Origin of the sequence: Nocardia sputorum, from assembly GCF_027924405.1 — a bacterium.
Taxonomy (GTDB): domain Bacteria; phylum Actinomycetota; class Actinomycetes; order Mycobacteriales; family Mycobacteriaceae; genus Nocardia; species Nocardia sputorum.
On record NZ_AP026978.1, the window covers coordinates 1541647 to 1598066 of the forward strand.

A 56420-nucleotide genomic window follows, 5' to 3' on the forward strand; every position below is an offset into this window, starting at 1 on the left:
ATCTCCGCCGGTCACCACATCCATCCCTGCGTCGCCATGACATGTTCGGCGAGATCCTCGATCGTCATCATCTCGGGATGGCTGTAGTACATCAGCTCGAACTTGCGTTTGCGCCAGTGCGTCGGATCCATGCGGCCCTCATGGCTGGTGTCGCACAGCGATTCCAGCCGCCCGAGATCGAAGGGTTCCTTGCCGCGCGCATGGGCATCCGCTTTCACGGCCGCCAGGCGCTCGGATGCCGTCATATCTTCCCGCCGCCATATCGCTGCGGCGTAGCGGCGTGCGTCCTCGATGTCCACTTCTGCGCTCCTGCATGTCCGGGTCGTGACGGCGATACCCAGAAGAGATTGCGTCGACAACGTGATTACCCGGCACGGACGCGACTATTACAAGGCGTTTCCGCACGGCTCTACCCGGAGCCCTTCTCGCTCGTAGCCGACCGGAATTGCGGCGCGTGCGTACTACGAACCGACGCCGCCGGTGTCGGGGCGGCCCTGGCCGAGCACGCCGCGCTGGATTGTGCCGCCACCGGTCGGAACGACTCGGTCGTGGACTGCCGTTCCGCTCGGGCGCAGAAAGGTCCCGGCGGCCAGGAGCACCGCGGCGCCGACCGCCGGGTACACCAGGGTGTCGGCGTGCCGGTACCAGAAGGTGGCGTAGCGGCTGTCGGTGGTGTCGCACAGGTCATCGATCACCCGGGTGTTCGTTGTCTGGTCGACACAGATCCCGACGTGGATCGGCTGCGCGGTGTCGGTGGTCGGCGTGGTCGAGGTGACCCGAGAAGTGGTCGTCGTCGGTGGGGTGGTGGTCACCGGCGGAGTCGTGCGGGCCGGGGGCTTCGAGGTGGTGGTTAAGGTCGTGGTGATCGGCCGGGGAGCAGCGGTGCCACCAGCCCCGCAGCCACTCGACACAAGCGCCATAGCCACCAGTGCGGGCAAAGTGTACGAGACACGGCGCGACGCCATGACCCGCTCCTGCCGACGATCGCAGTCCGATCCGCTCACGTATTCCCCCTTCGTAGAAACCCCTGTCACGAACCGCCCGATGCTAGCAACGCGTCAGCGCACGGTCGATCCACCCTTGGTGAAAAGGCAATTGCCAGAACATTTTTCCTGATCAGCCCTGAGGGATAGTCTCTACGCCGAAGTACGCGCCGATCTGGTCCACGCGAACCTACTGAAGAGCACGCATCAGAACATCGAACAGCGGGGCATCGGGCCAACCCGGTCGAAGAGTACCGACGCGGTACCACCCCCATCGGCGATATTTGTCGTACGCCCGACGATTGTCCGGGCGCACCAGCAACGTTGCCCGCTGCTCCGGCCGATCCGCAAGCAATTCGTCGTGCAGGGCACGGGCGACTCCTCTGCCGGTGAACCGCTTGCGCACCATGATCTCGCTGAAAGCGAATGTGCGAGAACCGTCCTCAGCGGTGAACGCCGCGTGGTCACCTTCGTCCAGTCGCAGCCCGTCCCACCACGCGGTCTTGGCGGTGAGCGGCCAACCCCACGCCTGCCCGCAGAGCTCGCCGCCGAGACGGGCGATCACCAGCTCGAACGCACCGGCGCGGCCGGGATCGGTATAGGCGTCGAACCGGTGCATGAACGCTTCCGGCGATTCGAACTCCTCGCCGGACTCGATCGCATCGACGTAGGAGTCCCGGAAGATGCGTTCGACGTCCTTCCGGAGTTCACGCGCCTGTGCTGCTGTGTACCGCTGAAAATCGATGTCAACCATCGACGCGGAGTGCTCGAAGGTCATGCCGCGATCACCATGCTCAGCTAGCTTCCTCGAATTCGGCAAAGCGTTCCTCGAGTCGCTCTGCCGATGGCCAGTCCTTCCGCCGTTGCGGTAGTGCTAGATGTTGACCGTCCATTCCTTGTAACCCATACCGCAGCATCGGACCCTTATCCGAGTCCTGCATGAGCTGCGCGCCGACGTGGATTTCGTACCCGGGAGAGATGCCTATCAGGTTACTGTCATAGGCGGCGTGGTGGATCTTGCAAAGGCTCAGTCCGTTGACGACGTCGGCCGCACCGTGCTCCTTGCCGTCTCCGATGATGTGGGCGGCGTCCAGCAGTTGCGCGTGGCGCACCTTGCACATCGCGCAGCGGTGGCCATAGGCCAGCAGAACTCGGCCCCTGAACTCCGGCTGGTGTAGTCGCTGCCTCGTCACGCGTTGTACGTAGGCGCGTTCGATCGGTTCGAGGTGCAGCGGATCGCTGACCTCTCGCAGGCTCTCGTCCAGCGCCAGGATGAACCGTTGACGCGGCTGATCGTCTGCAACGACGTACACGGGAAATACCGGGACGTACCGGATCGCTGAACCGATCTTGATCCAACGGAGCAGGATTAAGGGTAGTTCCAACTCGTACGCGCGTCTCAGCTTGGTGTTGTCGCCTCGAATGTTGCCTTCTCGATACGCGTAGGCATAGAGAGAATCACCGACTTCCTCATCGTCGTAAGGGCTGTCGGGCTTCGAGAGGATCGACAAGGTGGCCGCGAATTGCGAGGGATTCCAGATCCCCTTGTTGCGGTCGATCAGCCGATACGTCTCGGCGCCGACCTTGAACTCCGTCAGCTCCTCGCGAGTCAGCGAGCCCTTCTCTTCAACTCGTCGCCCCAGGTGATCGAAGATCATCTGGCGCAGCTCGCGCTCCACCTCGCTCTCCATGTATGGAGTGTGCCATGGTCACCCGAGTGCGACTGCCTTTCTGTCTACGGCGTCGGACGTGCCTCGCGGGCATCCTCTCGGGCAGGACCGGGAAGGTGCATCGCGATAGTGGATTCACCGATGTGATCACGAGGCGACCGCGACCCAATCTCCGAGAGCGTCGGCTCAAACGGCTCCGCGTCACTCAGCAACGCTGCGGGTTCACGGAGACAGGACCGCTACGTAGCCGCTGTCAACTCGAAGCGGAGAAGCGTGCCCTTCGCGCCCGCGAATGCTTGAAGAGGGCCCGAACGAATTGCCGCACCAGATAGATGAGGCGCACGCACGATCCTGGATCGATAGTCGTCTTGTCATCGTTCAACGGCTGGCTGGCATCAGCGCTTGCAACGCCTGCGAACCGAGCTGAAGCATCTCTGCCAGCGTTGAGCGGTCGATCGTGAACTCGAATTCGTTACCGGATGTCCCGAATGTCAGCGCTCTTCGAAAATCCGGCCACCGGCGCTCTTTGAAAATCGGCCACCCATCCACGATCGGAAGGGTGATCTCAGTGCAGGAATGGGCGCAGATCAGGTATCTCCATGCGAGTGAGGGCCTGTCGATGCGGGCGATCGCGTCCCGGTTGGGCATCTCGCGGGACACGGTGTCGAGGGCGATTGCCTCGGAGTCGCCGCCGCGATACCAGCGGGTGTCGGGTCCCTCGGCGTTCGACGAGTTCGAGCCGCTGGTGCGGGAGCTGCTGGCGCAGTTCCCGGCGATGCCGGCGTCGGTGATCGCCGAGCGGGTGGGCTGGGCGGGGTCACCGTCGTGGTTCCGTAAGAAAGTCGCGGCCCTGCGGCCGCAGTACGCACCGAAGGATCCGGCGGACCGGCTGGAGTATCGGCCCGGGGATCAGGCGCAGTGCGATCTGTGGTTCCCACCGACACCGATCCCGTTGGGCGCCGGGCAGGTCGGGACACCCCCGGTGCTGGTGATGGTGGCTTCGTTCTCGAGGTTCATCACTGCGATGATGATTCCGACCCGGACCACCGCGGATCTGCTGGCCGGGATGTGGTCGCTGCTGTCGGGGCAGTTGGGGAAAGTCCCGCGCAGGCTGTTGTGGGACAACGAATCAGGGATCGGCAAGGGCGGACACCTGGCCGTTGGGGTGGTGGCGTTCACCGGGATGCTGGCCACCCGCATCGTCCAGTGCAAGCCGTTCGACCCGGAGTCCAAGGGCATCGTCGAACGCGTGAACGGCTATCTCGAGACCTCGTTCCTGCCCGGCCGGTCGTTCAGTTCACCAGGAGATTTCAACACCCAGCTCGCCGAGTGGCTGCCGATCGCCAACGCTCGACACGTCCGGCGCATCGCGGGTTCCCCAGCGGAGCTGGTCGGCATCGACCGGGCCGCGATGACGACACTGCCGCCGATCGCCCCGGCGGTCGGGTTCACCAGCCGCGCGAGGCTGCCGCGTGACTACTACCTGCGTGTCTTGGGCAACGACTACTCGATCGACCCGACGGTGATCGGACGGTTTATCGACATTCGTGCCGATCTGGATACCGTCACCGCCCGCTGCGACGGGCTGCTGGTGGCCACCCACCGCAGAGCCTGGTCGAAAGCGGTCACCATCACCGACCCCACCCATGTCCACACCGCTGCGCAATTGCGGGAAGCATTCGGACACAAACAATCTCGGACCGTCAGCGTCGATGACGGCGGGTTGGTGCGTAACCTCGCGGACTACGACACCTGTTTCGGCGTCGACTTCGGCGGCGAGGGTGTCGCGTGATGGCCGCACCCGCCGATACCGCCAAGCAGATCGAGTACTACGCCAACGCGTTGAAGGCCCCCCGCATCCGCGACAGCGCCGCCCGCCTGGCCGACCAAGCCCGCGACGCCGGCTGGACGCATGAGGAATACCTCGCCGCGGTCCTGTCCCGCGAAGTGGCATCCCGAGAGTCCTCCGGCGCCGAAATCCGGATCCGCGCAGCAGGATTCCCCGCCCGCAAAGCGATCGAGGAATTCAACTTCGACCACCAGCCCGCCCTCAAGCGCGACACCATCGCACATCTGGGCACCGGCCAGTTCATCACCAAAGCCCAGAACGTGGTGCTACTCGGGCCACCGGGAACCGGCAAAACCCACCTGTCGATCGGGCTGGGTATCGCCGCCGCCCACCACGGCCACCGCGTCCTGTTCGCCACCGCCGTCGAATGGGTCACCCGCCTACAAACCGCCCACCAGCACGGCCGCCTCGCCGCCGAACTGGCCAAACTCCGCCGCTACGGACTACTGATCGTCGACGAGGTCGGATACATCCCCTTCGAACAAGACGCAGCGAACCTGTTCTTCCAACTGGTCTCCAGCCGCTACGAACACGCCTCGCTGATCCTGACCTCGAACCTGCCGTTCTCCCGCTGGGGCGACGTGTTCTCCGACCACGTCGTTGCCGCGGCGATGATCGACCGAATCGTCCACCACGCCGACGTCCTGACCTTGAAAGGAAACAGCTACCGACTCCGCAACACCGAAATCGACACACTCCCGTCCATGCGGACAGACAACACGGCAGACTAAACAACCACCAAGTGGCCGATCTTCAACGAGCGCCACCGGCCTACATTTCGAAGAGCGTCGACACCGAACACGAATGTCACGGATTCGCTGTCCTCGCCTATGACGGTCCTGACAGGGCAACCTTCGGCCGTACTGACCCAGCTGCCGATCGTCAGTCGGTCCCATACCATCCTTGGTCCTCTTCCGTTGTCGGTGTTGTCGAGACCCCATTGAGCCACTGCACTTCGCCGCGATCCACGACGTACCCTCCACCTGGAGGGTCGGCATACGCGGCCAGCATGGTTCGTCTTGCCGATGGCGAAGCGGCCGAGAGGTTTCGGTCTCTGCAGTGCTTCCAATCTGCCCAGCACCACCCTGCGCCTGCATCGATCGTTAATACGGTGGCGGAGGTTTGCACGCCGCCGATGAATATATGGACATCGACCGGTCCGTCTGGATCCCGGACGACTACCACTTCGACCTGTTGATCAGCGTCCGACTTGCGCCTCGGATTCCTCGTGCGAGTCGAGTCGAGAAGTAGGTTGTCGTCACATTCGACGTTGCGCATGTTTCCGGCTGCTCCTATCGGACTCGACGCGCCCGGGATCTGGCGCATGCACGGATGGATTCGATGACGGCCATCGCGGATGGCCGGTGGCTGTCACGGGGCGGTTGCACCCAGACCCGAAATCCGTGTCGGTCGGCGGGCGATGGCAGGGCGATCTGCGCGCCGAGGCGTGACGCGGAAGCGTTGAGGCGGAACAGTTCACCGAACAGGGCGATGTCGTCGGCGGGCATGTCCGGCACGACGAGGAATGTCCATCGCTTCGATCGGGGATGCGAAACGACCGGGCCCGGCCGGGTGCCGTGCACTCGCATGTGTCCTTTGACGGCCGCGCCGATTTCGGCAGGGACAGTGATTCCGCCGACGCTGCCCGAAGGAATGAAGATCCGGAAGAGCTGCGGGTCAATTCGTGCGGGCAGGCCGCAGATCTCACGATAGAAGCGGCACCTCGACATCACGGTGTCGTGAACGAGTGGTGCTTCGTGCGCCGTGCCACTTGCCATATACCTGGGAACCGATCGCATCCTGTGCCTTCCGCTCTAGTTGCTGTCGGACGGGCATCCGACGCCGGAGAGCCGATCAGGATCGGTGTCGGTCCGGCGTCGAGTGCCGTGGCTAGATTCCGTCTCGACCGGGTTGTGCGGGAACGCCCGTTCGGGGGAGGACAAGGGGAGAAGTGCGGGATACCGGCGGTTCGGACTCGAACGTGCAGGGTGGAGTGCAAAGATCTGGCTGCGGGTTGCCGAACGAGGGGGACGGGACTTGTCTGAACCGAATCGCAAGCTGAGCGCGGCCAGAACGCGCATGAGATCCGAACTGACCGGGCACCCGTTGTCGCGATCAGAACTCGCCGCCGCGGTGAACGCGTGGGTGTACGACCGGACCGGTCGAGTTGTGCAGTTGTCCGGCAACTACATCGGCAAGTTGGAGCGTGGCGTCTTTCGCTGGCCGAATGCGGAATACCGCGCCGGGTTGCGGGCTGTGCTCGGTGTGGCGACTGACGCCGAACTCGGTTTTCGTCCGGCCGAGCGCGGAACCGGCGGGGATAGCATGGAGTCGGATGATTCACCGATGTTCCTGCCGAAAGCGGGGAAAGAGGTCGATGACGTGCGACGCCGAAGTTTTCTGCTCAGCGCGCCGGCCGCTGGTGTCGGTATGGCCTTTGGCTTGGAGTCGGCGCGGCATGGGCTGAATCGAGCTGTCTCCGAGACTGTCTCGATTGACCTCGACGACTGGAACGAGATCATCCGCGAATACGGGGCCGCCTACGTCACCCACACGGCGGCGGAACTGCGCGAGATGCTGTTGGTCGACGTTCTGAGTCTCGAGATGGCGCTTGGCATGTCGGCAGACTCCCGCCAGCGACGCGAGTTGTACAAGATCGGCGCTCTACTGAGCCAGTACATGGCTCAGGCCATCGGGGACCTCGGCCAGCGACGCGAAGGCATGCGGTGGTGGCGCACCGCGCGTTACGCGGCTGACTGCTCTGGTGACCTTCACACGATGATGTTCGTGCGGGGGCGCAGGGCTATTCGGGCGATCTATGACGGACAGTCACCTGAAACCATCATCGAAGAGCTCGGGGAATCGGATCAGTTGATCGCCGATGGTCCGGCAGTCGGAAGACCGAGCTTGCTTGCCGCGCGGGCGCAATCATTCGCCTTACTGGGTCGCGCGGAGGAAGCCGAGGCGTCGTTGATCGAGCTGCGGGAGACTTTCGCCGCCCTGCCGTCTCGCATGACGAAGGATCACAGCTGGCACTGTTGGGCCTACCCCGAAGAGCGAGTCAGATTCGCCGAGAGCTTCGTGTACTCCCATCTTGGGGCTATTCGCCGGGCAGAAAAGGCGCAGTCGGCGGCGCTCGACTTGTACCCGCCCGACAGTCGACGCGGGCCGATCCAGATCGAGTTGCAACGAGCGCTTTGCCTGGTCTCGGCCGGTGATTCCATCGAGGGTGCCGGCTACGCGACGACCACGCTGGAAGAGTTGCCGATCGAACATCGAACGCGATTCGTCATGGGCCTGGGTGAGCAAGTCCTCGCAGCCGTACCGAAAGACCAGCGGCGCACGGGCAGCGCACGGGAACTGCACGAGCTACTTCGGGGCGACGCCGTGCGTCGAACAGAGACCCTCGAATCGTGACCACCTCGCGCTCTCTCGAACTCGCCCGCTATGACGCGGCCGGGACACTCGAGCTCGCGGACGAACTGAAGATCTTATATCTCGACTCCCACCGCGAGCAGCAAGACAACCCGTGGTACAGCCCAGCCCGATTCTGGGAACGCCTGGAAGAGATGTACGCCCCGATACCTGGGTTCGAACTCGTCGCGGCCCGGATCGACGGCCGGATGATCGGCTATGCGTTCGGCACGCCCTACCGTCGATCGCAAGCGGTGTGGAAGAAAGCAGTTCGGGTCTACCCGCGTATAGCTACGGGATCGAAAAGCGTGGCCGTTTATATCTTCGGGAGTTCGCTGTGCACCCCGACTACCAAGGCCAGGGCTACGCACGGCTCTTTCACGACACCTTGCTCTCGCAGCGCCCCGAACGTTTGGCTTACCTGCTGGTGCGAGTGGGCAACCCTGCGCGCGCGGCCTCGAGGCGTGGGCTGGCAGGTGATCGGTCAAGATCAGCCCTTTGCCGACGCGCCGATTATGGACGAGATGGCCCGGCCGTTGCACTGAGCGAAAGGACCTGAGATACGGAAAGCGCGCCCTAGCTGCAGCGGCTTGGCCTACCGTGCGGCCCGCAATGCCGCCGCGATCTGAACGAGGTCCAGGTCGACGACGACCTCATCACCATCCCAGACCCCGCGCGTGGTGATTGCGAGGCCGATCAAAGCCAGCTCGGCGGCAGCGTCACGGAGTTCGTACTCTGCACGGCTCTCGTTCTCGAGTTCGCACGATTCGTCGCGGTTCCAGGCGGCAACTGCGGACTCAGCCGCGGACCGAGGCAACCGCACGCTGATCCGAGTGGTCTGGGAATCGAGATAGGTTCCGATCGTCGCCAGCACGTCCCGGTCCTGCTCATACCGCACATACTGGTGATGATCTGCCACGAACCGAGCGTACTTCGAATCAGTCAGCGTCGGACTTCGGCAACCTCGACGGCTCGGCTCTCCCGCCGCGACAGCTCGCACGCCTCTGCGACATAGAACGCCTCCAGCGCGTCGACAGGCGGGCAAGGATTGTCGAGCTGTCCGGTCGCGACCTCGATGAAGGCCGCCAGTTCATCGGCATACGCCGGACGGAAGCGTTCCATGAACCCCGCATAGGGAGGATAGGGGGAGGGGCTGTGGTCGGGTTCGACGGAAGTGAGGGGTGTGCGGTCGTCGAGCCCGACGATCGCATTCCCCTTGGAGCCCAACGCTTCCAGCCGCACGTCGTACCCTGCCCCGTTGTATCGGGTCAGTGACACCGTGGCGACGGTTCCGTCGTCCAGGCGAAGCAGCACCGCCGCTGTGTCGACGTCGTCCGCTTCGGCGAAGAACGACGCGCCCCGGTTGGCTCCGAGGGCGTAGACGGAGGTGATCTCGCGGCCGGTCACCCACCGGATGATGTCGAAATCGTGCACCCCGCAGTCGCGGAAGATGCCCCCGGAGCGGGCGATGTATTCGGCGGGCGGTGGCGCCGGGTCGAGGGTCGTCGCGCGCAACGTGTGCAGCCAGCCGAGCCGTCCGGAGCGGATCGCTTCGCGCGCCGCGCGGTAGCCGGCGTCGAAGCGGCGTTGGAAGCCGATCTGGACGGGGACGGGGGAGGTGCGAAGGTGGACGATGACGGCGAGGGTGCCGGTGATGTCGGCGGCGACGGGCTTTTCGCAGAAGACGGGGATGCCCGCGTCGACGGCGCGGATGATGAGTTCGGGGTGGGCGTCGGTGGCGGTGGCGATGATCAGGCCGTCGAGGTCGGCGGCGAAGAGGGCGTCGAGATCGGAGGCGAACTCGACGCCGAGGTCGGTGGCGGTGGTGCGGGCGCGGGCCGCGTCGGCGTCGGCGACCAGGACGGTGGCCACGTTCGGGAGTTTCCTCAGGGTCTCGGCGTGCGCGCTCCCGATGCGGCCGGTTCCGGCGAGGCCCAGCGTGACGGCTCGGTGCGAGGACATCGGCTCTCCTTATATATGTGGAATCGCGACGTGCGGTGGCGGGCCTACGGGCCTGGTGGTTCAGCGTGGAGCGGTCGTGGTGGAGCGGACTACGAGCGAAGGTTCCACCCGGCGGCGGGCCGGGGTGGTGCGGCCGTCGTGGAGGCGTTCGGCGAGCGCCTCGATCGCGAGGCGGCCCATCTGGATGCGCGGCTGGTCGATGGTGGTCAGCGCGACGTGGCGCAGGGCGGCCAGGGAGGTGTTGTCGTAGCCGACCACGGAGACGTCCTCGGGCACCCGCAGGCCCGCCTCCTCGAGCGCGGACATGGCCCCGACGGCGTTGAAATCGTTGCCGCATACGAGCGCGGTGGGGAAATTCTCGCTGGAGAACAGGTTCAGCAGTTTGCGTACCGCGGCCAGGCCCGCGGCGTCGGTGTGCTCGCTCGGCACGACCATCGGCTCCAGGCCGTGGCGCCGCATGGCGGCGCGGTAGCCCTTGCGGCGCGGCGCGGAGGTGAAGGCGCCGCCGCCGTCGAGGTGCACGATGCGCCGATGTCCGAGGGAGACGAGGTGATCGACGGCCAGGCCGACACCGATCTCGCCGTCGTCGTTGACCGTGTCGACCTCGGCGACGGTGGAAGTGCGGGATACCAGCACCAGCGGAGCTTGCTGCGCCGCTTCGCGAATGGCGGCGGCGGGCAGGACCGGCGACAGCAGGATGACGCCCCCCGGCCGGAAGGAGAGCAAGCTCTCCAGGGCGGCACGCTCGCGGGCGGCGGTGCGCCGGCCGGTGTTGAGGATGAGTTCCAGGCCGCGGGTCTGGGCGGCGGCGTCCATGCCCTCGACGACATCGGCGAAGAAGGCGTTGCGCAGGTCGGAGACCATCACGCCGACGATGCTGGAGGTCCGGCTGGCGAGGGAGCGAGCCAGGATGTGCGGTTGGTAGCCGAGGTCTTTCGCCGCGTCCAGCACGGCGCGGCGGCGGTGTTCGCTGACCTTCGGGGAGTTGCGCATGACCAGCGAGACGAGGGCGCGCGAGACGCCCGCGCGGGCAGCGACGTCTTCCATGGTCGGTCGTGCCATGACGCCTCCGTTCCGCCTCCGTAGGCCTTTTCGGCTCGGACGATACAAGCTCCTGGTAGGCGAGGCAATAGAGCGCTCTAATCGGAAATCCGCGATGGCGGACCGACTTCGGGAGCGGCGCGAAGAGCGGAAATTGCCTGGTAATCGTGCTTCGGTCGACGCGCTGACGACTCTTGACACGCTATGACCCGCGTTACATAGTTGGAGCGCTCCAATAGAGCGGTGAACCTCGACGGGAGAGTACCGATGACCGAATCCCTCTACCCGCTGCGCGTCGCGGCCGCGCCGATCTCCTGGGGGGTCTGTGAGGTCCCCGGCTGGGGTCACGTGCTCGACGCGCGGACCGTCCTGGGGGAGATGGCCGCGCTGGGGCTGACCGCGACAGAACTCGGTCCTCCCGGCTATCTGCCGCAGGATCCGGTGGAGCTGCGCCGGCTACTGGAGACCTTCGGGCTCACCGCCGTCGGCGGATTCCTCGCCGTCGTGCTGCACCGGGACCGGCGGGACGCGGTCGCCCGTGCGGAGAACGCCGCCGCCCTGCTGGCCGCCGCCGGCGCGGAAGTCCTCGTGCTCGCCGCCGCGACCGGATTCGGCGGGTACGACGCGCGCACGCAGCTCGACGGCTCGGAGTGGAGCGCCTTGGTCGACACGGCCGCCGCGATCCGCGACGCCGCCGCCGGGCACGGGCTGCGCACGGTGCTGCACCCGCACGTCGGCACCCATGTGGAGAGCGAGGCCGAAGTCGAGCGGTTCCTCGCCGATTCCGATCTCGACATCTGTCTGGACACCGGCCATCTGCTCATCGGCGGCACGGACCCGGTGCGGCTCGCGGCGCGACACGCCGAGCGGATCGGGCACATCCATCTCAAGGATGTCCGCGGCGCCCTGGCCGATCAGGTCCGCGGGGGAAAGCTCGAGTACGGCGAGGCCGTGCGCCGTGGGCTGTATGTCCCGCTGGGAGATGGCGACGTCGACATCGCGGCACTCGTGCACACCATGCGGGCCGCGGGCTATCAGGGTTGGTACGTGCTGGAGCAGGATGCGATGCTGCGGCCGGGCGACTCGGCTCGACAGGCCCGCGATGACACCGGTCGCAGTTTGCGCCACCTGGCCGACATCGCGCTCGCCGCGGCGGGAATCTAGAGGAAGCGACGACAACGATGTCTTCGAGACGACAGCGCGGCGTGACCGCCGGATGGCGCCTGCTGCCGTGGATCGCCACGGCCGCAATGCTGGCCGCGTGCAGTGGCCCCGGCGCTGACGCGCCCGCACCCTCGCAGACGCCGATCGCCGCCGGGACGGTGGAATCCGTCGCGGTGGTGACCCACGGCAGTCCCGGCGACGCGTTCTGGAACGTCGTCAAGAACGGCGCGGAGGCCGCGGGCAAGGATCTCGGAATCCGGGTGGCGTACAACGCCTCCGGTGATCCGGGCCAGCAGGCGAAGCTGATCGACAACGCGGTGGCGCAGGGCGTCGACGGGCTCGTCGTCTCGATGGCCAATCCCGAGGCGCTGCGGCCGTCCGTGGAAAAGGCTGTCGCCGCGGGCATTCCGGTGGTGACCATCAATTCGGGGGAGTCCGAGAGCGCGAAGTTCGGCGCGTTCGTTCATGTGGGCCAGAGCGAATCGCTGGCCGGACAGGCCGCGGGCAAGCGGCTCGCCGAGGCCCGGCGCACGAAGATGCTGTGCGTCGTCCACGAGGCGGGCAATATCGCCGCGAACGAGCGCTGCGGTGGCGCGACCAAGGCGTTCGGCGACGCGACCACGCTGCAGGTGGACATCAACAATCCCACCGACGCGCAATCGAGGATCAAAGGCGCGCTGGAAGCCGACCGATCCATCGACGCGGTGCTGACGTTGAACTCGCAGGTCGCCGCGCGGGCCGTGGACGCGGTCCGGGAGGCGGCGTCCGGTGCGACCGTCGCGACCTTCGATCTGAATTCCGATGTGGTGGAAGCGATCCGCGCCGGAAAGCTGCTGTTCGCGGTCGATCAGCAACAGTACGAGCAGGGCTATCTGCCGATCGTGCTGCTGCAGCTGTACCGGACGAACCTGAACACCGTCGGAGGCGGCGCGCCGGTGCAGACCGGCCCCGGCTTCGTCGACAAGAGCAATGTGGAAGCCGTCGCCGCGCTCGTCGCGCAGGGCACGCGCTGAGGGGGATGACATGACCGTTGCCACGAAGACATCCGACCCGGCGCAGGACCGGCCGGGCCTCTCGCCGCTGCAACGCCTGGCCGTGCGGCCGGAGATCGGCGCGGCGCTGGGGGCACTGCTGGTGTTCGTGTTCTTCTCGCTCGTCACCGACCGGTTCCTGAGCCCCCTCGGCGTCGCGACCTGGCTGGACGATGCCTCCACGCTGGGCATCATGGCGGTGGCCGTGGCGCTGCTGATGATCGGCGGTGAGTTCGATCTGTCGGCGGGCGTGATGACGGCCTCCACGGCGCTGGTCACCGCCTTGCTCGCGGTGCACGCCGGGTGGAACGTGTGGTTCGCGCTGCTCGCCTCGCTCGTGTTCGCGCTGGCCGTCGGCGCGTTCAACGGCTGGGTGGTGATGCGCACCGGCCTGCCGAGCTTCATCGTCACGCTGGGCACCTTCCTCGCGCTGCAAGGACTGAACCTCGGCGTGACGCGGCTGGTCACCGACACGGTGCAGGTGTCGGGCGTGCGGAGCGCGAACGGCTACCAATCGGCGGGCTGGGTTTTCGCGTCGACCCTGGACCTCGGCGAGGCGCACCTGCAAGCCTCGGTGGTCTGGTGGATCGTGCTGACCGCGATCGCCGCGACGATTCTGGTGCGCACCCGGTTCGGCAACTGGATCTTCGCCGTCGGCGGTGCGCTGCCGAGCGCCCGCGCGGTCGGCGTGCCCGCCGACCGCACCAAGATCCTGCTGTTCATGGGTACCGCGTTCGCGGCCTGGGTGGTGGGTTCCTGCGACATCCTGCGGTTCGCCAGCGTGCAGGCCAACCAGGGCGTCGGGCTCGAACTGCACTACATCATCGCCGCCGTGGTGGGCGGCTGCCTGCTCACCGGCGGCTTCGGCTCGGCGGTCGGCGCCGCGATCGGGGCGCTCATCTTCGGCATGGCGCGCCAGGGCATCGTGTTCGCCCGCTGGGACAGCGACTGGTTCATGCTGTTCCTCGGCGTGCTGCTGCTGGCGGCGGTCCTGGTCAACAACAGATTCCAGAAACGAGCCGAAAGGGTGCGCCGATGACTTCCCTCATCCAGGCCGTCGACCTCGGCAAGAGCTACGGCGGCGTCGTCGCCCTCCGGGACGTGTCCACGGTGGTGAACGCGGGCGAGGTCACCTGCGTGCTCGGCGACAACGGCGCGGGCAAATCGACCTTGATCAAGATCCTCGCCGGGGTGCACCAGCACGACCGCGGCGACCTGCGCGTGGACGGCGAATCGGTCCGGTTCGCCTCACCCCGTGCGGCTTTGGATCGCGGCATCGCCACGGTCTATCAGGATCTCGCGGTGGTTCCGCTGATGAGCGTGTGGCGCAATTTCGTACTCGGCTCCGAGCCCACCTTCGGCTACGGCCCCTTCCGTCTGCTGGACCGCGAGAAGGGCCGCGAGATCGCACGAACCGCACTGGCGGACATGGGTATCGAGATCCGCGACATGGAACAGCCGGTCGGCACCCTGTCCGGCGGCCAGCGGCAATGCGTCGCGATCGCACGAGCCGTGCACTACGGGGCGAAGGTGCTGATCCTCGACGAGCCCACCGCGGCGCTCGGCGTCAAACAGGCCGGGGTGGTGCTGAAATACGTCGTGCAGGCGCGCGACCGCGGGCTCGGTGTCGTACTGATCACGCACAACCCGCACCACGCCTATCCGGTCGGCGACCGGTTCCTGTTGCTGAAGCGGGGCGCGGTGCTGGGCTCCTACGAGAAGTCCGAGATCGACCTGCCCGAACTGATCCGCCAGATGGCGGGCGGGGCGGAACTCGAGGCGCTGCAGCACGAATTGCAGCGCGTGGTGACGCCGTGAACGCGGGCGAGCTGGACGCGCTGACCATCGGCCGCGTGGGAGTGGACCTCTATCCCGAACAGAGCGGCGTAGCCCTGGCACAGGTGCGCAGTTTCGCGAAGTTCCTGGGCGGCACCGCCACCAATGTCGCCGTGGCCGCCGCCCGGCTCGGCCGTCGTTCGGCCGTGCTGACCAAAGTGGGCCCCGACGGCTTCGGCGACTTCGTGCGCATGGCGCTGGAGGACTTCGGCGTCTCCTCCCGGTATGTGACGACCGCGCCGGACCTGCAGACGCCCGTAGTCTTCTGCGAGCTGACGCCGCCGTCGGATCCGCCGCTGTTGTTCTACCGCGCGCCGATCGCGCCGGATCTGACCATCACCCCGGACGAAGTGCCCTGGGCAGTGGTGGACGCCGTGCCGCTGCTGTGGGTCACGGGCACCGGAGTGAGCGCCGAGCCGGGCCGCGGCACCCAGCGGGAGATCTTGCTGCGGCGCGCACGACGTGGGCACACGGTGCTCGATCTGGACTATCGGCCGATGTTCTGGCCCGACGTGGACACCGCGCGGGCGGAGATCGGGTGGATGGTCGACCACGTGAACGTGGTGGTCGGCAACCGCACGGAGGTCGAGGTGGCGGTGGGCACCGCCGACCCGGACGCGGCGGCCGACCGGCTGCTCGCCAGAGGGGTGCGCCTCGCGGTGATCAAACAAGGCGGCGACGGGGTGCTGGCGGCCACCGCCGAGGAACGCTGGACGGTGCCGCCGTGCCGCGTGGACGTGGTGTGCGGGCTCGGCGCGGGCGACGGTTTCGGCGGCGCGTTGATCCACGGCCTGCTCTCGGACTGGGATCCTCGGCGCATCGCCACCTACGCCAACGCGGCGGGCGCGCTGGTCGCCGCGCGTCTGGCCTGCGCGGACGCGATGCCCACCAACGCGGAGATCGAGGAACTGCTGTGCGGGTGAACCGGCGCACGGGCGAAGAGCCGCGAGGCGACCGAGTCGGCGCGGAGCTGGAGCAGGTGCTATGCATCTGACCGACGAACGGTGGCGCGAACTGCTGCGCGTACGTGCGACGGACCCGGCCGCGGTCGAAGGGGCCTACGCGAAGCGGGTGCGCCGCGCCGACCTGCTGGCGGGTAAGCAGACCTTGTTCCTGGTCGCAGCCGATCACCCGGCACGCGGTGCGCTCGGCGTCGGCGAGGATCGCACGGCCATGGCGGATCGGCGCACGCTGCTGGAACGGTTGCTCATCGCGCTGGCCGACCCGGATGTCGACGGCGTACTGGGCTCGCCGGACGTGGTCGAGGAACTCTTGCTGCTGGACGCGCTGGACGACAAGGTCGTGATCGGATCGATGAACCGCGGCGGTCTGGCGGGCGCGGAGTGGGAGATCGACGACCGATTCACCGGATACGACGCGGATTCCCTCGCGCGATTCCGGCTCGACGGCGGCAAGATGCTGCTGCGTCTGGTCGATTCCGACGCGGGCACCGTCCCGACGCTGCAAGCCTGCGCGCGGGCCGTCTCCGCGCTGGCCGCGCACCAGCTGATGGCGATGGTCGAACCGCTGCCCTACCACCGGGACGATTCCGGGGCGCTGGTGATGAGCAAGGACGCGCTGTCGCTGTCGCGGGCGATCACGGTGGCTTCCGGTCTCGGCGTCACCTCGGCCTATACCTGGCTGAAAATCCCGGCGCCGCAAGATATCTCGGTGCTCGACGCGACCACCCTGCCGGTGCTCGTGCTCGGCGGTGCGCCGTCCGGGGACCCGGCGGTGGATCGCGCGCTGTGGGGCGGGGCGTTAGGCCACGACGTGGTTCGGGGTCTCGTCGTGGGACGCACCCTGCTGTACCCGCCGGACGGTGACGTCGCCAAGGCGGTCGCGACCGCCGCCCGCCTGTTGAAGGAAGGCCGATGAGGCTGCGAATCGCCGCGCCGACCGCTTTCCCGTCGGCTCCACCGGTCGCCTTCTCCGGACGACGCGGTCGAGTCCGGCCGTCCTGCGGAGCGAGCGGGTCGCCGGTACTCCGGAGCGCGCCCAGAGAACGGAACGCGTACAGAGGAGGTGTGATGACACTGCATCGTCCCGAAGGAACGCTGTGCCACGACGGTGATCCGATCCTGTTGCCCCCGGACGCCGCCGGATGGACCTACGCCGGATTGCGGGTCCTGCGCATCGGTGCGGACCGGTCGCGGGTCCTGCGGACGGGCGAGTTCGAGGCGTTCGTCCTGCCCTTGGCCGGAGCGTGCACGGTGCGCGTGGACGGCGAGACATTCGCGCTGACCGGCCGGGAATCGGTGTTCACTCGCGTGACGGATTTCGCCTACGTGCCGCGCGACGCCGAGGTGGAATTGACCGCCGAGGGCGGTGACCTGGAGGTGGCGTTGCCGCTGGCCCGCTGCGGGAAACGGCTGGAACCCAGATACGGCCCCGCGGAGGAGGTGCCGGTCGAAATCCGGGGCGCGGGAAACGCGACCCGTCAGGTCACCAATTTCGGGATACCCGGCGTGTGGGAGCACGCGGACAAACTCAACGCCTGCGAGCTGATCACCCCGGACGGCAACTGGTCGTCCTACCCGCCGCACAAGCACGACCGAGCGAGCGACTGCGAAGTCGTCAACGAGGAGATCTACTACTTCCGTATCGCCGGGCGCGACGGCGTCACGCCGTCGCGCGAGGGATTCGGCCTGCACCGCACCTACACGGCCGACGGGACGGTGAACGAGAACGTCGCGGTGCGCGACGGCGACGTCTTCCTGATTCCGCACGGCTATCACGGCCCTTGCGTCGCGGCGCCCGGTTACCCCATGTACTACCTCAACGTACTGGCCGGCCCGGCGCCCGAGCGATCGATGGCATTCTGCGACGACCCGGCCCACAGCTGGGTGCGGGCGCGCTGGGACGCCGAGCCGCTCGACCCGCGCTGCCCGGTCACCTCCCACGAAGGACGGATCGGATGCGACTGACCACGGCGCAGGCGCTGGTGGCCTGGTTGATCGCCCAGCGTTCCGAAACGCTCGACGGCCGCGACGTGCCGCTGTTCCCCGCCGTCTTCGCGATCTTCGGCCACGGCAACGTGCTCGGCCTCGGCACCGCGTTGCACGAGCGGCGTGCCGAGCTCCCGGTCTGGCGCGGGCACACCGAAGAGGGTATGGCGCTCGCGGCCGTCGGCTATGCGAAGGCCACCCACCGGCGTCAGGTCGGTGTCGCGACCTCTTCGATCGGTCCCGGCGCGCTCAACATGGTGACGGCGGCGGGTGTCGCGCACGCTAATCGCCTTCCGCTTCTCCTGCTTCCGGGCGACACGTTCACCGGACGGGCGCCGGATCCGGTTTTGCAGCAGGTCGAGCACTTCGGCGACCCGACCGTCACGGTGAACGACGCGTTCCGCGCGGTGAGCCGGTATTTCGACCGCGTCACCCGCCCGGAACAGCTGCTCGCCACCCTGCCCCAAGCGGTCGGCGTGCTGACCGATCCGGCCGCGGCCGGTCCGGTCGTCCTGGCGCTTCCGCAGGACGTCCAAGCCGAGTCCTATGACTTCCCCGCCGCGCTTTTCGAACCGGTGACGCACCGTCTCATGCGGCCTCGGCCCGATCAGCGAGCTCTTGCCGGCGCCGTCGCCGTATTACGCGCCGCGCGCCGCCCGCTGCTGGTGCTCGGGGGCGGCGTCCGTTACTCGGGAGCGGGGCCGACCGTGCTGCGATTCGCCGAAAGTCATGGTCTTCCGGTCGTGGAGACCACCGCGGGTCGCTCCCTGGTGCCGCACGACCATCCGCTGTTCGCGGGACCGCTCGGCATCACCGGCTCGGCGTCGGCGAACGCGATGGCGGCCGAAGCCGATCTGGTTCTCGCGATCGGGACCCGGTTGCAGGACTTCACCACCGCCTCCTGGACGATCTTCGCACCGGATGTTCGTCTGGTCGCGATCAACGTCGCACGGTTCGACGCCGTCAAACACGGCGCTCGCGCGGTGATCGGCGACGCCGAGGCCACCGTGCGGGAGCTGGCCGGGCAGGTGGGGGACTGGTCGGTTGATCCGGAGTGGACCGCGCGGGCTGCCGCACTCCGCGGGAGGTGGGACGCGTATATCGATGAACTGCGCGCACCGACTCCGGGCCCGCCGACCTACGCCCAGGTGGTGGGCGTCGTGAACGACCTGAGCGGTCCGAGCGACTACGTGATGACGGCCTCCGGCGGCCTGCCCGGTGAACTGATCGGCGGCTGGCGGGCGACCGGCGGTGCGCCCGCCATGGACGTGGAGTACGGCTTCTCCTGCATGGGCTACGAGCTCGCCGGCGCGTGGGGCGCGGCCATGGCCCGCACCGACGGAGTGGTGACCACCCTGCTCGGGGACGGGTCGTATCTGATGCTGAACTCGGAACTGTTCGCGGCGGCGTTCGCGGGGCATCCGTTCGTCGCGGTGGTCTGCGACAACGACGGCTACGCCGTGATCGCGCGGCTGCAGGAGGGGCAGGGTGGCGCGTCGTTCAACAACTTCTACGCCGATTGCCGCAGCACGCGCGAGCATCCGCCCCGGGTCGATTTCGCCGCTCATGCCGCCGCCTTGGGCTGCGCCGTCTTCTCCGCCGCCGATCTGAACGAATTCCGTGACACATACGAGCGGGCGCGCGCCGCGGCACTGGCCGAGCGTCGTCCTGCGGTGCTCGTCGTCCGGACGCAGCCGTCGGCGTGGACCGACGCGGGCGCGTGGTGGGAGGTCGGTGTGCCGGAACATCTGGCGGGCCGAGCCGCCTACGACGAGACCAAACCGCGTCAGGTGCGCTATCTCGGCTGGTGAACAGAACTTAACGAACGGTGCGCCCGGGGATCCACCGGCCTAGGCTGGAGTGGGAGACTGTGCGTGGTACGCTGAAAGGCGTTGCGGCACAACCTAATTGGTAGCGAATGCGTATCGCTGCCGAGTCGTGCCGAGGCGGAAGTCCCCTGCCGTCCGGCGTGGTAGCCCGGGTCCGGCCGGGGTGTGCTCGCCGGGGGAGGCGGCGAGTGTTATCCGGCGAAAAGTGCGGGTATCCGACGAGTGGGCCCGACGATGTGGCGCGATCGGGACCCGTCCGAGCGTGGGAGGTGAAAGACCAGGCCGCCCCTGAGCGAGCGTCGCGAGTGCACTCGCTCACGACGGCGCCGAGCACCGTCGTGAGCGTTAGCTCACAGTTGGTGGTGCGGAACGTGAGTAATTCGTCGGATCATGGCATCGTTGATCTACGAGACCAGGGCATCTCATAACACCTACCTGGCTCGTCTACAGAAAGTATGAAATGGCTCAAGGCATTGTGAAGTGGTTCAACAGCGAGAAGGGCTTCGGCTTCATCGCACAGGACGGCGGGGGGCCCGACGTCTTCGTGCATTACTCGGCTGTGAGCGGCTCGGGTTTCCGGTCCCTCGATGAGGGGCAGCGCGTGGAGTTCGAGATCGGCCAGGGACAGAAGGGTCCGCAGGCCCAGGACGTCCGCGTTCTCTGATCGCGACTTAGCTTCCGAAAGGCCCCGCACCGGGATGGTGCGGGGCCTTTCCCCTGTTCAGCCCGCCAGCGCCTCGTCGCGGAAGAACTCCGCGGTGATCGCGCGGGCGCGCGTGAGATCACGGTGACCGGACCGGCGGAACACCTCCGCCGCGCGGGTGAATTCGGCGGCGATGAACGCGGTGATCGGCGCGGGCACCGAACCGCTGCCCATCTCGCGGGTCCGTGACTTCAGCTCGGTCAACTCGGTGACCGCCGCCGTCAGCTCCGCGGGCAGCTCGCACTGCCGCAACAGCGTAGGCAGATGCATCGGCGCCACCGCCGCCGCGGGATGCTCGCGCAGCCACCGCAGCGCCATCGCCGGACGCAGGGCGTAGAACACCTTCTTCAGTGCCCCGCTGCGCTCGAACAGCGCCCACTGCTTGGCGCCCAGATGCAGATAGTGCCGGGCGATCTTGTCGCGGTCGGCGACCTCGTCGGCCACCGCGCGCAACCGATCGCGGAACCGCGTGTCGCCGCGATACACGATCGGCGACATCAGCCACTCGATGAGCACGGCGTTACCCTGCACCAGCAGCCGCAGCGCCTTGGCCAGATCCCAGCCGTTCACGTCGAGCAGGTCCGTGAGCGGTGTCTCCACCACGTCGCGGGTGCGCCACGGGGACAGGTAGGTCTCCAGCGCCGCGACGTAGACGAACCGGCAGTCGTAGTCCGAATCGGGAGACGGAAATCCCCAAGCACGGCTGCCGCTTTCGATCGCCAGCCGGATCGACACCCGGTGCTCCCGCTCCACTCGATCCAGCTCACCGTCGATGGCCCCGACCACCGCCGGGTCCATCGAAGCCGGTATCGCGCGCAGAGACATGGACGCGATGGTAGGTGCCGGAGTAACGCTGTCGCAGCTGCTTTTTCGTCGTTCAGGAGCGCCGCGCACCCTTCCCCAGCGCGGCCACGAGCACCGCTACGACCGCGAGCGTCCCGCCCAGCCACATGGCGGCGGCGACGCCGATCCCGTCCGCGGCCACGCCGCCGGTCAGCGATCCCAGCGCGATGGCGGCATTGAAGACCCCGGCGAACAGCGCGGATGCGCTTTCCCTCGCCTGCGGCGAGGCGGCGAAGACCCAGCTCTGCGCGCTCACCGAGACGCCACCGTAGGACACGCCCCACACGATCATCAGCACCACGGCCTGGGCGAGCGAGACGCCCAGCGCGGGCAAGGCGATCGCGGCCGCGGCCAGGATCGAGCCGATCGCGATCAGAGTGCCGCGCGGTGTCCGCGCCGCCACCGCTCCCGCCGCGAAATTGCCCGCCACACCGGCGATTCCGTAGACCAGCAGCAGTGTGCCGATCGTCGCCGCGTCGACGCCGGTCACCTCCTCGAGCACCGGCCGCACGTAGGTGTAGGCGGCGAAGTGGCCGGTGACCAGGAACGCCACCACGAGCAGAGCGACGCGCAAGCCCGGCTGCCGGGTCAGTCGCAACACGCCACGCAATGGCAGTGCTTCCGTCGCGGGCAGTCGCGGCAGCAAGGCCGCCATGGCCACGAGCACCGCCAGCGCGAGGCAGGCCGCGGCCACGAATGCCATGCGCCATCCGGCGAGCGCGCCGAGGAAAGTCCCCGCGGGGATGCCGAGCACCGAGGCGACCGCGACACCGGAGAAGATCAGCGACGTCGCGGCAGGCACCGAGCGCGCCGGCACCAGCCGCGCCGCGAGGCTCGCCGCGATCGCCCACACCCCGCCCATGCCGATGCCGACCAGCACCCGCGCTCCGATCAGCACCCCGAAGCCGGGCGCGCAGGCCGTCCCGAGGTTGCCCAGCGCCAACACCGCCATCAGCCCGCACAGCACCAGCCTGCGCTCGACTCGACGCAGCGCCGCAGTGAGCAAGGGCGCCGACAACGCGGCGACCGACCCCGTCACCGTCAACGCGAGACCGGCGCGGCCTTCGGTCACCCGCAGCGCCGCGCCGATCGGAGTGAGCAGGCCCACCGGCAGCATCTCCGAGGTCACCACCGTGAACGTGCCCGCTGTCACCGCGGCGACGCCGAGCGCGCCGCGAAGCGCCGGAAACTGCCGTCTCGCAACGACTTCCTCAACCTGTGTCATGTCCACCAGGCAAACGCGCCCAGCGAAGGGAAACAACGGCGAAGGTCTCATAGTTCTATGAGCTGGACTCATCGACCGTGGAAGGGAAGCTGATGGGTGGGCTGGAGGTCCGTGAGCTGGAGGCGTTCCTCGCGGTCGCCGAGGAACTGCATTTCGGGCGGGCGGGCGAGCGGTTGTACGTATCGCAGAGCCGGGTGAGCCAGCTGCTGCGCGCGCTGGAGCGGCGCATCGGCGGGCGGCTGGTGGAACGGACCAGCCGCAGCGTCCGGCTTACCCCGCTGGGCGCTGACTTCCTCGCCGAACTGCGGCCCGCCTACGCCGCGCTGCGCGCGACGGTCGACGGCGCCCGCACGGCCGCCAGAGGTATGGACGGCATCTTGCGCATCGGGTTCCAGGGCGCGGGCAACGATCACCTGATGGCCGCGGTCGAGTTGTTCCAGCGGTGGCATCCGGACTGCTCGGCCGAGCTGGTCGAGATCCCGCTCGCCGATCCGTTCGGCCCGGTGCGGCGTGACGAGGTCGACGCCGCGGTCGTGCTGCTGCCGATGGGCGAGCGTGATCTGGTGCTCGGAGCGGTGTTCGCGGGGCAGCAGCAGACGCTGGCGGTGGCGAGCTCCCATCCGGTGGCGGACCGCGCCGCGCTGTCGGTGGAGGAAGTCGCCGAGTTTCCCTTGATCGGAGTGCGCGCTCCGGCGCCGGAGTACTGGCGGCGGGCGCAGAAGCTGGACGTGACGCCGGAGGGCCGGACGGTGTGTACCGGCCCGGAAGTCGGCACGCTCGAGGAGGCCCTCGCGGCGGTGGCGGCCGGTCGCGGCGCGATGCTGCTGTGTCATCCCACCGCGGAATCGCACCGCAGGCGACCGGTGGCTTTCGTCCCGGTGACCGGAATCGCCGAGTCCCGGCTCGGGCTGGTGTGGCGTCGTCACCGCGAGACGCCGCGGGTGCGCGCGTTCTCTCGCGCGGTGGCCGCCACGAAGGGGATCGACGACGTGCGGAGCGTCACGGTGGAGGCATCCTGACCTACCCGGCCTTCCGGATCGCTCCGCCAGCCCGGATATCGGGGCCGACATGGCGTTGCTTATTTTCCCGAGCCACCGGATGGATAGCAGAGAATTATTTGCATTCTCTATCGTGTAGCCTGTGATCTCGTCGCCGAGGGCGTGTGCGGCCCTATTTTCAGGGGCTTATCGAATTTTTCCGAGCTACTCGAGATATCTGTCGTCGGAAGAAATTGCCGACCCGAATTTGCGCTTCTGACCTGGACGTTTGACTAGATTGCCAGCTCAATCAAGCCATGCGCCGTGAGGTGGATCACTATTGACGCTGGATGTGGTCTGCATCTCCATATTATCGAATTTCGTAACCGGAGCCGATGGAGTGCCGATGTCCCCCGTGTCAGCCAGTTCGACTGGATAAGTTCGAGGAAGAGGTATTTCCATGATCCCCGTTATCATCGACACCGGCAGCGCTGCACTGAACGGTCTTTTCGATACGCTCGGCGCTGCTCTGCACGGCCTTGTCGACACCCTGTGGACGGGTTCCTTCGGCGGCCGCTGACCGACGTGACGGTCGAGACGCTCGACCGGGTCCCACGCCGACCCGAGGCGTGACCGAGCGGGCCCCCGCACCGGATGGTGCGGGGGCCCGCCGCTGTGTGGGCCGTTCCGCCGAGGCGCGCCACGTTTCGAACTGACTTCATCCAGAAGGTCTGGGCGGCCTCCCGTACGGGTGCGGTCAGTTGCGCGCCTCGACGGCGGAGACTCGCGTGAGTTCGGCCGCGAGTCGCGCGGGATGGGTCAACTGCGGGTAGTGGCCCGCCCCCTCGATCGAGACCGCGTCGCGGGAAGTGGCGACGGTGAGTGGATCGGCGGAACCGGTGACGATCCGTACGGGCACCTCGATCCGAGCGAGCAGGGCTCGCAACTCCTCGCGCCGCGCGGGGGCGCTCGCGCGGCGCAGCGCGGCGACGGTGCGGGCGGCGACGCCCGGCCTGCGCAGGTTGGCCGCGGCGCTCGCGATCGCGGCGCTCTCCGGCACGCCGAGCCGACGGGCCAGATCGCCGGCCGACATCCGGCGCAGCGCCGCCGCGGCCAATGGTGAGCGCAGCAGCGAGCCGGACCGTGGCTGGAGAAACGCCGGAGCTACCAGCACCACCCCGGAGATCCGCTCGGGATGCTGCGCGGCGTACCGGAGCACCGGACCGCAACCGAGTGAGTGGCCGACCAGCACGGGGCGGGTGCGGACGGAAGCGAGCAGGTCCGGCAGCACCGCATCGGCATCGCCGGGCGCCGAGCGTCCCAGGCCGGGCAGGTCCACGACCAGGCTCGGCCCGTCCAGCTCCGCGCGCGCCGCGTTCCACGACTCGCCGTCGAGCGGAAGCCCGTGCAGCAGTACGTAGTCAGGGCGCCGCCGCTCGCCGCTCACCCAGACGCCGTCGGCGAAACCGGCGGTCGGATCGTCGGGCACCGCGCCGAACCGGCTGGCGACGAGATGGTCGGCCCATGTGCGGAGCGTCGCCTCGGTCGGCGGCATGGTGAGCCCGGCGCGGCGGGCCACGTCCTGCGCCGCCGACGTGTCGTAGCGGTCGTCGGCGATGAACGTCAGCGTCTCCGGATCGGCGCCGGTCAGCGCGCGAGGAAGCTTCGAGATGACGCCGACCGGAATGGAGAACCGCGGCGCGGGGACCCCGAGGTGCCCGGCCAGCAGCCGGATCAGCTTCGGCAAAACCGGAGTGCGATCGTCGAGGACCGTGTAGGAGCGGCCCGCGGTGTCGGGCAGCGCGGGCAGGCTGATCAGGAAGTCGGTGAAGTAGTCCAGATCGACGATCGGCACGAAGGTCTCCGGCCCGCCGGGGATCGCCGGGAGCCGCCCGTTCCACAGGTCCTCGACGACGGTGGCCAGCCCGATGTATTGGCCGGGACCGAGCACGCTGCTCGGGTTCGCGATGGTCAGCGCGACGCCGAGTTCCGCCGCCCGCCTGCGCAGCAGCGGATCCGATTCGAACTTCGACGCGCCGTACGCGCCGTTCTCGTAGTGCTGTTCCTCCGATTCCTCCACGGTGATCCGATAACCCGTGATGTGTACGACCCGGCGCAGTTCGGGGAGGGCGGCGGACCAGTCGAGCACGCGCAGCGCACCGGTGACGTTGACCGCGTACGCGTCCTCGGCCGCGAGCCCGAACGAGAAGCGGGCCGCGCAGTTGTACACGTCGCGGATGCCCGACGCGTCGAACCCGGCGGGCAAGCCCAGATCCGGGGCGGTGACGTCACACGTGACGATTTCCAACCCGCTGGAGTCCACCCCTCGGCGTCGCAGCCAGCTGGTGAGCCGCTCCTCGCTGCCCGGCCGCAGGGCGGCGGCGACGGAATGCCCCTGCTCGAGTAAGCGGGCGACGGCGTTGCGGCCGAGGAACCCCGCGGCTCCGAAGACGATGCTGTCCGACATGACTACTCCTTTTTAGACCGGTCTACATATTTTGGTGACACGCATGAACGCCGACGCAACATCCGCGTTCAGAGCAGGGAGTGCAGTGCCCGTTCGACGCGTTCCAGGGGTTCGCGACTGCGTTGCGCCCGTGCCAGCAACAGCGCGCCCTCGACCATCGCCAGCATCGCGGCGGCCAAGTCGTCCGCGTCCTTACGACCGTCGGCGCGCAGTCGCAATCGCAACGCCTGCTCCCAAGCGGCGTACGCGGCGGCGCATTCGGCCTGGATCGGATCGTTCGCGGCAGCGACATCCAAGGCCACCGTGGCGACGGGGCAGCCCTGCTGCCAGCCCGACGCTTCGAGCCGATCGCCGAACGCGCGCAGCAGCCTGCTCGCGGCCCCGGCGGCGTCGCCGGGCTCGATCGCGTCGATCAGCGCCGCGATCTCCTTGCCCGCTTGTGCGATCGCCGCGGCGACCAATTCGTCCTTGCCGCCGGGGAAGTGGAAGTACAAAGACCCGCGCGGCGCCCCACTGGCCGCCAGGATCTGGTTGAGTCCGGCCCCGTAGTAGCCGTGCCGCTCGACCAGGGTGCGCGCGGCGTCGACGAGTTTGCCGCGAGTCTCGGTGCCTTTGACGCCCATGCCCTGACTGTAGACCGGTCTTCATATTTTTGCCAGGGCCCGCGACTGACGACGGCCGCCTACCAGGTGGTAGGCGGGCCGGAAATCGCGCGCACTAAGCTGGTCGGCGGTAATTGCCGACCCCATTCCCCAGGAGTACTCCACGTGAGCCAAGCAGGCCGTCCTGTAGTTCTGATCGCCGACAAGCTCGCCCAGTCGACCGTCGACGCGCTCGGTGACGGTGTCGAGGTCCGGTGGGTCGACGGACCGGACCGCCCGGCCCTGCTGGCCGCGGTGCCCGAGGCCGACGCGCTGCTGGTGCGGTCGGCGACCACGGTCGACGCCGAGGTCCTGGAAGCCGGGAAGAACCTGAAGATCGTCGCCCGCGCCGGCGTCGGCCTGGACAACGTCGACGTGCCCGCCGCCACCGAGCGCGGCGTCATGGTCGTGAACGCGCCCACCTCGAACATCCACACCGCCGCCGAGCACGCGGTCACCCTGCTGCTGTCGGCCGCCCGCCAGATCCCCGCCGCGGACGCCACCCTGCGTGAGCACACCTGGCAGCGCAGCAAGTTCAACGGTGTCGAGATCTTCGACAAGACCGTCGGCGTCATCGGCCTCGGCCGCATCGGCCAGCTGTTCGCCGCGCGCCTGGCCGCCTTCGAAACCAAGATCGTCGCCTACGACCCCTACGTGTCGCCCGCGCGCGCCGCGCAGCTGGGCATCGAGCTGCTGACCCTCGACGAACTGCTCGAGCGCGCCGACCTGATCTCGATCCACCTGCCGAAGACCCCGGAGACCAAGGGCCTCATCGGCAAGGAGGCCATCGCCAAGACCAAGCCGGGCGTGATCATCGTCAACGCCGCCCGCGGTGGCCTGGTCGACGAGGCCGCCCTGGCCGAGGCGATCAAGTCCGGCCACGTGCGCGCCGCGGGCCTGGACGTGTTCGAGACCGAGCCGTGCACCGACAGCCCGCTGTTCGACCTGCCGCAGGTCGTCGTCACCCCGCACCTGGGCGCGTCCACCTCCGAGGCCCAGGACCGGGCCGGCACCGACGTCGCCAAGTCGGTGCTGCTGGCCCTGGCCGGTGAATTCGTGCCCGGCGCGGTGAACGTCACCGGTGGCGCCGTCGGTGAAGAGGTCGCGCCCTGGCTGGACATCGTCCGCAAGCAGGGCGCCCTGCTCGGCGCGCTGTCCAACGAGCTGCCGGTCAGCGTCGAGGTCCAGGTGCGCGGCGAGCTGGCCGCGCAGGAGGTCGCCGTGCTGGAGCTGTCCGCGCTGCGCGGCATCTTCTCCGCGCTGGTCGAGGACCAGGTCACCTTCGTCAACGCGCCCGCGCTGGCCAAGGACCGCGGCATCACCGCCCAGGTCACCACGGCCTCGGAGAGCCCGAGCCACCGCAGCGTCGTCGACCTGCGCGCCGTGTTCGGCGACGGCAGCACCCTGAACGTCGCGGGCACGCTGACCGAGCCGCAGCTGGTGGAGAAGATCGTCAACATCAACGGCCGCAACTACGACATGCGCGCCGAGGGCCTGAACCTGGCCATCCTGAACTACGAGGACCGGCCGGGCGCGCTGGGCAAGATCGGCACCAAGCTCGGCGAGGCCGAGGTCGACATCCTGGCCGCGCAGCTGACCCAGGACGTCGACAAGGAAGGTGCCACGGTCGTGCTGCGCGTGGCCCGCGAGGTGCCCGCCGGGGTGCAGACCGCGATCGCCGAGGCCGTCGGCGCGGCCAAGGTCGTCCAGGTCGACCTGTCCTGATCCGCTCGGGGCGCACCGCCCCGGCGAACGCTGAATCGGCGCCGCGCACGAAGCATCGTGCGCGGCGCCGGTCTCTCCGTCCGTGCGCGTCCGGCGTGCGGACCGGCGCGAGCGCGCGGTGCGGCGCGCCCGCGCGCCCGGTGCTCGGCGATCCGGCCGCGCCGAGTACCGTGACGGTGCTGCGGTCACCCGGCCGGAATGTCGTGCGCACCCGGCGGTCGCGTGTGTGCCGCACGTCGTGGCGGCCGCGACCGGCAAAATCGAACGGAGCATTTCTCATGAAGCTTGCTGTCATCCCGGGCGACGGGATCGGGCCCGAGGTCATCGCCGAGGCGCTCAAGGTGCTCGACGTAGTCGTGCCCGGCGTCGAGAAGACCGAGTACGACCTCGGCGCGCGTCGCTACCACGCGACCGGCGAGATCCTGCCGGACTCGGTGCTGCCCGAGTTGAAGCAGCACGACGCGATCCTGCTCGGCGCGATCGGCGACCCGTCGGTGCCCAGCGGCGTGCTCGAACGCGGGCTGTTGCTGCGCACCCGGTTCGCGCTGGACCACCACGTGAACCTGCGGCCGTCCAAGCTGTTCCCCGGCGTGACCAGCCCACTGGCGGGCAACCCCGACATCGACTTCGTCGTCGTGCGCGAGGGCACCGAGGGCCCGTACACCGGCACCGGCGGTGCGATCCGCGTCGGCACTCCGCACGAGGTGGCCACCGAGGTCAGCACCAACACACGCTTCGGCATCGAGCGCGTGGTGCGCTATGCCTTCGCCAAGGCGCAGGCCCGCCGCAAGCACCTGACGCTGGTGCACAAGAACAACGTGCTCACCTTCGCCGGCTCGCTCTGGCAGCGCACGGTGGACGAAGTCGCGGCCGAGTTCCCCGATGTCACAACGGCTTACCAGCACATCGACGCCGCCACCATCCACATGGTCAACGACCCCGGCCGGTTCGACGTGATCGTCACCGACAACCTCTTCGGCGACATCATCACCGACCTCGCCGCCGCCGTGAGCGGTGGCATCGGCCTGGCCGCCAGCGGCAACATCGACGCGTCCGGGACGAACCCCAGCATGTTCGAGCCGGTGCACGGCAGCGCCCCCGACATCGCCGGTCAGTCCAAGGCCGACCCCACCGCCGCGATCCTCTCGGTCTCCCTGCTGCTCAATCACCTGGGCGACACCGAGGCGGCCGCGCGCATCGAGTCGGCGGTCGCCAAGGACCTCGAGTCGCGCTCCGGCGCCGCGTCGACCGTGGAAATCGGCGACCGCATCGCCGCCACTGTCTGACCGTTCCCAGGAAGGTCCCGTTCCCTGAAGGAACGGGGCCTTCTTGCATTCAGGCTCCGCACGGATGCCGCGCCTGACCGCTGTCTCGCACATCGGCGTCGTCTGGGTAGAACCATCGCGCGCAGCAGGCCCCGGCGGGACAGGACTCCGCGCGCGAGTCCGCCTGCTACCTCACTCCGGCGCGGCTCGGCCTTGTCCGCGGCCCGACTTCGGCCGCGCGACGGAGGCCCCGGTGGATCGTCGGCGCCGAGGTCGAGACTCGAACACGACCGGACCTCTGGGAACTCGGGACGGCTGCCTTTGCGGTCCGCCTACGGCTGTGCCGTCGAGTCCCGGCGGAGCGGTTGTACCGAGGCCGAGACTTGGATGTGACCGTCACTGGAGGACTTCGGAGCGGCTCGGTCGTCTGTGTTCGTGCCCTCGAGTTCCGGTGGATCGGTGGTACCGAGGTCGAGGCTCGGCAATGGCTTTCTACCGGCGACTCCGGCGCGGTTGGCCGAGTTTGTGGCTCTGCTACGGCTGCGCCGTTGAGTTCCGGAGGGACCTGATCTCCAAGGGCACCACCGTCTTGGGCCCTCCGGGCGGACTTCGGCCGGGGCAGGCGGGACTTCGGGGGGCGGGTCTAGTCGGCGTCGCGGGGGACGAGGGGAACTGCCGCGACAGCCGTGACGGCGGCCAGGAAGAAGGCGGCGGGGAAGCCGCTCGCGGTGATCAGCGCGCCGAACACCGGAGGGACGGCGGCCATGGCCAGATTCTGACCGGTGTTCTGCACGCCGAGGCCACGGCCGCTCCAGTATGGGCCGGCGATTTCGGCGACGGCGGTGAAGGCCAAACCGTTGTCGGAGACTGTGATCACGGATGCGGCGATCAGCAGCGGGATGGCGGCCCACCACCAGTGCGTCCACGCGGTCAGCGCCAGCCCCGCCATCGAGAGCACGGCGGCGACGGCGACCGTGCGCAGCGGTCCCATCCGGCTGCCGACGCGATCCGACCACGCGCCCGCGCCGATGCGGCCCAGCGCGCCGAGGATCTGCGTGACGGTCACCAGCGCGCCCGCGGCGGCCAGCGACCAGCCGATGTCGCGATGCAGCCACAGCAGCGCGAAGGTCCACACCGTGCCCTGCGGGACGACCAGCAGCACCGAGACCAGATGGATGCGCCACAGCGTGGCGTCGTCGCGATAGGGATTGGCCCGCAAGGCCGGATCGGCCTCCGACCGGGCGGGGCGCGGCGGGTCGACGATGCCGGCCAGGCAGCCCACGGCCGCCACGCCCGCCATGAGCGCGGGAACGAGAATCGCCGCGGGCACGCCATGGGCGGCGGCGACGGCCGGGATCGCCAGCGCGCCGACGCCCACGCCCAGCGGCTGCGCGGTCTGCCGGATGCCCATCGCCAGCCCGCGCTGATGGGGCGGGAACCAGCCGACGATCACGCGGCCGCTCGCGCCGTTGGTGCTGGCCGCCCCGACCCCGCCGAGGAACAGCAGCGCGCCAAGGGCCAGGTCGTTCGTCGTGGCCGCCGCGGCGCAGCCGGCCGCCAGCATCAGCAGCGGGCCGCCGACCAGCACCTTGCGTTCGCCGATCCGGTCGACCAGATAACCCCACGCGATCAGGGTGCACACCAGGCCGACGGTGGGCATGGCCACCAGCAGTCCGGCCGTCGCCAGCGCCATGCCGCGATCGGTCAGCGCGGGCAGCAGGAACGGGACACCGTGGATGAAAACCGCGCTGGACGCCTGGGCGAACACACCGAGACCGAGCATGGACCAGCGTCGAACCTCGTCGATCTGCGTCACGGTCGCCATCGGCTACTCCTCGGAATCTCATATTTTGGGAATGAATTCCCACTTTGTGAACTATTCTGCTCACGGTACACCTCCGCGGCCCCGCCGTTCGACGGCTTCGGCTGTCGAACTTCTCACAGCGCGGCGGGGGCAACGACGCGCCGGTTCGGACCACTCGGTCGGGCGCGTTCGGGCAGGTGACGGCGGGTCGATAGACTCCGGGGCATGCGTCTAGGTCGAGTTGCCAGTCCCGATGGGGTCGCCTTCGTCAGCATCGAAGGCGACGGAAGCGACAGCGTGGCCAAGGAGATCGCGGAACATCCGTTCGGCACACCGACGTTCACCGGACGGAGCTGGCCGCTGGCCGACGTGCGGCTGCTCGCGCCGATCCTGGCCAGCAAGGTGGTCTGCGTGGGCAAGAACTACGCCGCGCACGCCGCCGAGATGGGCGGTCCTGCCCCTGCCGACCCGGTGATCTTCCTCAAGCCGAACACCGCGATCGTGGGCCCGAACGCCCCGATCATCCTGCCGCCCAGTTCATCCCAGGTCGACTACGAAGGGGAGCTGGCGATCGTCATCGGCCGCCCCTGCAAGGATGTGCCCGCCGCTCGCGCGCTGGACGTGGTGCTGGGTTACACCGCCGCCAACGACGTGACCGCCCGTGACCAGCAGCGCCACGACGGTCAGTGGACCAGGGGCAAGGGCTACGACACGTTCTGCCCGCTGGGTCCGTGGATCGAAACGTCCTTGGACCCTTCGGATCTGGAGGTCGTCACCGAACTCGACGGCGAAGTCCGCCAGCGCAGCCGCACTTCGCTTCTCCTGCACGATATCCCGAAGCTCATCGAGTGGATCACCACCGTGATGACGCTGCTGCCCGGTGACGTCATCCTCACCGGCACCCCCGAGGGCGTCGGCCCGATGCGCGAGGGCCAGCAGGTCTCGGTGACCGTCGAGGGCATCGGCACCCTCACCAATCCCGTTGCCGCCAAACGCTGATCGAAAGAGAGCCATGACTGAAGTACGGGTCCGATTCTGCCCGTCACCGACCGGGACGCCGCATGTCGGCCTGATCCGGACGGCACTGTTCAACTGGGCCTACGCCCGCCACCACGGCGGCGCATTCGTCTTTCGTATCGAAGACACCGATGCCGCACGGGATTCCGAGGAATCCTACCGGGCGATTATCGATGCGCTGCGCTGGCTCGGGCTCACCTGGGACGAGGGGCCGGAGGTCGGCGGCCCTTACGAACCATATCGTCAGTCGCAGCGAAAAGATCTGCACCTGGACGTGGTTCGGCGTTTGCTGGAGGCCGGTGAGGCGTATGAATCGTTCTCCACACCGGAGGAAGTCGAGGCCCGCCATCGCGCCGCGGGACGCGATCCGAAGCTCGGTTACGACAACTACGATCGTGATCTGACGCCCGAGCAGATCGCGGCGTACCGGGCCGAGGGCCGTCCCGCCGTGATCCGGCTGCGGATGCCCGGCGAAGACCTGTCCTGGCACGATCTGGTGCGCGGCGAGACCACCTTCAAGGCGGGCAGCGTCCCGGACTTCGCGCTCACCCGTGGCACCGGCGATCCGCTGTACACGCTGGTCAACCCGGTCGACGACGCACTGATGCGGATCACCCACGTGCTGCGCGGCGAGGACCTGCTCTCCTCGACGCCGCGGCAACTCGCGCTGTACGCCGCGCTGCGCCGGATCGGGGTCACCGATTTCACGCCGGAGTTCGGTCACCTGCCGTTCGTCATGGGCCAGGGCAACAAGAAGTTGTCCAAGCGTGATCCGGAGTCCAATCTGTTCGCCCACCGCGACCGGGGCTTCATTCCTGAGGGTTTGCTGAATTATCTCGCACTCCTCGGCTGGGGGCTGTCCGAGGACCGCGACGTGTTCTCCATGGCGGAGATGGTCGAGGCCTTCGACATTTCGAAAGTAAATTCGAATCCGGCCCGTTTCGACCAGAAGAAGGCGGACGCGCTCAACGCCGAGCACATTCGATTGCTGGCGCCGGGTGATTTCGCTCACCGGCTGCGGGAGTATCTCACCGAACACGGCCTTGTCGGCGCCGAAATCGATGAGAAGGTGTTCGCCGCGGCGGCGGAACTCGTGCAGACCAGGATTGTCGTGCTGGCCGATGCCTGGGAGCTGTTGCGTTTCTTGTTCGCGCCGGCCGAGGAGTTCGCGATCGACCCCGCGGCGGGAGCCAAGAATCTCGGCTCCGACGCGACCGGGGTATTGCAAGCCGCTATTACCGCGGTGGAGCCGTTGGCCGAGTGGACCACAGAGGCGATCGAGGAAGCGCTGAAAAAGGCGCTGATCGATGATCTCGGGCTGAAACCGCGCAAAGCCTTCGCGCCGGTGCGGGTCGCGGTCACCGGATCGCATATCAGCCCGCCGCTGTACGAATCGCTGGAACTGCTCGGCCGCGACGTCACCCTGGACCGGTTGCGCTCCGCGCTGGACTGGAAGGAGACCGGCCAGGCCGCGCCGCAAGGCTGAAAATAGGGCTTTGACCAGGCGATTTGTAGTTAACCCGTAGCCGTTTGGTACTCTTCTTCTCGGCCCGGAACACGGTCTCGAGTCACCCAGACGCGAGGCTGAACGACCTGGTCATTGGGGTATGGTGTAATTGGCAACACAGCTGATTCTGGTTCAGCCATTCTAGGTTCGAGTCCTGGTACCCCAGCGGAGTGTGTTGAAAGACTTCGGTTCGCGGCCGAAATCCCTCAGCACCTGGCGATTTGGTCGCCGGGCCTCGGCCGGATAAGCTAGCCGAGCCTCCTGATCGAAAGATCACCACGGCGCTCCTCGCGACAGCGAGAAGCAGTCCTGGCCCCGTCGTCTAGCGGCCTAGGACGCCGCCCTCTCAAGGCGGTAGCGCGGGTTCGAATCCCGTCGGGGCTACACGAGTGGAAGGCCCATGCTCATGGAGCATGGGCCTTTCTCGTTTCGCAATGTCTTGTGGGGATGCAACCCCACACCCCGCCCGGAGGGCTTCGCCCCCGGACCCCCGGCGAGGGCTTCGCCCCGCCTGGATCGTGGTGGTTCCGTGCCGGGTGAGCTGCGGTTTTGGTCTCGGCTGTGGCCAGAAGGGCCGCAGTAGTTGCGCCGGTTCGGCTGGCTGCCGGTGCTGCTGACGGTCTGCCGGCCGTGTCGGATCCGTCCGGTGAGCAATCCGATGCTCGGATAGACCCGTGAACACGGTGGCAAACGGTCGCGCTACCGGCCGCCGATGCGACTCGCATGCGGCAGTGACCAGTGAGATTGTGCTCGGTGCTGTGCAAAGCGCCCTGCGGTGCCGTGCTGCGACGGGTATGGATGTCGCTGACGACGCAGCTGCGAACCGGCCGTCGCCGGATGTGCGCTGCCGCCATCTGTGCCATCCCACGGACATGGTCGGCGGCGGCATCGCACCTCGGCCGACCCCGACTCGCTCCACGGGTTGCGGCGTCCGGTGCCGGGATGCCACGCCCAGGTGTGGACGTCCTTGGTGACGCGTGCGGCCGAAGTCGTTCCGGGTCTCGCGCCCGTGGCGCGGTCCGATTCACTCGGTGGTGTGCGGTGGGATACATCGTGAGACAGCGGCGGGCGCGCCATGACGGGCCCGGGATCGACGCTGCGGCACGGAATCGTTCGATACGACATCACACCCGGCGGGTGGTCCTCGCGTACGTCGCGGTGCTCCTGGCGACAGCGTGGATGAGGCGGTGTGCTCGACGGCAGCGCTGACCCGCCGAACCCGGCGAGTCCGGGTGCCCCCTCGGCGCGTCCGGCGCAAACCGGCGCAAAAGGAAGGCCCTCCAGCGATCTTGCTGGAGGGCCTTCGCCGTCTGTGCGGACTAGCCGCTCTTGCGCCGGAATTCCCGCTTGTGGCCGACCGCGGCGTGCGCCCCGGACGCCTTCGACCGGCCGTCGAGGTGATCGGCCGCGCGGGCGTTCTGCTGGTTCTTGCGCTCCAGTGCTTCCCGGAACTTGCGCTTCACCTCGTCGGCGCCAGTGGGCTTACCCGAATCCGCCATCGCTGCTCCTCGTCGTCGCGGCCGCGCAGCGCGTCCTCGCGGGCGGCGGTGCCCAGCCGATTCCTGTCGAACACCCCGACGCTAGCCCGTGCGAGGTGGTTGTGTCAGTTGGATTTCGGGCGCGTCGCGCGGCCCGATCGCGCTCGGGTCAGTCCAGCGCCTGCGCGGTACTGCCGCCGAGGGGCATCGCGGGGAGACCGAGCTTGCGGTGATCCCAGCTGCGGATGCGCTCGGGCACCACGCGGACGGCGACCCGCTTGTTCAGCATGGCCTCCACCATCGGCCGCACCTCCTCGCTGTAGGGACCGGTGTAGCGTTCCCACACGCTCACGCCGACTGCGAAGAGTTTCCCGGCGTCTTCGACGATCACGGCGCGGCCCTCGATCGAGACGCCCCGGAGCTGGTCGTAGGTGTCGCCCGCCTCGACCATGCAGGTGACCCGGGGATCGCGGCGCAGGTTCACCGCCTTCTGCGATTTGGCCTTGGTCTCGAACCAGATCTCCCCGTCGATGAGCGCGTACCACATCGCGGTCAGGTGCGGCGTGCCCTTCGGGCCGATGGTCGCCAGCGTCGCGATCCGGCTGCGCTGCAGGAACTCGGTGATCTCGGTGTCGGACATCACGATCTGTGCCCGTTGGTTGACTCCCATGGGCCAACTGTAGAGAGTCCGGACTGAAACGTGTTACAGGCGCTTGTGCAGGGCCTCGGCCGCCGCGACCAGATCCGCCGCCCACCGGGCGCCCGGCCTGCGGCCCATCCGATCGATCGGCCCGGACACCGAGACGGCCGCGACCACGCTGCCCCCGGCGTCGCGCACCGGCGCGGACACGCTGGCCACGCCGGCCGCGCGCTCGGCCGCGCTCTGCGCCCACCCGCGCTTGCGCACCTCGGCGAGCGCGCGCTCGCCGAACACCGCGTCGGCCAGGATGGTGCGCTGCAGCTCCGGGTCGGCCCACGCCAGCAGCACTTTCGCAGCCGATCCCGCGGTGAGCGGAAGCCGCGCGCCGATCGGCACGGTGTCGCGCAGTCCGACGGGGGGTTCCAGCGCCGCGACGCAGACGCGGGCGTTGCCGTCGCGGCAGTAGAGCTGGACGCTCTCCCCGGTGATCTCGCGCAGCCGGGGCAGAATGGCCGACGCGGCCTCGAGCAGCGGATCGCTGGCGCTGGTCGCGAGCTCGGCGAGGGCCGGGCCCGGCCGCCAGGTGCCGTTGCTGTCGCGAGCGAGCAGGCGGTGCACTTCCAAGCCGACGGCGAGCCGGTGCGCGGTGGCGCGCGGCAGCCCGGTGCGCGCGCACAGCTCGTTGAGACCCGACGGATGCTCGGCTACGGCGTACAGGACCGCCACTGCTTTGTCGAGAACGCCGATGCCGCTATGCTGTCTCATAGAACGATACTAGCGTCTCGGATGTTGAGAAATCCACCTTCACGGATTCCGCCCCTCAGCGTCCGTACCAGGCGCAGCTATCCCAACTTGTGCAACCGTCGCCGCGTCGGAGTCCAGATCGCGGAACGGCTGCTTCGTCCGAAAGGTGATCAACCATGGCCGAACCGCGCACGCTGGCCGAGAAGGTGTGGGACCAGCACGTCGTCGCTCGCGGGGAGGGCGAGGGTGCCTCGCGCGAACCGGACCTGATCTACATCGACCTGCATCTCGTCCACGAGGTGACCAGCCCGCAGGCCTTCGACGGCCTGCGCGCCGCGGGCCGGCCGGTGCGACGGCCGGATCTCACGATCGCGACCGAGGACCACAACGTCCCGACCGTCGATATCGACAAGCCGATCGCCGACCCGGTTTCGCGCACCCAGGTGGAGACGCTGCGGCGCAACTGCGCGGAATTCGGTGTGCGGCTGCACCCGATGGGCGACCTCGACCAGGGCATCGTGCACGTGGTCGGGCCGCAGCTCGGCTTGACCCAGCCGGGCATGACCGTGGTCTGCGGCGACAGCCACACCTCGACGCACGGCGCGTTCGGCGCGCTGGCGATGGGCATCGGCACCTCCGAGGTCGAGCATGTGCTTGCCACCCAGACCCTCTCGCTGCGGCCGTTCAAGACGATGGCGATCACCGTGGACGGCGCCATGCCCGCGGGCGTGACGAGCAAGGACCTGATCCTGGCCGTCATCGCGAAGATCGGCACCGGCGGGGGCCAGGGCTACGTCCTGGAGTACCGCGGGGAGGCCATCCGGGCCATGTCGATGGAGGCCCGAATGACGATCTGCAACATGTCCATCGAGGCGGGCGCGCGGGCCGGGATGATCGCGCCGGACGAGACGACCTACGAATTCCTCAAAGGACGGCCGCACGCGCCGCAGGGAGCCGACTGGGACGCCGCGGTGGCGGCCTGGGAGGCGCTGAAGACCGACGAGGGCGCCGTTTTCGACGCCGAGGTGCACATCGACGCGTCCCAGCTGACTCCGTTCGTCACCTGGGGCACCAACCCGGGTCAGGGCGCCCCGCTGGGTGAGGCGGTGCCCGACCCCGCCGCCTTCGCCGACGAGGTGGCCCGCGAGTCCGCGGAGAAAGCTCTGCGTTACATGGACTTGGAGCCGGGTACTCCGCTTCGACAAGTACCGATCGACACCGTATTCGTCGGTTCGTGCACCAACGGACGCATTGAGGATTTGCGTGCGGTGGCCGGGATTTTGAAGGGACGTCATGTCGCCGACGGCGTGCGAATGTTGGTTGTACCGGGGTCGATGCGGGTTCGCGCCCAGGCGGAAAAAGAAGGACTCGGCGAGATTTTCACCGCGGCGGGCGCCGAATGGCGGCAGGCGGGCTGCTCAATGTGCCTGGGAATGAATCCGGACCAGCTCGAGCCCGGCCAGCGTTGCGCGTCCACCTCGAACCGCAACTTCGAGGGCAGGCAGGGCAAAGGCGGCCGTACGCACCTCGTTTCTCCCCTCGTAGCGGCCGCGACGGCGGTCCGCGGAACACTGTCGTCGCCTGCGGATCTGGACTGACCGGCCCCGATTCCCTCAAACAAACCCAGGAGATTCGTAATGGAAGCCTTCACCGTGCACAAGGGCATCGGGGTGCCGCTGCGCCGCTCCAATGTCGATACCGATCAGATCATCCCGGCGGTCTACCTCAAGCGGGTCACCCGGACCGGATTCGAGGACGGGTTGTTCGCCGCATGGCGGACCGATCCCGACTTCATTCTGAACATCGCGCCTTACAACAGGGGTAGTGTGCTGGTGGCGGGCCCGGATTTCGGTACCGGATCGTCGCGTGAGCACGCTGTTTGGGCGCTGTCTGACTACGGCTTTCGGGTGGTCATCTCATCCCGGTTCGCCGACATCTTCCGCGGCAATGCGGGCAAGGGTGGTCTGCTCGCCGCTCAGATGTCACAGAACGATGTCGAAATGCTCTGGAAGTTGCTCGAGGAACAGCCCGGCTTGGAATTGGTTGTGGACCTCGAGGCGCGCACGGTGACGGCCGGAACCGTCGTGTTGCCGTTCGATATTGATGACTACACCAGGTGGCGTCTGCTGGAGGGATTGGATGACATCGGGCTGACGCTGCGCCGGGAGGACACGATCGCCCGGTTCGAAAAGGCAAGGCCAACATGGAAACCGACGACCCTGCCGGTACATATTTCGCAGACGTAATCACCCTCGCCGGTTAGCTGGACGGCCGGAGTTGTGGTAGCTGGACGTGTGCTAAACCACATGAATTTTGGCGTGGCACATAGACTCTTGCCCAAAGTGGGTTTACCGTGGTACCTAGTCGGTCCGACGACGGGCCATTAGTCTGCGGAGGATTCAATGAACAAGGCGGAACTGATCGACGTTCTGACCGAAAAGTTGGGTACGGACAGGCGCACGGCCACCGCGGCAGTCGAGCATGTGGTCGACACCATCGTGCGCGCGGTGCACAAGGGTCAGAGCGTCACAATCACCGGATTCGGTGTGTTCGAACAGCGTAAGCGGGCGGCTCGCGTCGCCCGGAACCCGCGTACCGGCGAAACCGTGAAGGTCAAGCCCACTTCGGTACCCGCGTTCCGTCCCGGCGCTCAGTTCAAGGCGGTGATCGCGGGCAAGCAGAAACTGGCCGCGACCGGGCCCGCTGTGAAGCGCGGGGTGAATGCGCCGGTGGCCGCGAAGAAGGCGGCGGCGAAGAAGACGGCGGCCAAGAAGACCGCCGCCAAGAAATCGACGCCGACCAAGGCGCCCGCCAAGACCACGGCCAAGAAGGCCGCCGCCAAGGCCCCGGCGAAGACCACCGCGCGCAAGACGACCGCTACGAAGACCGCTGCGAAGAAGGCGCCCGCGAAGAAGACCGCGGTCGCGAAGAAGGCTCCGGCCAAGAAGACGGCCACCAAGGCCACGGCGGCCAAGAAGACCACCGCCGCCAAGAAGACCCCTGCGAAGAAGACCGCGGCCAAGAAGGCCCCGGCTCGTGGAACCCGCTGATCTCGAGCCACCGCCGGATCGGCGCTGAATGCGCGGCCCCACGACTGGGCCCATTCGCCTCAACGTCGAGACGGCCCCGGGAGACACCCGGGGCCGTTTTCGGCTGTCCGCCTACCGTGCTGTCACCCTCGCGGCGCGCCGTGGTGGTCGACCGGCGCCCGCCGACCCGCGCGGTGACGACGGAGTTGCCGCCGGATCAGGACTGCCCGTCGTAGGCTGACAGCGATCGATCCAGATGGTCGGCGGCCACCAAGCGATGGCCGACGAACGACAGCACCCACACACTGCCCTTGCGATTGCGCGCCGACGGCAGCGCGAGTCCGTCGCGTTCGGCCAGCCGGCCCAGCAGATCCGGGATCACCTTGCCCTGACTGCAGACGACGCGAACCGCCTTGTCCGACACCAGGGCTCGAAACCGTTCCCCGGCCTCGTCCGGGCGCTCGGCGTACCCGTCTTCGGAAAACAATGCCTCCTCGGCGATTTCGACGCCGAGCTTGTCCGCTATCGGCGCGACGGTCTGGACGCAGCGCAGTGGAGGGGCCGAATAGACCTGAGATGCGCCGAATGCCAAGAGATTCGGCGTGAGCGCCCGCGCCTGCGTCTCACCATCGCGGTCGAGCGGGCGCTGGTCATCGGGACCGTTGAAGCGGTCCCGACGGCCGGCTTTGGCATGCCGGACCAACAGCAGGGTGTCGGTGCGCGCGGGCAATCGGGTGAAGGCGCGCACCACCTGCCGGTCCATCGGATACGACAACTGGTCCATCACCCGGTCCAGCGGGTGCCAGCTGAGCACGTCCACCTCGGAGTTGGCCGTGAACTCCCCGCTGATCAATTCCGCGGCCCAGTAGTCGACCCGCTTGAGCTTGCGATGGCCCGGAATCGGGTAGGTCACGTGTCCGAGGTAGCGGCCGAGCCTGCACTCGAGCCCGGTCTCCTCGCGGACTTCACGGACCGCGGCCAGCACCGGGGTCTCACCCGGGTCGAGCTTGCCCTTCGGCAGCGACCAATCCTCGTACTTGGGGCGGTGCACGATCGCGATCTCGATCGCCCCGGTGGACGACTCACGCCACAGCACCGCTCCGGCGGCGTAGATGTTGGCGGTGACGCGGGGATCCCAGAACGGGCCCCCCTCCTGTTCGAACCCCGTGGTGGCGTTCACTGCTGATCTGGCCTCCGCAGCCGCATCAAGAACTCCTGATGGTCTCTGATCTTGTCCCCATCGCCGGACGTCCCCGGCGACGCCCGCCAGGTGCCGTCCGGTTGCAGCACCCAGCAGCGTGTGGTCGGCGAGAGGGCCGATTCGAACACTTCGCAGAGTTGTTCGGTCAACCGCGGGTCCTTCACCTGCGCCATCACCTCGACCCGGCGGTCCAGGTTGCGGTGCATCATGTCGGCGCTGCCGATCCAGTACTCGTCCTGCGCCTGGAAGTGCAGGATGCGGGAATGCTCCAGGAACCGGCCGAGGATGGAACGGACCTCGATGTTCTCGCTCATGCCCAGCACGCCGGGGCGCAGACCGCAGATCCCGCGCACCACGATCTGCACCGGCACGCCCGCCTGCGAGGCCCGGTACAGCGCGTCGATGATCTCCTCGTCGACGATCGCATTGGCCTTCAGCCGGATTCGGGCGTCCTCGCCCCGGCCCGCCAGCTCGGTCTCGCGCTGGATGCGCTCGATGATGCCGGAGCGCACGCTGTGCGGTGCGACGAGCAGGTTGCGGTAGTTCTCCTTGCGCGAGTAACCGGTCAGCGAATTGAACAGGTCGGTCAGGTCGGCGCCTATTTCCGGTGCCGCGGTGAGCAACCCGACGTCCTCGTAGAGGCGTGCGGTCTTCGGGTTGTAGTTGCCGGTCCCGATGTGGCAGTAGCGGCGGATGGTCGCGCCCTCACGACGCACCACCAGGCAGGTCTTGCAGTGCGTCTTCAGGCCGATGAGGCCGTACACCACGTGCACGCCGGCCTGTTCCAGCGCGCGGGCCCACTTGATATTGGCCTGCTCGTCGAAGCGCGCCTTGATCTCCACCAGGGCGACCACCTGCTTGCCCGCCTCGGCGGCGTCGATGAGCGCGTTGACGATGGGGGAATCGCCGGAGGTGCGGTAGAGCGTCTGCTTGATGGCCAGCACCTGCGGGTCGGCGGCGGCCTGTTCGATGAACCGCTGCACGCTGGTGGAGAAGGAATCGTACGGATGGTGCACGAGCACGTCGCCCTCGCGCAGCGCGGCGAAGACGTTGCGTGGCGTCTCGCGCTCGCCGAACGCGGGCGGGGTCGCGGGGACGTACGGGGTGTCCTTGAGATTCGGCCGGTCCACCCCGTACACCTGCCAGAGGCAGGACAGGTCGAGCAGGCCGGGCACCTGGATGACATCGCCGGGGTCGACGTCCAGCTCCCGCAGGAGTAGATCGAGCATGTGCTCGGTCATGTCGTCGGACACCTCCAGCCGCACCGGCGAACCGAACCGCCGCCGGGCCAGCTCCCGCTCCAGGGCCTGGAGCAAGTCCTCGTCGCGATCCTCGTCGACCTCGAAGTCCGCGTTGCGGGTGATCCGGAACGAGTGGTGCTCGACCACATCCATGCCGGGGAACAGCAGATCCAGGTGCGCGGCGATGAGCGCTTCCATCGGCAGGAAAGCGGCGATCGGGGAGCCGGATTCGGTGCGGCGCACGCGGACGAACCGGTCGACGTTGTCGGGCACCTTGACGCGGGCGAAGTGCTCGCCGCCGGTAGCGGAATCCTTCACCGTCACCGCGAGGTTGAGACTCAGTCCGCTGATGTAGGGGAAGGGGTGCGCCGGATCCACCGCGAGCGGGGTGAGTACCGGGAACACCTGGTCCTGGAAGTAGCCCGAAAGACGCTCGCGTTCGCCCTCGTCCAGGTCGCTCCAGTCGATGATCGCGATGCCCTCGGCCGTCAGCGCGGGCAGCACGCTGTCGAGGAAGACGCGGGCATGCCGCACCGCGATCTCCTGCGTGCGCGCGGCGATCAGTTCCAGCTGTTCGCCGGGAGAGCGGCCGTCGGCCGAGCGGACCAGCAACCCGGTCTCGGCGCGGCGTTTCAGCCCCGCCACCCGCACCATGTAGAACTCGTCCAGGTTCGAGGCGAAGATCGCCAGGAACTTCGCGCGCTCCAGCAACGGCAGCGACGCGTCCTCGGCGAGGGCGAGCACGCGGGCGTTGAAGTCCAGCCAGCTCAATTCACGATTGAGGTAGCGATCACGTGGCAACCGCGCCCCCTGCGAGTCGGCGGACACGGGTGTCGCCGCCGGGGGTGGCGTGGGAAGCAACGGCTGCTGCTTGACGGTTTCCGTATCGCTCACGCCAACGATCATCCCTTACCGGACAGGCCACGCGCATCCCGCGAGCGTGATCGCCCTGTGTCTCACGCCACCATGGCGACCGGCTAGCACACGTGTGGAACGTGTTCGTGAACGCCGCTCGGCCATCCGATGTCGTGCAGGACAGCACGCGTCGCGTTCCCGGCCCCGAGGGCCACCGCGCGGTCCAAGTCGGCGGGGGTGTCGACGTCCAGGCGCAGGCCCGGCCAGTCCCCGGTGAGGTCGACCGCGCCCGCGTCGATATGGCTGCGTGCCGACCCGGGGCCGAAGCGGGGATCGAGCGCTGCGACCGGGTCGCGGACCACCAGCGCGGCGGTGCCGCTGCCCTCGTGATCAATGACTATCGAGCGCAGCCCGCGCGGGGCGGCGGCGAGCATGTCCGACAGCTCTTCCGGGCGCAGGGCGGGCAGATCGGCTTGCAGTGCGAGCAGATCGATCGGGCCGTGCGCACCGCGCAAGGCGGCGGCGGTGGCGGCCAGCGCGGTGTTCAGCCCCTCGGCCTGCGACTGGCGCGGTTCCGGATGGACCTCGGCGCCGAGCGCGCGGGCCATTTCCGCGACGGCGGGGTCGGGCGTGACCACGGTGACCGACACGACTTCGCCGACCGCCGCGGTGGCGGTCACGGTGTCGGCGAGCATGGCCAGCACCAGCCGGGCCCGGTGCTCCGGGCGCAGCCGGTCGGCCAGTCGGCTCTTGGCCCGATCGAGGCTCTTGACCGCGATCACGGCATGCACGGCGTGCGGGCGCATGCGAGCAATCCTTCCATGGCATATTGGGCTGATGACGAGGGCGGCAGTGCTGGGCGCGGGATCGTGGGGCACCGCGTTCGCGAAGGTGTTGGCGGACGCGGGAACCGAGGTCACGATCTGGGCCCGGCGGCCCGAGGTCGCCGCGACGCTGGCCTCCGAACATCGCAATCCCGATTACCTGTCGGATATTCCGCTGCCACCGATCGCGGCGACCCCCGACCCGGCGGTGGCGCTGGACGGAGCGGACATCGTCGTGCTGGCGGTGCCGTCGCAGTCGCTGCGCGCGAACCTCGCGGAGTGGAAGGGGCTGATCCCGGACGACGCCACCTTGCTGAGTCTGGCGAAGGGCATCGAGACCGGGACGTTGCTGCGGATGAGCCAGGTGATCGAGGAGGTCACCGGTGCCGACCCGAGCCGGGTCGCGGTGCTGTCCGGACCGAACCTGGCGCGCGAGATCGCGCTGTGCCAGCCGGCCGCGACCGTGGTCGCCTGCTCCGACGAAGACCGCGCGGTCGCGGTGCAGCACGCTTGCGCGACCGGATACTTCCGGCCCTACACCAACACCGACGTGGTGGGCTGCGAGATCGGCGGCGCGTGCAAGAACGTCATCGCGCTGGCCTGCGGCATCGCGTCGGGAATGGGCCTCGGCGACAATTCGATCGCCAGCTTGATCACCCGCGGCCTGGCCGAGATCATCCGGCTCGGGGTGGCCCTGGGCGCGGAACCGGTCACGCTGGCCGGCCTGGCCGGGGTCGGGGACCTGGTCGCCACCTGCGCGTCACCGCTGTCGCGCAACCGGTCGTTCGGTCACGTGCTCGGCGCGGGCGGATCCATGGAGGCCGCCCAGTCGGCCACTCATGGCCAAGTCGCGGAGGGTGTGAAGTCCTGCACATCGGTGCGCGCGCTGGCCGAGCGGCACGGCGTCGAGATGCCGCTGACCACCTCCGTGCACCAGGTCTGTCACGAAGGGCTCTCCGTGCGCGAAGCCGTCGGCAACCTGCTCGGGCGGCGGATGAAGCCGGAGTGATCCGGGCCGCTCCACGCGGGCGGAGGCCGGAGTGTCCGGGACGGTCAGCGGTGGGAGCGCGCACCGAAACGGGTACGGTTCGGGGCATGACGAACCGGATCAGGGTGGCTGTGGTGTTCGGCGGGCGCAGCAACGAGCACGCCGTGTCCTGCGTATCGGCCGGCAGCGTGCTGCGTCACCTGGATCCGCAGAAGTACGAGGTCGTGCCGATCGGCATCACCGCAGAGGGCCGCTGGGTGCTCGGCGGTTCGGACGTGGCCGCGCTCGGCATCCACGATCGCGCCCTGCCGTCGGTGGACGCCACCGGCACGGCCCTGACCCTCGCCGCGGACCCGAGCCGCTCGGGGGCGCTCATCGCGCTCGACGATCCGACCGCCGCGCTCGGCACGGTCGACGTGGTCTTCCCGATCCTGCACGGACCGTTCGGCGAGGACGGCACGTTGCAAGGAATGCTGGAACTCGCCGGAATCCCGTACGTCGGCCCCGGGGTGCTGGCCAGCGCGGCGGGCATGGACAAGGAGTTCACCAAGAAGTTGCTGGCGGCGGAGGGATTGCCGATCGGCACCCAGGTGGTGCTGCGGCCCGGCACCGCGACGGTCACCGAGGAGGACCGGCTGCGCCTGGGCCTGCCGGTGTTCGTGAAACCCGCCCGCGGCGGTTCATCGATCGGCATCACCCGCGTCACCGACTGGGCGGAGTTGGACGCCGCCATCGCCGCGGCGCGCGCGCACGACCCGAAGGTGATCGTCGAAGCCGGCATCGTCGGACGCGAAGTGGAATGCGGGGTGTTGGAATTCCCGGACGGCCGGGTCGCGGCGAGCGTGGTCGCTGAGATCCGGATGCCGGAGACCGGCACCACCGCCGAGAGTCCCGCGTTCTACGACTTCGACACCAAGTACCTCGACGACGTCTGCGAATTCGACGTGCCCGCCAAGCTGGACGACGAGGTCGCCGAGCAGATCAGGGAACTGGCCGTGCGTGCTTTCCAAGCACTCGACTGCCAGGGACTGGCGCGGGTCGACTTCTTCGTCACCGAGCAGGGACCGGTGATCAACGAGATCAACACGATGCCCGGATTCACCGCCATCTCGATGTATCCGCGCATGTGGGAGGCCACCGGCATCGATTACGCCGCACTGATCTCGACGCTCATCGAAACCGCGCTCGTCCGCGGCACCGGCCTGCGGTAGGACTCGGGCTCGCGCTTCGCGATGGCGGACACCGTCGTGCCGTGAGTGACCCGGACGAGCGGTCGTCGAGCGGCTGCACTGTGTAGTCGGCGGGACATCAGGGGCACTCTCGGCCCACGTCCGCGATGGTCCCCGGCGACAGCTACCGATCCCGACGGTAAGCCGATCCGCCGAGCCGGGGTTACCTGCCGAGATTTCGATGACGGTCAGGCGTGTCACCGCATTTCCGCCCAGCTTCCATCGTCATCCTGTACCGCTCATCCGGACCGGACCGGGCCGCGGCGCATCGCGCGCCCGGGACTCGGTGAGTGCGCCTCAGCCAGTCGCTCGCCGAATGCTTCTCCGGATCAGCGCGTGGCCGCGTGGCGTCAGTTGGGCAGCGGCCCAGGGTCGATCGGCTGGGCCGGGAGTTGGGCGGTGATGGTGTCGGAGACTTCTTGCAGCGGCGTCGGACCAGAACCGTCGGGGACGGTGAGGGCGATGTAGGCGCCCCGGTCGACGGCGAACCAGGTGCTCGCCGCGGCGGCCTGGTCACGGACCTCGAACCACTGCACGCCGTTCACGATCTGCAGCGGTGAAGCGCGGTTGAATTCCAGCGGGCGATCCAACCCGCAGCGCAGGACGATCGCGGTGCCGCCGTCGGGGCGCTGCCACGCGCGCGTGGCGGGTGGAGCGGGCTCCACCAGGGTCGACTTGGTGAACTCACCCAGGGTCGCGGGCAGCGCGGGCAGGAGAGCGGCGCAGGCCGGACCCTCCGCCGCCGGGGCCGGGACGGGACCGAGCACCAGAGGTTCGCGTTCGACCGGCGCGCGGCGCGCGAGCACGGCGGCGACCAGCACCGCGACGACCAGCACGACCGGAAGGGCCACGGCCGTGGCGATGAGGGCGGGCGAGTACTGGTGCGCCGAGGCCGATGCGGGCGCGCTGTCCGGCTCGTCCGCTGCGGCGGACTCTTCGGCGTCGCTCCGGTCGGCTGCTGCGTCGTCGTCCGGTGCCGCTGCGTTCGAGGGAACTGCGTCGGCGCTGTCCGCGTCCTTCGTGCCCTCGGGCTTCCGGGATCCGGTCGCGGCTTCCGAGTGTTCGTCCCGCTCCGCCGAATCGCGGTCCGGCGAATCCGCCGCCATGGTCACCGATCCTTTCTGCTGCGCGCGTCGCCCCGGTCGGCAGCCGCACAGCGGTGGACCGGGCCGGTGGTACTCGAGTGCCTCCGAAAGGGTACCGTCGGGCTCGTTCCAGCAAGCAGCGCGCCGGAAAGGATCGGTCATCAGCGCCAGCCGGGCCCCGAGAACAGTGCGTGAACTGGGGGAGTTCGCGCTGATCGACCGTATCAACGCGGGACGGGTGCAGGCGCCCGGTGTGCTGCTCGGCCCCGGCGACGACGCCGCGCTGGTCGCGGCGCCGGACGGCCGGTTCGTGGTGACCACCGACATGCTCGTGCAGGACCGGCATTTCCGGCTGGACTGGTCCAGCCCCGAGGACATCGGCCGCAAGGCGATCGCGCAGAACGCCGCCGACGTGGTGGCCATGGGCGCGACGCCGACCGCGTTCGTCGTCGCGCTCGGCTGCCCGGCCGACACCCCGCTCGCGGTGATCGACGGACTCGCGGACGGCATGTGGGCCGAGGCCGCCAGGGCGGGCGCGTCCATCGCGGGCGGCGACCTGGTCCGCAGCCGTGAACTGGTCGTTTCCGTCACCGCCTTCGGCGATCCGGTCGGCGCGCCGATCACCAGAGCGGATGCGCGCGTGGGCGATGTCGTCGCGGTCGCGGGCCGGCTCGGCTGGTCGGCCGCGGGGCTGGCCGCCTTCACCGCCGGAGCGACCGGACCCGAGGTCGCGGAAGCGCTTGCCGCGCATCGAGTCCCGCAGCCGCCGTACGCCGTCGTCCTGGACGCGCTACGCCGTGTGCCGCGCGCGGACTCGAATGTTCCGCAGGCGCAGCGGATTTCATCGCAGACCGATACCACGTCCGATTCGGCCGCCCGAGGTCCGGCGACGGTCTCCTTCGATGACGGAGCGTCGAATTCGCCCCGGGTGACGGCCGCCGAGTCGTCCGGATCAGTGCCGCCCGGCGCGGACCGGGAAGCGCAAACTGCCTCGGAAAGGCGGGTGGCGGGTGGCGGGACCGATCCCGGACTGCACGCGCTGACCGACGTGTCCGACGGATTGCTCGCTGACCTCGGACACATCGCCGCGGCTTCGGGCGTGGGCATCGACCTGGCTTCGGCCGCCCTGCGCGACCCGGCGCTGGATCTCGTCGCCGCCCGGCTGGACGCCGATGCGGCCCAATGGATCCTGACCGGAGGCGAGGACCATGCCTTCGCGGGCGCATGGTCGCCCGACCGCGCACTACCCGCCGGATGGACCGCGATCGGGCGCGTTGTGGCCGGTCGCGGGCTCACCGTCGACGGCGTCGCCCAGACGGGTGACGGTGGGTGGGAATCGTTCCGTGGGGCGGACTCGTCAGCCGACGGCCGACCACGCTAAGTTGTGCGGTCATGGGCGCGAAACCACTGTCGGAAATCATGGATCCGGGATGGGCGAAGGCACTCGAGCCGGTGGCGGATCGGATTTCCGCCATGGGCGAATTCCTTCGCGCCGAGAACGCCGCGGGCCGTGGCTACCTGCCGTCCGGTGAGAACGTCCTGCGCGCCTTCCAGCGCCCCTTCGAAGCGGTGCGCGTCCTCGTCGTCGGCCAGGATCCCTACCCGACGCCGGGCCACCCCATGGGTCTCAGTTTCTCCGTGGCGCCGGACGTTTCGCCGATCCCGCGCAGCCTGGCGAACATCTTCGCCGAATACAGCAAGGATCTCGGCCACCCGACGCCGTCCTGCGGGGATCTGAGTCCGTGGTCGGATCAAGGTGTGCTGATGCTGAACCGAGTGCTCACCGTGTCGCCCGGCAAGCCCGCCTCGCATCGGGGCAAGGGATGGGAGGCGGTCACCGATCAGGCGATCCGCGCCCTCGTCGCCCGGGACGAGCCGTTGGTCGCGATCCTGTGGGGCCGCGACGCGGCGACGTTGAAGCCACAGCTGGCCGAATCAGAGGTCCCCTACATCGAGTCCGCGCATCCGTCGCCGCTGTCGGCGTCTCGTGGGTTCTTCGGTTCCCGTCCCTTCTCGCGAGTGAACGAACTACTCGACGAACTGGGGGCCGAACCGGTTGACTGGCGCCTGCCCTGATCGGGCGTCTGTGTGTGATCGACCGAAGTAACGAGTGAGGAGCTGTTCCATGCACAACACCACCGTCCGCGGCGCGCTGCGCGGCACCACCGCGACCTTGGCCTTCTGCGCCGCTCTCGCCAGCGGCGCCGCCGTCGCGGGTGCGGCGCCGCTGCGGCTCGAGCCCACCACGGAGACCGCGACGGCCCCGGTCGCCGAGGAGTACACCTCCAGCGGCTCCTCCACCATCTCCGCCTCGGTGAACGCCAAGATCGCGTGCCTGTTCTTCGTGGGCAATCTGGGCTGCTGAATCCGCGAATCGCCGGGTTCGTCCCGGCGCGGAACGGCATTGTGCGATCCTACAGATCGTGAGTAATGCGAACAATCTTCTCGAACCGTCTCGGCTCCGGCTGCGCGGTTCGGGTGGACTCGAGCTGGCCGCCGATCAGTTCGGCCCCGTCGACGGCCCGCTCGTCGTCTTCCTGCACGGTGGCGGGCAGACCCGGCACTCGTGGAAGAAGACCGGCGCCCGGCTGGGCGCGTCGGGAATGCGGGTGGTCACGGTCGACGCCCGCGGCCACGGTGACAGCGAGTGGGCGCCGGATCGCGACTACCGGCGCGAGACCATGGTCGAGGACCTCCTGCTGGTGCTGGAACAGCTCGGCGCGCCCGCGGTGGTCGTCGGCGCCAGCATGGGGGGCATCACCGGGCTGCTCGCGACCGCGCGGCCCGGCGGGCAGGCGATCACCGCGTTGGTCCTCGTCGACATCGTCACCCGGCCCGAACCGGAAGGGGTCGCCCGGGTGATCGACTTCCTCGGCAAGCATCGCGACGGCTTCGACAGCATCGAGGAGGCGGCCGACGCGGTCGCCGCGTACCTGCCGCACCGCCCGCGGCCGAAGAGCACCGAGGGCTTGCTGCGCAATCTGCGCGAGCGCGACGGTCGGTGGTACTGGCACTGGGATCCGGACATGCTGAGCGACCGGGTCGAGGACCCGTCCGCCATGATCGAGCCGATGGAGGACGCGGCGCGCGCGTTGCGCATCCCGGTGCTGCTGGTCCGCGGCATGCGCTCGGACGTGGTGAGCGCCGAAGGGGCCGAAGCGTTCCAGCGGCTGGTGCCGCACGCCCAACTGGTGGAGATCGGCGGCGCCGCGCACACCGCGGCCGGTGACGACAACGACTCGTTCACCGACGCGGTGGCGAAATTCGTCCTCGCGACGCTGGAATGACGCCTGCTCAGGCGAGCCCGGCGTAATCGGGCTTGCGCTTCGCGACGAACGCGTCCACGCCCTCGCGACCGGCGGCGGAGCCCGCGGCCGCGGCGATGCCGTCGCGTTCGCTGTCGAGCTGGTCGCTCAGCGTCGCGCTCTCCGACTGCCGCAGCAACGACTTGATGCCGGCATGGGTCGAACGCGGTCCGGTGGCGAGGGCGCGCGCCAGTCGCTGTGCCTCCGCGGCGATCTCTCCGTCGGGGACCAGCCTGCTCAGCACACCGAGGCGTACCGCCTCGCCGGCGTCCAGGACGGCGTCGGTGAGCAGGATTTCCCGCGCCCGTGCCCGTCCGACGACGCGCGGCAGCGTCCAGGACATGCCCCCGTCGGGGCTGAGGCCGATGCCGGGATAGGCCGGGCGCAGCTTGGTGCCGGGTCCGCCCAGCGCGATGTCGGCCAGGCAGACCAGGCTCATCCCCGCGCCGGCCGCCCAGCCCTGGACCGCGGCCACCACCGGGACCGTGACCGCGTCCAGCGCGCGGACGAACTCGTGCAGATCGGTGGCCAGACCGTGAATGTGTGCCGAGCGGTCCTGCGCCGCGGCGAAACCGCGCACGTCGCCGCCCGCGCAGAAGTTCGCGCCGGTGCCACGCAGCAGCACCGCGCCCACGTCGGAGCCGAGCGCGTGCAGAGCCGCGGTGCCCGCGTTGATGCCCGCGAAGTCCATGGAAGTGCCGTTGGCGGACGTGGCGATGGTGATCTGGAGGACGCCGTCGACGGTGGTCACGTACCCGGCTTGCTCGCTGGTGGTCATGATCTGCACCCTAGTGGGCGCCGCCGAACGCGGTCCCCGCGTGGTGCGGAGGGTGCGCCTACCGGGTTCCCACCGCCGCGCGATCCGCGTGCATCGTCGGCGTGCGCACCATGCGCACCTCCATCGCGGCGGTGAACACCTCGACTTTGCGCGTGCCGTCGAGCACGAAACCATGCTTGCGATAGAACGCCTGGGCGCGCGCGTTCTGTTCGAACACCCACAGCGAGCACGGAGCGGCCGGATCGAGCGCGGCGCGAATCAAGTCGTCGGCGACTCCGCTGCCGTGCCAGGCGGAACGCACATAGAGGGCGTGCAGTTCGAGCGGGGTCACCGCGTCCGCGTCGCCGGGCGGACCCGCGCTGGAGAATCCGATCACGACGTCGTCGACGATCGCGACGTGCGTGCGGCCCGGATAGCGCACCCGGTCGCGCTCCCACTGTTCGGCCCGCCGCGCGACGTCGAACGCGTCGAGCACGTGCGCGGGAACCAGCCCCCGATACGCCTCGCGCCAGCAGTCGATGTGGCATTCGGCGAGGCTGTGGACGTACTCGGCGGCCAATGGCTGGACCCGCCACGGACGCGTCGTCACCACGGCTCCGTCAGCCGGATGCCGGTAGTCATGACGACGCCCCGGACCACCCGATACGGGTGCCGGGGCGCGTGCCGACAGTGCTGGCCAGCCGGAGGGCGGATCAGCCGCGGGTGACCTTGCCCGCCTTCAGGCAGGAGGTGCACACGTTCATGCGGCGGGTGTTGCCCGGGGCGACCTGCGCGCGCACGGTCTGAATGTTCGGGTTCCAACGACGGTTGGTGCGCCGGTGCGAGTGCGAGACCGACTTCCCGAAGCCGGGGCCCTTGGCGCAGACGTCGCAGACGGCAGCCATAGTCGCGAACTCCTTCATGTCAATGGTGGGGACCGCCGCTTTCGCGATGCGGCGCGTCCTCGTGCAATGTCGAGTATGTGCCCTGTCGGCGGAGAGCCGACCAGCGCTGACCGGCGACGGCCGCGCGAGGCAACCCTGCAAGGGTAGCTGTGCTGCCACCGATCCACCAAACCGGTCCCCGCGGACGAGTGCCGGATCGTTTGCCGGGCACCTCCATTCTAAGGACGCGATGTTGCCGGTCGCCTGTCGGGACCGCCCGCTAACCTGGCGGGCGGCGGTGGTGCGCGGGTGGCGGAAGGGAGTGAGGTGACGGTGTCCGGAGTGCGAGAAGTGATGGACGGCACGGCATTGCTGCGCTGGGGCCGTACCTGTCTCGCCGGCTTGGCGCACCGGCGCGAGGAGATCAACGCGCTCAATGTCTTTCCCGTCCCGGACTCGGACACGGGTACGAACCTGCTGGCCACCATGCGTGCCGCGGTCGAGGCAGGAGAGGCGGCCGGTGCGCGCGCGAACGCGGACGGGAGCGCGGCCCGTGCCGTCGCCGTCGCGATGGCGCACGGCGCGACGGTCGGGGCTCGGGGCAATTCCGGGATCATCCTGTCCCAGGTGCTGCGCGGCGTCGCGGACGTGGTGGACGGCGGCCCGTTCACGGGGGACAGCCTGCGCGCCGCGCTGGCCAGGGCATCCGGGCTGGTCCGGGAGGCACTGAGCGTGCCGATCGAAGGGACCATTCTCACCGTGCTGGACCGCGCGACCGCGGCGGCCGCGCGGTGCCCGGACCAGGAGCTGGCGAACGTGGCGCTGGCGGCCGCGGACGGCGCGGCCGAAGCGCTCGGCGACACTCCGTTCCAATTGGGTGTGCTGGGTCAGGCGGGAGTCGTCGACGCGGGAGCCCGCGGGTTGGTCGTGCTGCTGGACAGCTTGGTCACCGTGACCCGAGGCGAGGCGCCCACGCGTCCGGAGTACCCCCGGCCGTCGGCGGCGCGGAACGCGCCTGCCTGCGCCGCCGAACCGCGCTACGAAGTGATGTATCTACTGGCCGATTCCGACGAGCGGAGAGTCGCCGCGCTGCGCGCCCGTCTGGGTGAACTCGGCGACTCGGTCGTGGTGGTCGGCGACGGGCTCGGCTCCTGGTCGGCGCATGTGCACTGCGCCGACGCGGGTGCGGCGGTGGAGGCGGGCATCGCGGCGGGCGTGCTGAGCCGGATCCGCATCGAGAACGTGCTGCGCACGTCGCATCCGGACGTGCAGGCCGGGTCCGGCGACTCCGTCACCGCCGAGGTCGGCGAACGTGCGAACTGGGCCGATCTCGATCCTGGCGCGACGTCCGGCTTGCCTACCCGACCCGGCCGGGAAGGCGGCTTCGCAGGCTCCGCGCCGACCGCCGATACGAATCATGCGGTGGTCGGTGTGCTCGGCCCGGGCGCGGCGGCGACGCCGGGGGTTCCGGCGGATCGCGGGATTTTGGCCGTGGTGGCGGGCGCGGGTGCGGCGGCGTTGTTCGAGGACGCGGGCGCCGTGGTGCTGGCGGGCGACGAGCCGGTCACGGCGGCGGCGCTGCTGGCCGCGATCCGGCGGATGCCGAACCGCGAAGTGCTGGTGCTGCCCAACGGCGCGCTGCCCGCGCACGAATTGGTCGCCGTCGGCGTCGCCGCGCGCGACGCCCGTCGCGACGTGCTGCTGCTGCCGAGCGCGTCGATGGTGCAGGGACTGGCCGCCTTGGCCGTGCACGACCGCGGGCGGATCGCGGTGGACGACGCGTTCGCCATGTCGGAGGCGGCGGCCACGACGCGGTGGGGATCGCTGCGCGCGGCGACCGAGCGCGCGCTCACCATGGTCGGCACCTGCGAACCGGGCGACGGGCTCGGACTGGCCGGGCACGACGTCGTCGTGATCGAGCGCGACGTGCGCGCGGCCGGGCGGACACTGCTGGACCGGCTGCTCGCCTTCGGCGGCGAGCTGGTCACGCTGCTGGTGGGCGCGGCCGCGCCGGAAGGTCTCGGCGACGAACTCGCCAGGTACGTCGAGCAGAACTTTCCCGGGGTCGAGGTGATCGTGTATTCCGGTGGGCAGCACGGTGATTCGGTGCAGATCGGAGTGGAATAGGGCATGGCGACACTGGGCGATCGGCTCGACCACATCCTCGGGGCGAAGGCGGCGGCCTCGCTGGCGGACGCGTTCGACATGCAGACCGTCGAGGATCTGCTGCGGCACTATCCCCTGCGGTACGCGACGCAGGGGCAGCCGCTCACCGAGGAGGCGCCCGAGGACGGTTCGCACATCACCGTCATCGGCCGGATCACCAAGGCCGAGCTGCGGCCGATGCGCAACCGCCGCGGGTCGTTGCTGAAGGTGGTCCTCGACACCGGCTCCGGCCGTGGCGTCGACGTCACCTTCTTCCATGGCGACAAGGTGAAACACGTGGTCCGTGCGGGTTTGCGGGCGATGATGTCGGGCACGGTGACGTACTGGCGGCCCGGTCAGTGGAATCTGAGCCACCCCGGCTACCTGATCCTGCCGGAGACCGAGGACGACACCGACTCGGTCGGCGCGCTGACGAAGGTACGCGGCGGCGGGGACCTGCGCGGTCTCGCGCAGAGCGCGCGAGGCGCGGGCGGGGTGGACACGGCGTTCATGGAACGCGAGTTCATCCCGGTCTACCCGGCCACCGCGAAGGTGCAGAGTTGGGACGTGCTGGCCTGCGTTCGGCAGGTGCTCGACCAGCTCGACCCGCTCGACGATCCGCTGCCGGAGGACGTGCGCGCCGAGCGCGCGCTGCCGAACCTGTCCGACGCGCTACGCCTGATCCACCTGCCCGAGCGCAAGTCCGATATCGATCAGGCCAAGGACCGGTTGCGTTTCGACGAGGCGCTGGCCTTGCAGCTGGTGCTGGCCGAGCGCAGGCACGAGGTGTCCGGGCGCCGGGCCCGTGCCTGCGCGCCGCGCGCCGACGGCATCGCCGCCGCGTTCGACCAGCGCCTGCCCTTCGATCTGACCGCGGGGCAGCAGCAGGTCGTGGCCGAGATTTCCGCCGACCTGGCTCGGGAGCAGCCGATGCACCGGTTGCTGCAAGGCGAGGTGGGCTCCGGCAAGACGATCGTCGCCCTGCACGCCATGCTGCAGGTGGTGGACGCGGGATTGCAGTGCGCGCTGCTCGCCCCGACGGAAGTGCTCGCCGCGCAGCACTATCGGTCGCTGCGCGGCATGCTCGGTGAGCTGGGCGCCGCGGGCGAGCTGGGCGCGGCCGACCACGCCACCCGCGTGGTGCTGGTGACCGGGTCGATGTCGGCCGCGGCCAAGAAGGCCGCGCTGCTGGAGGCGGTGACCGGCGAGGCGGGCATCGTGATCGGCACGCACGCGCTGATCCAGGACAACGTCGAGTTCTTCGATCTCGGCATGGTGGTGGTCGACGAGCAGCATCGTTTCGGGGTGGAACAGCGAGACGCGCTGCGCGCCAAGGCGAAAGCGGGCACCAGCCCGCATCTGCTGGTGATGACCGCGACCCCGATCCCGCGCACCATCGCCATGACCACGCTCGGCGATCTGGAGACGTCCACGCTGACCGAATTGCCGAAAGGCCGTTCGCCGATCGTCTCCAAGGTGGTGCCGCGCCGGTTGCACCCGAACTGGGTGGATCGCGCCTGGGAGCGGATCGTGGAGGAGGTCGCCGCCGGTCGCCAGGCATATGTGGTGTGTTCGCGCATCGGTGACGACGAGGAGCCGGCGGGCAAGTCGCGCAACGGACGCGCGAAGTCCGGCGACGGCGCGAAGGAGGGCCCGGCCACCCAGGCGGTGCTCGACGTGTTCGAGATGCTGCGCGGCGGCCCGCTGTCCGGCGTGCGGGTCGGCTTGCTGCACGGCAGACTCCCCGCCGACGAGAAAGACCAAGTGATGCGGGCGTTCAACGACGGATCGGTGGATGTGCTGGTGTGCACCACCGTGGTCGAGGTCGGCGTGGACGTGCCCAACGCGACGGTGATGGTGATCGTGGACGCCGACCGGTTCGGCGTCAGTCAGTTGCATCAGCTGCGCGGCCGTATCGGCCGGGGCGAGCACCCCGGGTTGTGCCTGCTGGTCACGGACGCCGCGCCGGGCGGGTCGGCCATGGCGCGGCTGGACGCGGTCGCCGCCACCACCGACGGCTTCGAACTGTCGGTGCTCGACCTGCGGACCCGCCGCGAGGGTGACGTGCTCGGCGCCGCCCAGTCCGGCACGGCCCGTTCGCTGCGGCTGCTGTC

54 protein-coding genes and 2 tRNA genes (1 of these 56 running past the window's edge) are annotated in these 56420 nt (G+C 68.8%); 32 read left to right on the forward strand and 24 right to left on the reverse strand.

Going from position 1 to position 56420, the window contains the following annotated elements; genetic code table 11:
- Positions 1-11: 11 nt before the first annotated feature.
- Both QMG86_RS06945 and QMG86_RS06950 read right to left on the reverse strand, forming a co-directional pair.
- Positions 12-299, reverse strand: coding sequence for a hypothetical protein (locus QMG86_RS06945; protein WP_281878398.1), 288 nt, complete (start codon positions 297-299; stop codon positions 12-14).
- Between the two features lie 162 nt (positions 300-461).
- Positions 462-695, reverse strand: a complete 234-nt coding sequence (locus QMG86_RS06950) for a hypothetical protein (protein WP_281878399.1) — start codon at positions 693-695, stop codon at positions 462-464.
- 4 nt (positions 696-699) lie between these two features.
- On the opposite strand from QMG86_RS06950, the gene QMG86_RS06955 reads away from it, so the two are divergent.
- The gene (locus QMG86_RS06955; protein ID WP_281878400.1) at positions 700-1116 is read left to right on the forward strand and encodes a hypothetical protein; all 417 of its coding nucleotides are present in this window, start codon (positions 700-702) and stop codon (positions 1114-1116) included.
- Positions 1117-1173: 57 nt separating this feature from the next.
- On the opposite strand, the gene QMG86_RS06960 is transcribed toward QMG86_RS06955, so the two are convergent.
- The 3 genes from QMG86_RS06960 to QMG86_RS06970 all read right to left on the reverse strand — a co-directional run bounded on the left by QMG86_RS06960 (position 1174) and on the right by QMG86_RS06970 (position 3202).
- Positions 1174-1761 (reverse strand): GNAT family N-acetyltransferase, encoded by a 588-nt coding sequence (locus QMG86_RS06960; protein ID WP_281878401.1) that lies wholly within the window; start codon positions 1759-1761, stop codon positions 1174-1176.
- Positions 1762-1777: 16 nt separating this feature from the next.
- A complete protein-coding gene (locus tag QMG86_RS06965) occupies positions 1778-2674 on the reverse strand; it encodes an HNH endonuclease (protein WP_281878402.1) in 897 nt (298 codons plus the stop codon).
- A 357-nt stretch (positions 2675-3031) separates the two neighbouring features.
- A complete protein-coding gene (locus tag QMG86_RS06970; RefSeq protein WP_281878403.1) occupies positions 3032-3202 on the reverse strand; it encodes a hypothetical protein in 171 nt (56 codons plus the stop codon).
- A 19-nt stretch (positions 3203-3221) separates the two neighbouring features.
- Between QMG86_RS06970 and istA the strand changes: the two genes are divergently transcribed.
- A complete protein-coding gene (gene istA, locus QMG86_RS06975) occupies positions 3222-4445 on the forward strand; it encodes an IS21 family transposase (RefSeq protein ID WP_434086196.1) in 1224 nt (407 codons plus the stop codon).
- Entirely contained in the window at positions 4445-5233 is a 789-nt protein-coding gene (gene istB, locus QMG86_RS06980) for an IS21-like element helper ATPase IstB (RefSeq protein WP_281873984.1), read from the forward strand. Before istA ends, istB begins: the two co-directional genes overlap by 1 nt.
- A gap of 561 nt (positions 5234-5794) precedes the next feature.
- Here istB and QMG86_RS06985 read toward each other — a convergent pair.
- The gene (locus QMG86_RS06985; RefSeq protein WP_281878404.1) at positions 5795-6301 is read right to left on the reverse strand and encodes a DNA-directed RNA polymerase subunit beta; all 507 of its coding nucleotides are present in this window, start codon (positions 6299-6301) and stop codon (positions 5795-5797) included.
- Positions 6302-6539: 238 nt separating this feature from the next.
- Here QMG86_RS06985 and QMG86_RS06990 point away from each other — a divergent pair, with 238 nt between their 5' ends.
- Both QMG86_RS06990 and QMG86_RS33535 read left to right on the forward strand, forming a co-directional pair.
- Complete coding sequence (locus QMG86_RS06990; protein WP_281878405.1) at positions 6540-7919, forward strand: NsdA family TPR-like regulatory protein; 1380 nt, start codon at positions 6540-6542, stop codon at positions 7917-7919.
- A 334-nt stretch (positions 7920-8253) separates the two neighbouring features.
- Entirely contained in the window at positions 8254-8475 is a 222-nt protein-coding gene (locus QMG86_RS33535) for a GNAT family protein (RefSeq protein ID WP_350356402.1), read from the forward strand.
- Positions 8476-8511: 36 nt separating this feature from the next.
- Here the strand turns inward: QMG86_RS33535 and QMG86_RS07000 are convergent, their stop codons facing one another.
- The 3 genes from QMG86_RS07000 to QMG86_RS07010 all read right to left on the reverse strand — a co-directional run bounded on the left by QMG86_RS07000 (position 8512) and on the right by QMG86_RS07010 (position 10940).
- Complete coding sequence (locus QMG86_RS07000) at positions 8512-8790, reverse strand: hypothetical protein (RefSeq protein WP_281878409.1); 279 nt, start codon at positions 8788-8790, stop codon at positions 8512-8514.
- A 68-nt stretch (positions 8791-8858) separates the two neighbouring features.
- Positions 8859-9878: a Gfo/Idh/MocA family protein gene (locus QMG86_RS07005; protein WP_281878410.1), complete on the reverse strand. Its 1020-nt coding sequence runs from the start codon at positions 9876-9878 to the stop codon at positions 8859-8861.
- A 60-nt stretch (positions 9879-9938) separates the two neighbouring features.
- Entirely contained in the window at positions 9939-10940 is a 1002-nt protein-coding gene (locus QMG86_RS07010) for a LacI family DNA-binding transcriptional regulator (RefSeq protein WP_281878411.1), read from the reverse strand.
- Positions 10941-11186: 246 nt separating this feature from the next.
- Here QMG86_RS07010 and QMG86_RS07015 point away from each other — a divergent pair, with 246 nt between their 5' ends.
- The 9 genes from QMG86_RS07015 (at position 11187) to QMG86_RS07055 (ending at position 20391) form a co-directional block, all read left to right on the forward strand.
- Positions 11187-12083 (forward strand): TIM barrel protein, encoded by an 897-nt coding sequence (locus tag QMG86_RS07015; RefSeq protein WP_281878412.1) that lies wholly within the window; start codon positions 11187-11189, stop codon positions 12081-12083.
- A gap of 17 nt (positions 12084-12100) precedes the next feature.
- On the forward strand, positions 12101-13096 hold the full coding sequence (locus tag QMG86_RS07020; protein WP_281878414.1) for a sugar ABC transporter substrate-binding protein: 996 nt from the start codon (positions 12101-12103) through the stop codon (positions 13094-13096).
- 10 nt (positions 13097-13106) lie between these two features.
- A complete protein-coding gene (locus QMG86_RS07025) occupies positions 13107-14153 on the forward strand; it encodes an ABC transporter permease (protein ID WP_281878416.1) in 1047 nt (348 codons plus the stop codon).
- Positions 14150-14932 (forward strand): ATP-binding cassette domain-containing protein, encoded by a 783-nt coding sequence (locus QMG86_RS07030; RefSeq protein ID WP_281878418.1) that lies wholly within the window; start codon positions 14150-14152, stop codon positions 14930-14932. Before QMG86_RS07025 ends, QMG86_RS07030 begins: the two co-directional genes overlap by 4 nt.
- The gene (iolC, locus tag QMG86_RS07035) at positions 14929-15873 is read left to right on the forward strand and encodes a 5-dehydro-2-deoxygluconokinase (protein WP_281878419.1); all 945 of its coding nucleotides are present in this window, start codon (positions 14929-14931) and stop codon (positions 15871-15873) included. The genes QMG86_RS07030 and iolC overlap by 4 nt, the downstream gene beginning before the upstream one ends.
- A 61-nt stretch (positions 15874-15934) precedes the next feature.
- A complete protein-coding gene (locus QMG86_RS07040; RefSeq protein ID WP_281878420.1) occupies positions 15935-16828 on the forward strand; it encodes a Cgl0159 family (beta/alpha)8-fold protein in 894 nt (297 codons plus the stop codon).
- A gap of 152 nt (positions 16829-16980) precedes the next feature.
- On the forward strand, positions 16981-17877 hold the full coding sequence (iolB, locus tag QMG86_RS07045) for a 5-deoxy-glucuronate isomerase (RefSeq protein ID WP_281878421.1): 897 nt from the start codon (positions 16981-16983) through the stop codon (positions 17875-17877).
- Positions 17868-19709 carry a 3D-(3,5/4)-trihydroxycyclohexane-1,2-dione acylhydrolase (decyclizing) gene (gene iolD / locus QMG86_RS07050; protein WP_281878422.1) on the forward strand — a complete coding sequence of 614 codons (1842 nt, stop codon included), beginning with the start codon at positions 17868-17870 and terminating at the stop codon, positions 19707-19709. The genes iolB and iolD overlap by 10 nt, the downstream gene beginning before the upstream one ends.
- Before the next feature lie 478 nt (positions 19710-20187).
- Positions 20188-20391 carry a cold-shock protein gene (locus QMG86_RS07055; RefSeq protein ID WP_014987157.1) on the forward strand — a complete coding sequence of 68 codons (204 nt, stop codon included), beginning with the start codon at positions 20188-20190 and terminating at the stop codon, positions 20389-20391.
- Positions 20392-20448: 57 nt separating this feature from the next.
- On the opposite strand, the gene QMG86_RS07060 is transcribed toward QMG86_RS07055, so the two are convergent.
- Both QMG86_RS07060 and QMG86_RS07065 read right to left on the reverse strand, forming a co-directional pair.
- Positions 20449-21255, reverse strand: a complete 807-nt coding sequence (locus QMG86_RS07060; protein ID WP_281878423.1) for a nucleotidyltransferase domain-containing protein — start codon at positions 21253-21255, stop codon at positions 20449-20451.
- A 52-nt stretch (positions 21256-21307) separates the two neighbouring features.
- On the reverse strand, positions 21308-22498 hold the full coding sequence (locus QMG86_RS07065; RefSeq protein ID WP_281878425.1) for an MFS transporter: 1191 nt from the start codon (positions 22496-22498) through the stop codon (positions 21308-21310).
- Between the two features lie 92 nt (positions 22499-22590).
- Here QMG86_RS07065 and QMG86_RS07070 point away from each other — a divergent pair, with 92 nt between their 5' ends.
- Positions 22591-23517 (forward strand): LysR family transcriptional regulator, encoded by a 927-nt coding sequence (locus QMG86_RS07070; protein ID WP_281878427.1) that lies wholly within the window; start codon positions 22591-22593, stop codon positions 23515-23517.
- A gap of 715 nt (positions 23518-24232) precedes the next feature.
- On the opposite strand, the gene QMG86_RS07075 is transcribed toward QMG86_RS07070, so the two are convergent.
- Both QMG86_RS07075 and QMG86_RS07080 read right to left on the reverse strand, forming a co-directional pair.
- Complete coding sequence (locus QMG86_RS07075) at positions 24233-25942, reverse strand: alpha/beta fold hydrolase (RefSeq protein ID WP_281878429.1); 1710 nt, start codon at positions 25940-25942, stop codon at positions 24233-24235.
- Between the two features lie 68 nt (positions 25943-26010).
- The gene (locus QMG86_RS07080; protein WP_063019731.1) at positions 26011-26565 is read right to left on the reverse strand and encodes a TetR/AcrR family transcriptional regulator; all 555 of its coding nucleotides are present in this window, start codon (positions 26563-26565) and stop codon (positions 26011-26013) included.
- 144 nt (positions 26566-26709) lie between these two features.
- Here QMG86_RS07080 and serA point away from each other — a divergent pair, with 144 nt between their 5' ends.
- On the forward strand, positions 26710-28308 hold the full coding sequence (serA, locus tag QMG86_RS07085; RefSeq protein ID WP_281878430.1) for a phosphoglycerate dehydrogenase: 1599 nt from the start codon (positions 26710-26712) through the stop codon (positions 28306-28308).
- 278 nt (positions 28309-28586) lie between these two features.
- The gene (locus tag QMG86_RS07090) at positions 28587-29594 is read left to right on the forward strand and encodes a 3-isopropylmalate dehydrogenase (RefSeq protein WP_281878432.1); all 1008 of its coding nucleotides are present in this window, start codon (positions 28587-28589) and stop codon (positions 29592-29594) included.
- A 622-nt stretch (positions 29595-30216) separates the two neighbouring features.
- On the opposite strand, the gene QMG86_RS07095 is transcribed toward QMG86_RS07090, so the two are convergent.
- Positions 30217-31398, reverse strand: a complete 1182-nt coding sequence (locus tag QMG86_RS07095; RefSeq protein ID WP_281878433.1) for an MFS transporter — start codon at positions 31396-31398, stop codon at positions 30217-30219.
- A 204-nt stretch (positions 31399-31602) separates the two neighbouring features.
- Between QMG86_RS07095 and QMG86_RS07100 the strand changes: the two genes are divergently transcribed.
- The 4 genes from QMG86_RS07100 (at position 31603) to QMG86_RS07115 (ending at position 34285) form a co-directional block, all read left to right on the forward strand.
- Entirely contained in the window at positions 31603-32376 is a 774-nt protein-coding gene (locus QMG86_RS07100; RefSeq protein ID WP_281878435.1) for a fumarylacetoacetate hydrolase family protein, read from the forward strand.
- 13 nt (positions 32377-32389) lie between these two features.
- Entirely contained in the window at positions 32390-33880 is a 1491-nt protein-coding gene (gltX, locus tag QMG86_RS07105) for a glutamate--tRNA ligase (protein ID WP_281878437.1), read from the forward strand.
- A gap of 115 nt (positions 33881-33995) precedes the next feature.
- Positions 33996-34067 (forward strand) — tRNA-Gln (locus QMG86_RS07110).
- Positions 34068-34212: 145 nt separating this feature from the next.
- Positions 34213-34285, forward strand: a tRNA-Glu gene (locus QMG86_RS07115).
- A 935-nt stretch (positions 34286-35220) separates the two neighbouring features.
- Here QMG86_RS07115 and QMG86_RS07120 read toward each other — a convergent pair.
- The 3 genes from QMG86_RS07120 to QMG86_RS07130 form a co-directional block, all read right to left on the reverse strand.
- Complete coding sequence (locus tag QMG86_RS07120) at positions 35221-35400, reverse strand: DUF5302 domain-containing protein (protein WP_281878438.1); 180 nt, start codon at positions 35398-35400, stop codon at positions 35221-35223.
- A 148-nt stretch (positions 35401-35548) separates the two neighbouring features.
- Positions 35549-36049 carry a PPOX class F420-dependent oxidoreductase gene (locus QMG86_RS07125; RefSeq protein ID WP_281878439.1) on the reverse strand — a complete coding sequence of 167 codons (501 nt, stop codon included), beginning with the start codon at positions 36047-36049 and terminating at the stop codon, positions 35549-35551.
- Positions 36050-36082: 33 nt separating this feature from the next.
- Positions 36083-36784, reverse strand: coding sequence for an IclR family transcriptional regulator (locus tag QMG86_RS07130; protein ID WP_159838653.1), 702 nt, complete (start codon positions 36782-36784; stop codon positions 36083-36085).
- A 155-nt stretch (positions 36785-36939) separates the two neighbouring features.
- Here QMG86_RS07130 and leuC point away from each other — a divergent pair, with 155 nt between their 5' ends.
- The 3 genes from leuC to QMG86_RS07145 all read left to right on the forward strand — a co-directional run bounded on the left by leuC (position 36940) and on the right by QMG86_RS07145 (position 39813).
- Positions 36940-38361: a 3-isopropylmalate dehydratase large subunit gene (gene leuC, locus QMG86_RS07135; protein ID WP_281878440.1), complete on the forward strand. Its 1422-nt coding sequence runs from the start codon at positions 36940-36942 to the stop codon at positions 38359-38361.
- Between the two features lie 39 nt (positions 38362-38400).
- On the forward strand, positions 38401-39009 hold the full coding sequence (gene leuD, locus QMG86_RS07140) for a 3-isopropylmalate dehydratase small subunit (RefSeq protein WP_281878441.1): 609 nt from the start codon (positions 38401-38403) through the stop codon (positions 39007-39009).
- A 156-nt stretch (positions 39010-39165) separates the two neighbouring features.
- On the forward strand, positions 39166-39813 hold the full coding sequence (locus tag QMG86_RS07145) for an HU family DNA-binding protein (protein ID WP_281878442.1): 648 nt from the start codon (positions 39166-39168) through the stop codon (positions 39811-39813).
- Positions 39814-40009: 196 nt separating this feature from the next.
- On the opposite strand, the gene QMG86_RS07150 is transcribed toward QMG86_RS07145, so the two are convergent.
- From QMG86_RS07150 to cofC, 3 genes are all read right to left on the reverse strand, one after another.
- On the reverse strand, positions 40010-40972 hold the full coding sequence (locus QMG86_RS07150) for an NUDIX hydrolase (protein WP_281878443.1): 963 nt from the start codon (positions 40970-40972) through the stop codon (positions 40010-40012).
- A complete protein-coding gene (locus QMG86_RS07155) occupies positions 40969-43140 on the reverse strand; it encodes an RNA degradosome polyphosphate kinase (protein WP_281878444.1) in 2172 nt (723 codons plus the stop codon). Before QMG86_RS07155 ends, QMG86_RS07150 begins: the two co-directional genes overlap by 4 nt.
- Before the next feature lie 71 nt (positions 43141-43211).
- Positions 43212-43895, reverse strand: a complete 684-nt coding sequence (gene cofC / locus QMG86_RS07160) for a 2-phospho-L-lactate guanylyltransferase (protein ID WP_281878446.1) — start codon at positions 43893-43895, stop codon at positions 43212-43214.
- Between the two features lie 31 nt (positions 43896-43926).
- On the opposite strand from cofC, the gene QMG86_RS07165 reads away from it, so the two are divergent.
- Together QMG86_RS07165 and QMG86_RS07170 are read left to right on the forward strand one after the other, a co-directional pair.
- Positions 43927-44922, forward strand: coding sequence for an NAD(P)H-dependent glycerol-3-phosphate dehydrogenase (locus tag QMG86_RS07165; RefSeq protein ID WP_281878447.1), 996 nt, complete (start codon positions 43927-43929; stop codon positions 44920-44922).
- A gap of 86 nt (positions 44923-45008) precedes the next feature.
- Positions 45009-46112: a D-alanine--D-alanine ligase family protein gene (locus QMG86_RS07170; protein ID WP_281878448.1), complete on the forward strand. Its 1104-nt coding sequence runs from the start codon at positions 45009-45011 to the stop codon at positions 46110-46112.
- 368 nt (positions 46113-46480) lie between these two features.
- On the opposite strand, the gene QMG86_RS07175 is transcribed toward QMG86_RS07170, so the two are convergent.
- Entirely contained in the window at positions 46481-47236 is a 756-nt protein-coding gene (locus QMG86_RS07175) for a DUF3515 domain-containing protein (protein ID WP_281878449.1), read from the reverse strand.
- Positions 47237-47402: 166 nt separating this feature from the next.
- Here QMG86_RS07175 and thiL point away from each other — a divergent pair, with 166 nt between their 5' ends.
- From thiL to QMG86_RS07195, 4 genes are read left to right on the forward strand one after another with little or no spacing between them, the layout of a single operon-like run.
- Positions 47403-48596: a thiamine-phosphate kinase gene (gene thiL / locus QMG86_RS07180; protein WP_281878450.1), complete on the forward strand. Its 1194-nt coding sequence runs from the start codon at positions 47403-47405 to the stop codon at positions 48594-48596.
- An 11-nt stretch (positions 48597-48607) separates the two neighbouring features.
- Positions 48608-49291: a uracil-DNA glycosylase gene (locus tag QMG86_RS07185; protein WP_159838675.1), complete on the forward strand. Its 684-nt coding sequence runs from the start codon at positions 48608-48610 to the stop codon at positions 49289-49291.
- A 49-nt stretch (positions 49292-49340) separates the two neighbouring features.
- Positions 49341-49580, forward strand: a complete 240-nt coding sequence (locus tag QMG86_RS07190; protein ID WP_281878451.1) for a hypothetical protein — start codon at positions 49341-49343, stop codon at positions 49578-49580.
- Between the two features lie 58 nt (positions 49581-49638).
- Entirely contained in the window at positions 49639-50502 is an 864-nt protein-coding gene (locus QMG86_RS07195; RefSeq protein ID WP_281878452.1) for an alpha/beta fold hydrolase, read from the forward strand.
- A gap of 7 nt (positions 50503-50509) precedes the next feature.
- On the opposite strand, the gene QMG86_RS07200 is transcribed toward QMG86_RS07195, so the two are convergent.
- The 3 genes from QMG86_RS07200 to rpmB all read right to left on the reverse strand — a co-directional run bounded on the left by QMG86_RS07200 (position 50510) and on the right by rpmB (position 52182).
- Complete coding sequence (locus tag QMG86_RS07200; RefSeq protein ID WP_281878454.1) at positions 50510-51298, reverse strand: enoyl-CoA hydratase-related protein; 789 nt, start codon at positions 51296-51298, stop codon at positions 50510-50512.
- Between the two features lie 58 nt (positions 51299-51356).
- Positions 51357-51887, reverse strand: coding sequence for a GNAT family N-acetyltransferase (locus tag QMG86_RS07205; RefSeq protein ID WP_281878456.1), 531 nt, complete (start codon positions 51885-51887; stop codon positions 51357-51359).
- 103 nt (positions 51888-51990) lie between these two features.
- Positions 51991-52182, reverse strand: a complete 192-nt coding sequence (rpmB, locus tag QMG86_RS07210) for a 50S ribosomal protein L28 (RefSeq protein WP_063019880.1) — start codon at positions 52180-52182, stop codon at positions 51991-51993.
- Between the two features lie 333 nt (positions 52183-52515).
- Here rpmB and QMG86_RS07215 point away from each other — a divergent pair, with 333 nt between their 5' ends.
- Together QMG86_RS07215 and recG are read left to right on the forward strand one after the other, a co-directional pair.
- Positions 52516-54288, forward strand: coding sequence for a DAK2 domain-containing protein (locus QMG86_RS07215; RefSeq protein ID WP_281880811.1), 1773 nt, complete (start codon positions 52516-52518; stop codon positions 54286-54288).
- A 3-nt stretch (positions 54289-54291) separates the two neighbouring features.
- A protein-coding gene (gene recG / locus QMG86_RS07220) for an ATP-dependent DNA helicase RecG (RefSeq protein WP_281878458.1) crosses the window boundary here: on the forward strand, positions 54292-56420 show its 5' portion. Its footprint extends 154 nt past the window's final position; the window shows 2129 of its 2283 coding nt (coding positions 1-2129); it begins with the start codon at positions 54292-54294; its stop codon lies off the right edge, out of view.

Excerpts from the sequence above, each read along its gene's own strand:
- QMG86_RS06960 (WP_281878401.1), bottom strand. The coding sequence starts at position 1,761 with ATGACCTTCGAGCACTCCGCGTCGATGGTTGACATCGATTTTCAGCGG.
- QMG86_RS06965 (WP_281878402.1), bottom strand. The coding sequence starts at position 2,674 with ATGGAGAGCGAGGTGGAGCGCGAGCTGCGCCAGATGATCTTCGATCAC.
- istB (WP_281873984.1), top strand. The coding sequence starts at position 4,445 with ATGGCCGCACCCGCCGATACCGCCAAGCAGATCGAGTACTACGCCAAC.
- QMG86_RS06985 (WP_281878404.1), bottom strand. The coding sequence starts at position 6,301 with ATGCGATCGGTTCCCAGGTATATGGCAAGTGGCACGGCGCACGAAGCA.
- QMG86_RS07005 (WP_281878410.1), bottom strand. The coding sequence starts at position 9,878 with ATGTCCTCGCACCGAGCCGTCACGCTGGGCCTCGCCGGAACCGGCCGC.
- QMG86_RS07010 (WP_281878411.1), bottom strand. The coding sequence starts at position 10,940 with ATGGCACGACCGACCATGGAAGACGTCGCTGCCCGCGCGGGCGTCTCG.
- QMG86_RS07015 (WP_281878412.1), top strand. The coding sequence starts at position 11,187 with ATGACCGAATCCCTCTACCCGCTGCGCGTCGCGGCCGCGCCGATCTCC.
- QMG86_RS07020 (WP_281878414.1), top strand. The coding sequence starts at position 12,101 with ATGTCTTCGAGACGACAGCGCGGCGTGACCGCCGGATGGCGCCTGCTG.
- QMG86_RS07025 (WP_281878416.1), top strand. The coding sequence starts at position 13,107 with ATGACCGTTGCCACGAAGACATCCGACCCGGCGCAGGACCGGCCGGGC.
- QMG86_RS07030 (WP_281878418.1), top strand. The coding sequence starts at position 14,150 with ATGACTTCCCTCATCCAGGCCGTCGACCTCGGCAAGAGCTACGGCGGC.
- QMG86_RS07040 (WP_281878420.1), top strand. The coding sequence starts at position 15,935 with ATGCATCTGACCGACGAACGGTGGCGCGAACTGCTGCGCGTACGTGCG.
- iolB (WP_281878421.1), top strand. The coding sequence starts at position 16,981 with ATGACACTGCATCGTCCCGAAGGAACGCTGTGCCACGACGGTGATCCG.
- iolD (WP_281878422.1), top strand. The coding sequence starts at position 17,868 with ATGCGACTGACCACGGCGCAGGCGCTGGTGGCCTGGTTGATCGCCCAG.
- QMG86_RS07055 (WP_014987157.1), top strand. The coding sequence starts at position 20,188 with ATGGCTCAAGGCATTGTGAAGTGGTTCAACAGCGAGAAGGGCTTCGGC.
- QMG86_RS07060 (WP_281878423.1), bottom strand. The coding sequence starts at position 21,255 with ATGTCTCTGCGCGCGATACCGGCTTCGATGGACCCGGCGGTGGTCGGG.
- QMG86_RS07065 (WP_281878425.1), bottom strand. The coding sequence starts at position 22,498 with ATGACACAGGTTGAGGAAGTCGTTGCGAGACGGCAGTTTCCGGCGCTT.
- QMG86_RS07070 (WP_281878427.1), top strand. The coding sequence starts at position 22,591 with ATGGGTGGGCTGGAGGTCCGTGAGCTGGAGGCGTTCCTCGCGGTCGCC.
- QMG86_RS07075 (WP_281878429.1), bottom strand. The coding sequence starts at position 25,942 with ATGTCGGACAGCATCGTCTTCGGAGCCGCGGGGTTCCTCGGCCGCAAC.
- QMG86_RS07080 (WP_063019731.1), bottom strand. The coding sequence starts at position 26,565 with ATGGGCGTCAAAGGCACCGAGACTCGCGGCAAACTCGTCGACGCCGCG.
- QMG86_RS07090 (WP_281878432.1), top strand. The coding sequence starts at position 28,587 with ATGAAGCTTGCTGTCATCCCGGGCGACGGGATCGGGCCCGAGGTCATC.
- QMG86_RS07095 (WP_281878433.1), bottom strand. The coding sequence starts at position 31,398 with ATGGCGACCGTGACGCAGATCGACGAGGTTCGACGCTGGTCCATGCTC.
- QMG86_RS07100 (WP_281878435.1), top strand. The coding sequence starts at position 31,603 with ATGCGTCTAGGTCGAGTTGCCAGTCCCGATGGGGTCGCCTTCGTCAGC.
- gltX (WP_281878437.1), top strand. The coding sequence starts at position 32,390 with ATGACTGAAGTACGGGTCCGATTCTGCCCGTCACCGACCGGGACGCCG.
- QMG86_RS07120 (WP_281878438.1), bottom strand. The coding sequence starts at position 35,400 with ATGGCGGATTCGGGTAAGCCCACTGGCGCCGACGAGGTGAAGCGCAAG.
- QMG86_RS07125 (WP_281878439.1), bottom strand. The coding sequence starts at position 36,049 with ATGGGAGTCAACCAACGGGCACAGATCGTGATGTCCGACACCGAGATC.
- QMG86_RS07130 (WP_159838653.1), bottom strand. The coding sequence starts at position 36,784 with ATGAGACAGCATAGCGGCATCGGCGTTCTCGACAAAGCAGTGGCGGTC.
- leuC (WP_281878440.1), top strand. The coding sequence starts at position 36,940 with ATGGCCGAACCGCGCACGCTGGCCGAGAAGGTGTGGGACCAGCACGTC.
- leuD (WP_281878441.1), top strand. The coding sequence starts at position 38,401 with ATGGAAGCCTTCACCGTGCACAAGGGCATCGGGGTGCCGCTGCGCCGC.
- QMG86_RS07145 (WP_281878442.1), top strand. The coding sequence starts at position 39,166 with ATGAACAAGGCGGAACTGATCGACGTTCTGACCGAAAAGTTGGGTACG.
- QMG86_RS07155 (WP_281878444.1), bottom strand. The coding sequence starts at position 43,140 with ATGATCGTTGGCGTGAGCGATACGGAAACCGTCAAGCAGCAGCCGTTG.
- cofC (WP_281878446.1), bottom strand. The coding sequence starts at position 43,895 with ATGCGCCCGCACGCCGTGCATGCCGTGATCGCGGTCAAGAGCCTCGAT.
- QMG86_RS07165 (WP_281878447.1), top strand. The coding sequence starts at position 43,927 with ATGACGAGGGCGGCAGTGCTGGGCGCGGGATCGTGGGGCACCGCGTTC.
- QMG86_RS07170 (WP_281878448.1), top strand. The coding sequence starts at position 45,009 with ATGACGAACCGGATCAGGGTGGCTGTGGTGTTCGGCGGGCGCAGCAAC.
- QMG86_RS07175 (WP_281878449.1), bottom strand. The coding sequence starts at position 47,236 with ATGGCGGCGGATTCGCCGGACCGCGATTCGGCGGAGCGGGACGAACAC.
- QMG86_RS07185 (WP_159838675.1), top strand. The coding sequence starts at position 48,608 with ATGGGCGCGAAACCACTGTCGGAAATCATGGATCCGGGATGGGCGAAG.
- QMG86_RS07190 (WP_281878451.1), top strand. The coding sequence starts at position 49,341 with ATGCACAACACCACCGTCCGCGGCGCGCTGCGCGGCACCACCGCGACC.
- QMG86_RS07200 (WP_281878454.1), bottom strand. The coding sequence starts at position 51,298 with ATGACCACCAGCGAGCAAGCCGGGTACGTGACCACCGTCGACGGCGTC.
- rpmB (WP_063019880.1), bottom strand. The coding sequence starts at position 52,182 with ATGGCTGCCGTCTGCGACGTCTGCGCCAAGGGCCCCGGCTTCGGGAAG.
- QMG86_RS07215 (WP_281880811.1), top strand. The coding sequence starts at position 52,516 with ATGGACGGCACGGCATTGCTGCGCTGGGGCCGTACCTGTCTCGCCGGC.